The organism is Pseudomonas sp. RL_5y_Pfl2_73 (assembly GCF_963970515.1).
Lineage (GTDB): Bacteria > Pseudomonadota > Gammaproteobacteria > Pseudomonadales > Pseudomonadaceae > Aquipseudomonas.
In genome coordinates this window covers 115344-173014 of sequence record NZ_CAXAPD010000011.1, presented here as the reverse complement: position 1 = coordinate 173014, position 57671 = coordinate 115344, and the positions used below count along the sequence as shown (strand labels likewise).

The 57671-nt window shown below is 60.0% G+C and carries 49 protein-coding genes (2 of these 49 cut by a window edge); 17 read left to right on the top strand and 32 right to left on the bottom strand.

Translation table 11 applies throughout. The features are described from left to right. Positions 1 to 2055: the 3' portion of an autotransporter outer membrane beta-barrel domain-containing protein gene (locus tag AACY42_RS13435; protein WP_339479918.1), read on the top strand. The gene continues 51 nt to the left of window position 1, outside the view; only the last 2055 of its 2106 coding nucleotides appear in the window; its start codon lies beyond the left edge, outside the window; the stop codon is at positions 2053 to 2055. 63 nt (positions 2056 to 2118) lie between these two features. On the opposite strand, the gene oadA is transcribed toward AACY42_RS13435, so the two are convergent. Next, entirely contained in the window at positions 2119 to 3927 is a 1809-nt protein-coding gene (gene oadA, locus AACY42_RS13430; RefSeq protein ID WP_339479917.1) for a sodium-extruding oxaloacetate decarboxylase subunit alpha, read from the bottom strand. A gap of 12 nt (positions 3928 to 3939) precedes the next feature. Next, a complete protein-coding gene (locus tag AACY42_RS13425) occupies positions 3940 to 5355 on the bottom strand; it encodes an acetyl-CoA carboxylase biotin carboxylase subunit (protein WP_003187105.1) in 1416 nt (471 codons plus the stop codon). 187 nt (positions 5356 to 5542) lie between these two features. Between AACY42_RS13425 and AACY42_RS13420 the strand changes: the two genes are divergently transcribed. Further along, entirely contained in the window at positions 5543 to 6505 is a 963-nt protein-coding gene (locus tag AACY42_RS13420) for a LysR family transcriptional regulator (RefSeq protein WP_339479916.1), read from the top strand. On the opposite strand, the gene AACY42_RS13415 is transcribed toward AACY42_RS13420, so the two are convergent. Continuing rightward, complete coding sequence (locus AACY42_RS13415; RefSeq protein WP_339479914.1) at positions 6447 to 6656, bottom strand: PA3496 family putative envelope integrity protein; 210 nt, start codon at positions 6654 to 6656, stop codon at positions 6447 to 6449. The two genes, AACY42_RS13420 and AACY42_RS13415, sit on opposite strands and share 59 nt — an antisense overlap. Positions 6657 to 7010: 354 nt before the next feature. Beyond that, positions 7011 to 7877, bottom strand: coding sequence for a transcriptional regulator HexR (hexR, locus tag AACY42_RS13410; RefSeq protein WP_003187110.1), 867 nt, complete (start codon positions 7875 to 7877; stop codon positions 7011 to 7013). A 440-nt stretch (positions 7878 to 8317) separates the two neighbouring features. Here hexR and AACY42_RS13405 point away from each other — a divergent pair, with 440 nt between their 5' ends. Further along, positions 8318 to 8632, top strand: coding sequence for a hypothetical protein (locus tag AACY42_RS13405; RefSeq protein ID WP_339479913.1), 315 nt, complete (start codon positions 8318 to 8320; stop codon positions 8630 to 8632). 69 nt (positions 8633 to 8701) lie between these two features. Here AACY42_RS13405 and AACY42_RS13400 read toward each other — a convergent pair whose 3' ends face one another. Beyond that, positions 8702 to 11575, bottom strand: coding sequence for a putative bifunctional diguanylate cyclase/phosphodiesterase (locus AACY42_RS13400; RefSeq protein WP_339479912.1), 2874 nt, complete (start codon positions 11573 to 11575; stop codon positions 8702 to 8704). Between the two features lie 260 nt (positions 11576 to 11835). Here AACY42_RS13400 and uvrD point away from each other — a divergent pair, with 260 nt between their 5' ends. The 3 genes from uvrD to AACY42_RS13385 all read left to right on the top strand — a co-directional run bounded on the left by uvrD (position 11836) and on the right by AACY42_RS13385 (position 15754). Then, a complete protein-coding gene (gene uvrD, locus AACY42_RS13395; RefSeq protein ID WP_339479911.1) occupies positions 11836 to 14019 on the top strand; it encodes a DNA helicase II in 2184 nt (727 codons plus the stop codon). 312 nt (positions 14020 to 14331) lie between these two features. Next, positions 14332 to 15207 carry a Tim44 domain-containing protein gene (locus AACY42_RS13390; protein ID WP_339479910.1) on the top strand — a complete coding sequence of 292 codons (876 nt, stop codon included), beginning with the start codon at positions 14332 to 14334 and terminating at the stop codon, positions 15205 to 15207. Between the two features lie 139 nt (positions 15208 to 15346). Then, entirely contained in the window at positions 15347 to 15754 is a 408-nt protein-coding gene (locus tag AACY42_RS13385; RefSeq protein ID WP_003187120.1) for an SMI1/KNR4 family protein, read from the top strand. A gap of 13 nt (positions 15755 to 15767) precedes the next feature. Here the strand turns inward: AACY42_RS13385 and AACY42_RS13380 are convergent, their stop codons facing one another. After that, a complete protein-coding gene (locus AACY42_RS13380; protein ID WP_339479908.1) occupies positions 15768 to 17531 on the bottom strand; it encodes a cation:proton antiporter in 1764 nt (587 codons plus the stop codon). A 279-nt stretch (positions 17532 to 17810) separates the two neighbouring features. On the opposite strand from AACY42_RS13380, the gene AACY42_RS13375 reads away from it, so the two are divergent. Next, a complete protein-coding gene (locus AACY42_RS13375; RefSeq protein ID WP_339479947.1) occupies positions 17811 to 18296 on the top strand; it encodes an acyl-CoA thioesterase in 486 nt (161 codons plus the stop codon). Positions 18297 to 18402: 106 nt separating this feature from the next. Here AACY42_RS13375 and pdxY read toward each other — a convergent pair whose 3' ends face one another. Beyond that, positions 18403 to 19275 (bottom strand): pyridoxal kinase PdxY, encoded by an 873-nt coding sequence (gene pdxY / locus AACY42_RS13370; RefSeq protein WP_339479907.1) that lies wholly within the window; start codon positions 19273 to 19275, stop codon positions 18403 to 18405. 119 nt (positions 19276 to 19394) lie between these two features. Between pdxY and AACY42_RS13365 the strand changes: the two genes are divergently transcribed. Further along, entirely contained in the window at positions 19395 to 19817 is a 423-nt protein-coding gene (locus AACY42_RS13365) for a DUF3301 domain-containing protein (RefSeq protein WP_339479905.1), read from the top strand. 12 nt (positions 19818 to 19829) lie between these two features. On the opposite strand, the gene AACY42_RS13360 is transcribed toward AACY42_RS13365, so the two are convergent. After that, the gene (locus AACY42_RS13360) at positions 19830 to 20795 is read right to left on the bottom strand and encodes a CobW family GTP-binding protein (protein WP_339479903.1); all 966 of its coding nucleotides are present in this window, start codon (positions 20793 to 20795) and stop codon (positions 19830 to 19832) included. A gap of 27 nt (positions 20796 to 20822) precedes the next feature. Here AACY42_RS13360 and AACY42_RS13355 point away from each other — a divergent pair, with 27 nt between their 5' ends. Next, positions 20823 to 21176: an NADH:ubiquinone oxidoreductase gene (locus tag AACY42_RS13355; protein WP_339479901.1), complete on the top strand. Its 354-nt coding sequence runs from the start codon at positions 20823 to 20825 to the stop codon at positions 21174 to 21176. Here the strand turns inward: AACY42_RS13355 and AACY42_RS13350 are convergent. Further along, positions 21173 to 21823 (bottom strand): DUF1826 domain-containing protein, encoded by a 651-nt coding sequence (locus tag AACY42_RS13350; protein ID WP_339479899.1) that lies wholly within the window; start codon positions 21821 to 21823, stop codon positions 21173 to 21175. The two genes, AACY42_RS13355 and AACY42_RS13350, sit on opposite strands and share 4 nt — an antisense overlap. Beyond that, positions 21823 to 23031, bottom strand: coding sequence for a zinc metallochaperone GTPase ZigA (zigA, locus tag AACY42_RS13345; RefSeq protein ID WP_339479897.1), 1209 nt, complete (start codon positions 23029 to 23031; stop codon positions 21823 to 21825). The genes AACY42_RS13350 and zigA overlap by 1 nt, the downstream gene beginning before the upstream one ends. A gap of 144 nt (positions 23032 to 23175) precedes the next feature. Here zigA and AACY42_RS13340 point away from each other — a divergent pair, with 144 nt between their 5' ends. The 5 genes from AACY42_RS13340 (at position 23176) to AACY42_RS13320 (ending at position 26999) form a co-directional block, all read left to right on the top strand. Continuing rightward, complete coding sequence (locus tag AACY42_RS13340; protein ID WP_339479895.1) at positions 23176 to 23568, top strand: glutamine synthetase; 393 nt, start codon at positions 23176 to 23178, stop codon at positions 23566 to 23568. Positions 23569 to 23684: 116 nt separating this feature from the next. Then, entirely contained in the window at positions 23685 to 24581 is an 897-nt protein-coding gene (gene folE2, locus AACY42_RS13335) for a GTP cyclohydrolase FolE2 (protein WP_339479893.1), read from the top strand. Next, positions 24578 to 25246: a metal ABC transporter ATP-binding protein gene (locus AACY42_RS13330; RefSeq protein ID WP_339479891.1), complete on the top strand. Its 669-nt coding sequence runs from the start codon at positions 24578 to 24580 to the stop codon at positions 25244 to 25246. Before folE2 ends, AACY42_RS13330 begins: the two co-directional genes overlap by 4 nt. Continuing rightward, positions 25246 to 26112: a metal ABC transporter permease gene (locus AACY42_RS13325; RefSeq protein ID WP_339479889.1), complete on the top strand. Its 867-nt coding sequence runs from the start codon at positions 25246 to 25248 to the stop codon at positions 26110 to 26112. The genes AACY42_RS13330 and AACY42_RS13325 overlap by 1 nt, the downstream gene beginning before the upstream one ends. An 11-nt stretch (positions 26113 to 26123) precedes the next feature. Further along, positions 26124 to 26999 (top strand): metal ABC transporter substrate-binding protein, encoded by an 876-nt coding sequence (locus AACY42_RS13320; RefSeq protein WP_339479887.1) that lies wholly within the window; start codon positions 26124 to 26126, stop codon positions 26997 to 26999. Between the two features lie 60 nt (positions 27000 to 27059). Here the strand turns inward: AACY42_RS13320 and AACY42_RS13315 are convergent, their stop codons facing one another. Further along, on the bottom strand, positions 27060 to 27581 hold the full coding sequence (locus tag AACY42_RS13315) for a DUF3617 domain-containing protein (RefSeq protein ID WP_339479886.1): 522 nt from the start codon (positions 27579 to 27581) through the stop codon (positions 27060 to 27062). A 141-nt stretch (positions 27582 to 27722) separates the two neighbouring features. On the opposite strand from AACY42_RS13315, the gene cls reads away from it, so the two are divergent. Next, a complete protein-coding gene (gene cls, locus AACY42_RS13310) occupies positions 27723 to 29162 on the top strand; it encodes a cardiolipin synthase (protein WP_339479884.1) in 1440 nt (479 codons plus the stop codon). Here the strand turns inward: cls and cfaB are convergent. The 5 genes from cfaB to AACY42_RS13285 all read right to left on the bottom strand — a co-directional run bounded on the left by cfaB (position 29159) and on the right by AACY42_RS13285 (position 36494). Then, positions 29159 to 30346 carry a C17 cyclopropane fatty acid synthase CfaB gene (gene cfaB, locus AACY42_RS13305; protein WP_339479882.1) on the bottom strand — a complete coding sequence of 396 codons (1188 nt, stop codon included), beginning with the start codon at positions 30344 to 30346 and terminating at the stop codon, positions 29159 to 29161. The genes cls and cfaB overlap by 4 nt on opposite strands. A gap of 184 nt (positions 30347 to 30530) precedes the next feature. Continuing rightward, positions 30531 to 32450 (bottom strand): heavy metal translocating P-type ATPase, encoded by a 1920-nt coding sequence (locus AACY42_RS13300; protein WP_339479880.1) that lies wholly within the window; start codon positions 32448 to 32450, stop codon positions 30531 to 30533. Continuing rightward, complete coding sequence (hflK, locus tag AACY42_RS13295) at positions 32447 to 33499, bottom strand: protease modulator HflK (RefSeq protein WP_339479878.1); 1053 nt, start codon at positions 33497 to 33499, stop codon at positions 32447 to 32449. The genes AACY42_RS13300 and hflK overlap by 4 nt, the downstream gene beginning before the upstream one ends. Continuing rightward, complete coding sequence (gene hflC / locus AACY42_RS13290) at positions 33496 to 34536, bottom strand: protease modulator HflC (protein WP_339479876.1); 1041 nt, start codon at positions 34534 to 34536, stop codon at positions 33496 to 33498. The genes hflK and hflC overlap by 4 nt, the downstream gene beginning before the upstream one ends. Further along, positions 34533 to 36494 (bottom strand): SPFH domain-containing protein, encoded by a 1962-nt coding sequence (locus AACY42_RS13285; protein WP_339479875.1) that lies wholly within the window; start codon positions 36492 to 36494, stop codon positions 34533 to 34535. The genes hflC and AACY42_RS13285 overlap by 4 nt, the downstream gene beginning before the upstream one ends. Before the next feature lie 220 nt (positions 36495 to 36714). Here AACY42_RS13285 and lpdA point away from each other — a divergent pair, with 220 nt between their 5' ends. Beyond that, a complete protein-coding gene (gene lpdA / locus AACY42_RS13280) occupies positions 36715 to 38115 on the top strand; it encodes a dihydrolipoyl dehydrogenase (RefSeq protein WP_339479874.1) in 1401 nt (466 codons plus the stop codon). A gap of 217 nt (positions 38116 to 38332) precedes the next feature. Here the strand turns inward: lpdA and AACY42_RS13275 are convergent, their stop codons facing one another. The 4 genes from AACY42_RS13275 to AACY42_RS13260 form a co-directional block, all read right to left on the bottom strand. After that, complete coding sequence (locus AACY42_RS13275) at positions 38333 to 40483, bottom strand: hypothetical protein (RefSeq protein WP_339479873.1); 2151 nt, start codon at positions 40481 to 40483, stop codon at positions 38333 to 38335. Then, positions 40470 to 41663 (bottom strand): DUF3142 domain-containing protein, encoded by a 1194-nt coding sequence (locus AACY42_RS13270; protein ID WP_339479871.1) that lies wholly within the window; start codon positions 41661 to 41663, stop codon positions 40470 to 40472. The genes AACY42_RS13275 and AACY42_RS13270 overlap by 14 nt, the downstream gene beginning before the upstream one ends. A 256-nt stretch (positions 41664 to 41919) precedes the next feature. Next, positions 41920 to 42546, bottom strand: a complete 627-nt coding sequence (locus tag AACY42_RS13265; protein ID WP_339479945.1) for a glutathione S-transferase family protein — start codon at positions 42544 to 42546, stop codon at positions 41920 to 41922. A gap of 126 nt (positions 42547 to 42672) precedes the next feature. Further along, positions 42673 to 43575, bottom strand: a complete 903-nt coding sequence (locus AACY42_RS13260; RefSeq protein WP_339479869.1) for a LysR substrate-binding domain-containing protein — start codon at positions 43573 to 43575, stop codon at positions 42673 to 42675. 247 nt (positions 43576 to 43822) lie between these two features. On the opposite strand from AACY42_RS13260, the gene AACY42_RS13255 reads away from it, so the two are divergent. Further along, on the top strand, positions 43823 to 46033 hold the full coding sequence (locus AACY42_RS13255) for an LTA synthase family protein (protein ID WP_339479868.1): 2211 nt from the start codon (positions 43823 to 43825) through the stop codon (positions 46031 to 46033). Positions 46034 to 46071: 38 nt separating this feature from the next. Here the strand turns inward: AACY42_RS13255 and AACY42_RS13250 are convergent, their stop codons facing one another. The 12 genes from AACY42_RS13250 to AACY42_RS13195 form a co-directional block, all read right to left on the bottom strand. Next, positions 46072 to 47505, bottom strand: coding sequence for an FAD-binding oxidoreductase (locus AACY42_RS13250; protein WP_339479867.1), 1434 nt, complete (start codon positions 47503 to 47505; stop codon positions 46072 to 46074). Between the two features lie 19 nt (positions 47506 to 47524). Next, positions 47525 to 48682, bottom strand: a complete 1158-nt coding sequence (locus AACY42_RS13245) for an L-talarate/galactarate dehydratase (RefSeq protein ID WP_339479865.1) — start codon at positions 48680 to 48682, stop codon at positions 47525 to 47527. Between the two features lie 79 nt (positions 48683 to 48761). Then, positions 48762 to 50282 carry a tripartite tricarboxylate transporter permease gene (locus AACY42_RS13240; protein WP_339479864.1) on the bottom strand — a complete coding sequence of 507 codons (1521 nt, stop codon included), beginning with the start codon at positions 50280 to 50282 and terminating at the stop codon, positions 48762 to 48764. A 9-nt stretch (positions 50283 to 50291) separates the two neighbouring features. Beyond that, a complete protein-coding gene (locus AACY42_RS13235; protein ID WP_339479862.1) occupies positions 50292 to 50765 on the bottom strand; it encodes a tripartite tricarboxylate transporter TctB family protein in 474 nt (157 codons plus the stop codon). Between the two features lie 75 nt (positions 50766 to 50840). After that, entirely contained in the window at positions 50841 to 51812 is a 972-nt protein-coding gene (locus AACY42_RS13230) for a tripartite tricarboxylate transporter substrate binding protein (protein ID WP_339479860.1), read from the bottom strand. Positions 51813 to 52584: 772 nt separating this feature from the next. After that, entirely contained in the window at positions 52585 to 53163 is a 579-nt protein-coding gene (locus tag AACY42_RS13225; RefSeq protein ID WP_339479858.1) for a TerD family protein, read from the bottom strand. 31 nt (positions 53164 to 53194) lie between these two features. Further along, positions 53195 to 53770, bottom strand: coding sequence for a TerD family protein (locus tag AACY42_RS13220; RefSeq protein ID WP_339479857.1), 576 nt, complete (start codon positions 53768 to 53770; stop codon positions 53195 to 53197). Positions 53771 to 53802: 32 nt separating this feature from the next. After that, positions 53803 to 54837, bottom strand: coding sequence for a TerC/Alx family metal homeostasis membrane protein (locus AACY42_RS13215; RefSeq protein ID WP_339479856.1), 1035 nt, complete (start codon positions 54835 to 54837; stop codon positions 53803 to 53805). A gap of 11 nt (positions 54838 to 54848) precedes the next feature. Then, a complete protein-coding gene (locus AACY42_RS13210; RefSeq protein ID WP_339479854.1) occupies positions 54849 to 55298 on the bottom strand; it encodes a tellurite resistance TerB family protein in 450 nt (149 codons plus the stop codon). Between the two features lie 47 nt (positions 55299 to 55345). Continuing rightward, positions 55346 to 56506: a TerD family protein gene (locus tag AACY42_RS13205; RefSeq protein ID WP_339479852.1), complete on the bottom strand. Its 1161-nt coding sequence runs from the start codon at positions 56504 to 56506 to the stop codon at positions 55346 to 55348. Continuing rightward, positions 56503 to 57090: a TerD family protein gene (locus AACY42_RS13200; protein WP_339479851.1), complete on the bottom strand. Its 588-nt coding sequence runs from the start codon at positions 57088 to 57090 to the stop codon at positions 56503 to 56505. Before AACY42_RS13200 ends, AACY42_RS13205 begins: the two co-directional genes overlap by 4 nt. Positions 57091 to 57186: 96 nt before the next feature. After that, positions 57187 to 57671, bottom strand: the 3' portion of a protein-coding gene (locus AACY42_RS13195) for an HpcH/HpaI aldolase/citrate lyase family protein (RefSeq protein ID WP_339479849.1). The gene runs 463 nt beyond the window's last position; only the last 485 of its 948 coding nucleotides appear in the window; its start codon lies off the right edge, out of view; the stop codon is at positions 57187 to 57189.

The following is a 57671-nucleotide window of genomic DNA, read 5'->3' as shown; positions in this document are numbered from 1 at the left end:
CTCAAGGCGCTCGCAGAAGCTCCAGATACCAAACATCACAATGTCGACAAACCTCGCAAAACCACCATGAAACTGAACAAAACTAACGACTTGGTCAATGTCAGCGCAAAGGGTGCGTTCGGTGGGATGGTTGATGGAGGTGGCGGAACCAATGTGTTGCGATTGGACGACGCCGCGCACTCCACATTGGGTAAAACCCGTAATTTCCTGGCCATGCACGTCACGAAAGGCGAATGGGAGCACACCGGGAGCTTCACTGGCTGGGGAGTGATCGAGCCGACAACCGGATTGATCAACACTGGCCATATAGAAGGACAGGTCGGGATTTTCGGTGAACTCAATAACAAGGGGACCGTTGCGAGCAATGTTTCTGTCGAGTCGGGCGCTCGCCTGGTGAACTCCGGAACGGTATCCAGTCGCGTGGATGTTCGAGAGAACGCGACATTCCGCGGCAATGGGACGGTCGACACGCTGGACGTGGCGGGCTTGATGGAAGTCGGCCCTGAAATGGGCGCTCCTTCGGTCGTCAACGATCTCAAATTTTCCAAGACCGCGACGCTGGTCTACGGTATCGATGCAGAGAAAGGCAGCGCCACGATCAAGGTGGGTGGAACAGCGACGTTAGGCAATGCGATGTTGAAAATCACTTCCGTTCCGGGCGAATCCATCGGAGCGGGCAAACATGTCGTGATAAAAGCGGGCAAAGTCGATGGTAAATTTGGGCCGGTCATCAACGAATTGGCCTTTATGGCAGCGACACCTGACTACACCACAGAAGCGCAAGTAGAATTAACCCTTACACTTAAAGAGGTCGCGCGCCCTGGAATCACGCCGACTCAAAATAGCCAACAAGTTTTAGACAGTATCCTAAAACCGCAGCACGACGAACCAACGCTGCCAGACCCCGCCCTTGCATTACCAACAACCCAAATTTCCGTCACTGAATCGCCAACCAGTCCCCCTCCGTCCAATTCCACCGAACCGCTGAAAGTAGCCGCCAGCGCCAAGCCCAAGTCGGTCGTCCAGGCGCAAGCGGTCAAGCCAGCCCAAAAACCCAACGCCGCCATCAACGCCCTGCTCGGCACCAACCTGACCACCGCCGCCGATGCCATCGACCAACTGGGCGGTTATGACACGGCGGATCTGGGCAACGCCACCTTGAGCAGTGTCACGCCGATCAGCACGGGAATGCTCTCGGCCATGAGCCGGAGAAATCCGGCGGATGGGTACGACAACGGCCAAGTCTGGGTCCAGGCCATCGGCAACAGCGGCAGCCTCACCAAGCAATTGGGCAGCTTTGCCCTCAAGCATTCGACAAAAGGCCTGATGCTGGGAACCGACTGGGCCGTCAGCCCCGTTTGGCGACTGGGCATCATCGGCAGCAAGACCCAGACACGACTGGACAGCTATCAATTCGACGGAGCACTCGACAGTTGGCTCGTGGGCGCCTATGCCTTGCGCCAGGACGGGCCGCTGGCGCTGCGCCTGGGCGCTGTCTATGGCAGTCATGACGGCAGCACCAAGCGCCACGTTGCCTTCAATGGGTTCAGGGATCGCTTGAAGGGTCGTTACGATGCCACGACACAGCAGGTCTTTGGACAGATCGGCTACAACCTGGATGTTGGACATTTCGATATCGAGCCCTATGTCCAAGTGGGTTACCAGCGCTATCGACGCGATGCCTATACCGAAAAAGGTGGGGACGCCGCGTTGCAATACAACGGCCAGGCACAAGAACACTACAGCAGCGACCTCGGCCTGCGCCTCGCCCGTCCTTTGATTTTCGACCGAGGCATGCGGTTGACGCCGCGACTGGATGTCGGCTGGAAGCACCTGTATGGCGACGTAAGGGGCACCTCACATCAGCGTATGGCTAGCGGAAGTGGCATCTATACCGTCGAAGGTATCGAACTAGACCGTGACAGCCTGCTCCTGGAAGCGGGGCTGGACCTGGCCGTTTCACCACGGCATACCCTGGGGCTGAACTATCGCAGCGAAACAGGCCAGGACAACCACAACGGTGCACTGATGGGCCAGTGGCGAATGATGTTCTGACAGGCAAAAAAAAGGGGAGCACATGCCCCCCCGAGGTTAAAACGTTGTATCGAGGCGGTTAGCTCAGCCTTCGATCTCGATCAGGATCTCGCCCGGATTGACCCGGTCACCCTTGGCCACATGAATCGCGGTGACCTTGCCAGCGATGGCCGCCTGCACTTCGGTTTCCATCTTCATGGCTTCGGTGATCAGCACGGCTTGACCGGCCTTCACCACATCGCCTTCCTTGACCAGCACATCGACGATGTTGCCCGGCATGGTGGTGCTGACATGGCCCGGCGCAGTGGCTTGCTTACGCTTGCTGCCACCGCCGCCGACAAATTCATTGAGCGGTTCGAACACGACCTCTTCGGGCATGCCGTCGATGGACAGGTAGAAGTGACGCTTGCCTTCGGCCTTCACGCCCACACCGGTGATGTCGACGCGGTAGGTTTCGCCGTGAACGTCGATGACGAATTCGGTCGGCACGCCTTCGCCGCCCGCCGAGCTCACGCTGCCCGCCTCAGGGATGGGCAGCAGCACTTCCGGAGTCAGGGTGCCGGCTTCGCGTTCTTCGAGGAACTTGCGACCGATGTCCGGGAACATGGCATAGGTCAGTACGTCTTCTTCGGACTTGGCCAGCGCACCGATTTCGCCACGCAGCTTGGTCATTTCCGGCTTGAGCAAATCGGCCGGACGCACGTCGATCACCTCTTCACTGCCGATGGCCTGGCGACGCAGCTTCTCGTTCACCGAACCTGGCGCCTTGCCGTAGCCGCCCTGCAGATAGAGCTTCACTTCGTTGGTGATGGTTTTGTAGCGCTCACCGGCCAACACGTTGAAGAACGCCTGGGTGCCGACGATCTGCGAGGTCGGGGTCACCAGCGGCGGGAAACCGAGGTCTTCGCGCACGCGCGGGATCTCCGCCAGCACTTCGCTCATCCGGTTCAGTGCGCCCTGCTCTTTCAACTGGTTGGCGAGGTTGGAAATCATCCCGCCCGGTACCTGGTTGACTTGGACGCGGGTGTCCACCGCGGTGAACTCGCTTTCGAACTGGTGGTACTTCTTGCGCACGGCGTAGAAGTACAGGCCGATTTCCTGCAGCAGTTCCAAGTCCAGGCCGGTGTCGAATTCGCTGCCCTTAAGGGCCGCAACCATCGATTCGGTGCCCGGATGGCTGGTGCCCCAGGCGAAGCTGGAGATCGCGGTGTCGATGTGGTCAGCGCCGTTTTCGACAGCCTTGAGCTGACACATCGCGGCCAGGCCAGCGGTGTCGTGGGAGTGGATGAACACCGGCAACGATTGCTCGCTCTTCAGCGCTTTCACCAGTTCGCCAGTGGCGTACGGGGTCAGCAGACCGGCCATGTCCTTGATCGCCACCGAGTCGCAACCCATGGCTTCCATCTGCTTGGCCTGGGCCACGAACGCGTCGATGGTGTGCACCGGGCTGGTGGTGTAGGCGATGGTGCCCTGGGCATGCTTGCCTGAGGCCTTCACCGCCTCGATGGCGACCCGCAGATTGCGCACGTCGTTCATCGCATCGAAAATACGGAACACATCGATGCCGTTGACCGCAGCCTTGGCTACGAATGCCTTGACCACGTCATCGCTGTAATGGCGATAGCCCAACAGATTCTGACCGCGCAGCAGCATTTGCAGGCGAGTGTTGGGCAGCGCCGCGCGCAGTTGGCGCAAACGCTCCCACGGGTCCTCCTTCAGGAAGCGCACGCAGGCGTCGAATGTCGCGCCGCCCCAGACTTCCAGCGACCAATAGCCGACTTTGTCGAGCTTGTCGCAGATCGGCAGCATGTCCTCGGTGCGCATGCGCGTGGCGAGCAGCGATTGGTGGGCGTCGCGCAGGATTGTGTCGGTAACAAAGATCTTCTTGGACATGGTTGTATTTCCTTACAGGCCTGCGTGGGCGGCAATGGCGGCGGCGATGGCCAGGGCCAGCTCTTCGGGTTTGCGCTTGATCGAGTAGTTGGTCAGTTCAGGGTGGCTTTCAACGAAGCTGGTATTGAACTGGCCACTGCGGAATTCCGGATTGCGCAGAATCTCCTGGTAATATGCGGCGGTGGTCTTGACCCCCTGCAGGCGCATGTCATCCAGGGCCCGCAGCCCACGGTCCATCGCTTCTTCCCAAGTCAACGCCCAGACCACCAGTTTCAGGCACATCGAGTCGTAGAACGGTGGAATGGTGTAGCCGGTGTAGATCGCCGTGTCGGTGCGCACGCCCGGGCCGCCAGGGGCGTAATAGCGGGTGATCTTGCCGAAGCTGGGTAGGAAGTTGTTTTTCGGGTCCTCGGCGTTGATACGGAACTGCAACGCAAAGCCACGGTGCTGGATGTCTTCCTGCTTGACCGACAGCGGCAACCCGGAGGCGATGCGGATCTGTTCGCGAACGATGTCGATGCCGGTGATTTCTTCGGTGATGGTGTGTTCCACCTGCACCCGGGTGTTCATCTCCATGAAGTACACCTCGCCTTCGGCGAGCAGGAACTCCACGGTGCCGGCATTCTCGTAGCCCACGGCCTTGGCGGCGCGCACCGACAGGTCGCCGATGTAGGCGCGCTGCTCGGGGGTCAGCTGCGGGCTCGGGGCAATTTCAATCAGCTTCTGGTTGCGTCGCTGGATCGAGCAGTCACGTTCGAACAGGTGCACCACGTTGCCGAAACTGTCGCCCAGGATCTGCGCTTCGATGTGCTTGGGATTGACGATGCACTTTTCCAGAAACACTTCCGCCGAACCGAATGCCTTGGTGGCTTCGGAAATGACCCGTGGGAAAGCCTGTTCGAGTTCTTCGCGGCTGTTGCAGCGACGGATACCACGACCGCCGCCGCCGGACGTTGCCTTGAGCATCACCGGGTAACCGATCCGATCGCCTTCGGTCAGCGCTTCTTCAATGCCCGCCACGTTGCCTTCGGTGCCCGGCGTGACCGGCACACCGGCCTTGATCATGCTGCGGCGCGCTTCGGTCTTGTCGCCCATGCGGCGAATGACTTCTGCCGAGGGGCCAATGAATTTGATTCCGCGTTCGGCGCAGATGTCTGCCAGTTCGGCGTTTTCCGAGAGAAAACCGTAGCCGGGGTGCAAGGCATCACAGCCGGTTTCCACCGCCAGGTTCACCAGTTTGCGCGGGTTCAGATAGCCGGCCAGCGGATCGGCGCCAATGCTGTGGGCCTCGTCCGCACGCTTGACATGCAACGCATGGCGGTCCGCGTCGGAATAGACCGCGACCGAGCGAATGCCCATCTCGGCGCAAGCGCGCACGATGCGGACGGCAATTTCACCACGGTTGGCGATCAGGATCTTTGTTATCAATTGGAGGTTCCCTTGAGCCGGTGATACCACGGCCTGGGGTCCAGGCCGACGCGTGACCAGATGTAACAATTGGTCGCAGCCCCACACTAGTCCTGGCTGTCGATTAACAAAAATGAATATTTATTGGGTCGTGCATAAGCAAAGACTTATAGTTGCGCTATCCGTCTCGGCCCAGGGTGCTTAAATAATGCGTAAGTCATTGATGCGTATGACATTGCGTCAATTGCAGATTTTCAACGAGGTGTGCGACCTGAGGTCCTACAGCCGTGCAGCTGACGAAATGTCTCTCACACAACCGGCCGTTAGCCTACAGATTCGTTCCCTGGAAGAGCTGATTGGCCAACCGTTATTCGAGTATGTGGGCAAAAAACTCTACATGACCGAAGCCGCCGAAGCCCTGCAACGTGCCAGCCGGGACATCTTCGGACGCCTGGAAAACCTCGATATGCAGCTCTCGGATATGCAGGGTTCGCTGCAAGGCCAATTGAAACTGGCGGTGGAGTCGAGCGCCAAGTACTTCGTCCCGCACCTGTTCGCCGCGTTCAAGCGCCAGCATCCGGAGGTCAACCTGAACCTCACGGTGGTCAATCGCGGCCAGGTCATCCGCCGGCTCTCGGACAACCGTGACGACCTGGTGATCATGTCCATGGTGCCTCAGGACATGGGCCTGGAGTTCCTGCCATTTCTCAACAATCCAATCGTCGCCGTGGCGCCGCCCGATCATCCGCTGTGCCACATGGGCCCGCTGCGCTTGCAGGACCTGGAGCCCTATACCCTGCTGTTGCGCGAGCCGGGGTCCGGCACGCGACTGGCCTGCGAGGAGTATTTCAAGGAGAAACGGGTGCATTTCACCCAGACACTGGAGGTGGCGTCGGCGGAGGCCCAACGCGAGTGCGTGGTGGCCGCACTGGGCGTGGCACTGTTGACGCGCCACGCCGTGAGCCGAGAATTGTCGTCCGGCGCACTCATCGAATTGCCGGTGGAGGAGTTGCCGCTGTACCGCAGTTGGTGCCTGGTGCAGGCCAAGGCCAAACGCCTGTCACCGGTGGCTCACGCCTTCTTGGCATTTGTTCGCGGTGAGCGCGCTCAAATCATCGGCCTGGTTGAGCGTTTCGACGGGAAGCCTCCGGCGTTGCCTGCCAGTAATTGAACTCTGCCGTGCCAGGAAATTCGCTGATGTCGGCCAGGAGCTGGCGCTGTTCATAGCGGTCTTCGATGGCACGACGGAACGCCATACGGCGCTGGTCTTCCTGCTGACGACGGGTTTTGACGGCGCTGCGTTCTTCGTAGGACTGGGTCATGTCGAGACTCCCAAGACGTATACGGGAGCTTTACGATGACGGCGCGGGATGACGGTTTAGCGGCGCGAAGATTACAAGACGATGAATTTGGGCAGCCGCCACCTGCTGCGAAGATGCTTGCTCCCGCCGAACCATAGGAACCGCCTTGGAACCGCGCTGGAACCGCGTAGAAGCTGTGTAGGAGCTGTCGAGTGCAACGAGGCTGCGATCTTTCCCCAAACACCTGAATCTCAAGCGAAAGATCGAAAGATCGAAAGATCAAAAGATCGCAGCCTTCGGCAGCTCCTACCGCAACCGAGCGCAAGCACTCCCTCGCCACAAAAGCTTCCTCGACAAAGAGTCGAAGCGACCCGATCAGTCGTCCAACGCCTTCACCGACTTGGGCGACAGCCGCAGGCTGCGAAGGCTGCGCTTCACGCTCTTGAGGTGGTTGACCAGGCTTGGCCCGCGGGCCATGGCGACACCCATTGCCAGCACGTCGATCACCACCAGGTGGGCGATGCGCGAGGTCAACGGCGTGTAGATCTCAGTGTCTTCATGCACGTCGATGGCCAGGTTCACCGTGGACAGTTCTGCCAATGGCGTCTGGCTCGGGCACAAGGTGATCAGCGAGGCACCACTTTCGCGCACTAGGTTCGCGGTGATCAGCAAGTCCTTGGATCGCCCCGATTGGGAAATGCAGATCGCCACGTCGGTGGGTTTCAAGGTCACCGCTGACATGGCCTGCATGTGCGGGTCGGAATAGGCCGCTGCCGTCAGCAGTAACCGGAAGAACTTGTGCTGGGCATCGGCCGCCACCGCGCCCGAGGCGCCGAAGCCATAAAACTCGACACGCTGGGCCTGGGACATGGCCGTGACGGCTTTTTGCAACGCCACTGGGTCGAGCTTCTCGCGAACCTCCATTAGGGTATGCAGGGTCGTGTCGAAGATTTTCAGGCTGTAGTCGGCCACTGAATCGTCTTCGTGGATCGCAAACTGACCGAAGCTCGCGCCGGCGGCCAAGCTTTGCGCCAGCTTGAGTTTCAGGTCCTGGAAACCCGAGCAACCGATGGCCCGGCAGAAACGCACGATGGTCGGTTCGCTGATGCCGACGCTGTGGGCAAGATCGGCCATGGAGCTATGCATCACGGCCGCAGGATCAAGCAGTACGTGATCGGCGACTTTCAGCTCCGACTTGCGTAGCAAGTGGCGTGACTGGGCGATGTGTTGCAACAGGTTCAAGGGGCTGGACTCTTGTTATGGGCAGGTGCCGGGATGTAGCAAGCTTGTAGTTATACTACAAGAATTGGCTTTTTGCCCGTCCAAAACGTAACTGGATTGCCTCGCCGCCCCTTTGTTTTGGCCGAGGATCCCCCGATGTAGCAGCTTGTGGCCGTAGCGCAAACGCTCAACGCTGCCGATCCGCTGGTTTCCTGGCCTGTCCTGAGCTTCTAACCCGGGGAAAATCGTTTATAGGTCACTGGCCAATCACCCAATAACTTGCTCCCCGCCAACATATATCCCGCAATAATAGACAGTAGACATCAAGACAAAACCAAGTAATCCATCGAAATATCATTTCTCCTTACAACACCAACAGCAATTGAGCAAACACTATCAGGGCGAAATAGATATATTGATTCCCGCAGGACGCAATCAACTTAACTACAGGAGTTACTACCATGAAAATCACGACTAAAGACTGGACCGCACAAATCGACCGCATGCCAGGCGCCGTATCTTTCCGCACCTTTGGCACCGTCACCGTGGCCAATAGCGGCGTTACCCCCACGCTGGTACGCAGCGACCTACAAGACAAGTCTCTTAATCTGCGACTGGAGTTGAAACTTGAACAATCCAACGGAATTTCACTGCCGGCACTGACAAACAAGCTCGTTGAGTATAAAGCGCTGGGCGACTCCAGTGTCACTGGCGTCAGTATTTTTTTCGAAGGCCAGTTACTGCACCACATCGATGAAGTGCTAGTAACTAACTAAGTGTAGACCCCATAACTTCCCGTCAGACGACGTCGTTGCCTGACGGGAAGTTTTCCTCGTGGTCCAGGCTCATTCACCCAGGTGTTGCGCCCGCAACAACCCAGCCAACCCGTCAGCCTCCACCGGCCGGCTGATCAGATACCCTTGAACCTCATCGCAACGTTCATTCCTGAGGAATTCGAGTTGCTCCTGCCGCTCAACGCCTTCGGCCACGACCTTGAGCGACAACCCATGCGCCATTGCAATGATTGCCCGGGTAATTGCCACATCCACGCTGCCCTCACCTAACCCACGAATGAACGCCTGGTCGATCTTCACGTAATCCACCGGGATGCGCTTGAGGTAACTCAGGGATGAGTAGCCGGTACCGAAATCATCGATCGCCAGCTTGACCCCAAGGTCACGCAATTGCTGGAACGTGGCGATAATGTGTTCCACGCTGTCGAGCAACTGGCTCTCGGTGAGCTCCAGTTCCAGGTATTGAGGGGCCAGACCGGTTTCTTCCAGTACCTGCCGCACCAGGCTGACCAGCTTGCCCTGACGCAATTGATGCACCGACAGATTGACGGACACCCTGATTGGCGCGAGCCCCTGACGCTGCCATTCGCATGCCTGCCAACAAGCCTGGCGCAATACGAACTCGCCAATCGGCCCAATCAACCCGGTCTCTTCGGCCAGGCCGATAAAATCCCCCGGCGGCACCCGGCCCATGGCCGGATGATCCCAACGCACCAACGCCTCGGCGGCGTTCAGGCGACCAGTCGCCAAACACAGTTTTGGCTGATAAAAAACCTTCAGTTGGTGCTCTTCCAAGGCCTTGCGCAACTGATTCTCCAACTGCAGACGCTCCAGCGTGCTGGCCTGGAGGCTGTCGGTGTAGAACTGGAAATTGTTGCCCCCCAAATGCTTGGCATGTTGCATGGCCATGTTCGCCTGGCTGACCAGCATGGCAACTTCCCGCGTGTTGTCGGGCAACAGACTGATGCCGATCGAGGCACTGAGCACCAGTTCATGGCCTTCTATGGTCAGTGGCACACGCAGTTTGGCGGCCAGCCGAGTGGCCACGCGCGCCAGGCTCGAAAGGTTGCCATAGGCATCGAACAACACCGCAAACTCATCGCCCGATAGCCGGGCGATGGTGTCCGCCTCGGGGAGCGCATTGATCAGGCGTCGTGCCATTTTCTGCAACAACTGGTCGGCGATGTCATGGCCGAGGCTGTCGTTGAGCAATTTGAAACGGTCCAGGTTGATATGCAGCAACGCCAGGCTGCGCCGTCCACCCTGGCGCACACGCTGGTGAGCTTCGTGCAGGCGCTCGCGAAACAGCGAGCGATTAGCCAGCCCGGTCAATTCATCGTAATGGGTCAGATAGCGCATCCGTTCTTCGGATTCGCGTCGCGCCGAAAGATCGGCGAAGAAACCCACGATATGACTGACATTTCCCCGAGCATCGCGCACGACGTTCAATTGCAGCCATTGCGGATACAACTCGCCGTTGGCCCGCGCCTCCACCAACTCCCCCTGCCAGGTGCCATGCTGCTTGAGCGCTTGGCGAATGATGGGGTAATGCCGGCGCGCGTCGCGACTGCACGGCAGGTCCACCACGTTGCGCCCAAGCATGTCATCGATATTGAAACCGGTGACCCGCGTGAACGCCTGATTGGCAGCGAGAAGCACGTAGTGAGGGTCGAAAATCACGATACCTTCACTGGCGGCTTCGAACACTGTGGCCGCCAGTTGCCGTTGCTGCTCAAGCTCCTTGTGGGTGCTGATGTCTCGCCGGGTGCCGACCATACGCAGCACCCGGCCGCTCACGCTGCGTTCCACGGCCCGGCCGCGGTCTTCGATCCAGACCCAGTGGCCATCGCCGTGGCGCACGCGGTATTCGATCTGGTAATCCTCGCTGCGACCCTTGAGGTGTTCGACCAAGGCTCGCTTGAGCGCCGGCAGGTCTTGCGGGTGCAGGCGCGGAGTGAGGTGAGTGAGCATCGCCGTGATGTATTCGGGCTCCAGGCCGAACAGTTCCTTGAGTTGTGTGTGATGAACTTCGTCAGTCTGCAGGTTCCAATCCCACAACCCCAGCTCACTGGCCTTGAGCGCCAGGGCCAGGCGCGCCTCGCTTTTGCTCAAGGCCTGGCTGGCGACCTCCAGTTCAAGACTGCGCTGCGCGACCCGCGCCTCCAGGCCAATCTGGGCCGCTCGCAGTTTTTCCTCGGCAGAACGGCGTTGTTCGACCTCCCGGGCCAGCGCGTCGTTGAGCTGGGCGCTGCGGGTTTGTGCTTGCTGCAGATGCTCGATTAGCGCCTGGTTCTGGAAGCGTCGCAACAGGCTGCGTTGGATCAAGCGGTTGACTTGCCAGGCCACCACGCTCAGCGAGACCAACACGATCAGCCCAAGCCAGCCCCACCCGCGTTGCTGCTCATCGCCGCCCCAGAAGAGGTAGCCGATGGCCGGTAACAGGCAGGGCAAGGTAAAGGACAGGAAGGCGGGAAGACTCACCGCGTAGGCCACACTGGCGGACAGGGCTGCCGCGCCAATCAGGCCGAACACCCAGGCCTGTTGTTGGAAACTGTCAGCCGGGACCAGCGCGATACCGGCCCCAGCCAGCGTCAGACCGGTCATCGCGGAGCCCAGCAAAAACATACGCAACCAGATCGGGTGTGCCTGGCGGCCCGGCATCGCCGAATCGAAAGCCGCCACCTGGATCACCCGCAACGCCACCAGCGACAACAACCAGACCAGCCAGACGCTGACCAGGAAATAGCGCCGCGGCTCCCATAACAGCGCGGCGCAGACCAGACCATTGAGCAACATGAACAGCGTGGGCAGCAGCGAGCCTTGATACAGCAGACGTGTGCGCTCGACCGCCATCTCCATGGCGTACTGCTTGCAGATGACCCGCGGCTCCACACAGGGGCCCACCGGATCGGAATTGAGGGTCATTGGCACTATTCTTGTTCTTATTCAGTGGAGCATGGAGAACCTGAAACAAGCACCGAGCATACACAAGCCATGGGCCATCCCACACTGCCCCAGCTCATAAAAATGCGGAACAAGTCGCTATTTCATTGGGTGGCGCCTCTTCGAAGCGGGCCCCGCCAATACCTGTAGTCTATGACCCGCCGGTCATCCTCAAGCGGTCTTTTATCGGCTGATGCAAAGCTCGGTTTGCCCGGGGTCGCGTCGCACCCTAGAATGCCCCGATGCGCGATGACCTCTCCCTTCTGCTGAACTCCCTCAACGATGCCCAACGCCAGGCCGTAGCAGCCTCCGTGGGTCGTCAGTTGGTCCTGGCCGGTGCCGGCTCCGGTAAAACCCGAGTGCTGGTGCATCGTATCGCCTGGTTGATCCAGGTCGAGAACGCCTCTCCCCATTCGATCCTGTCGGTGACATTCACCAACAAGGCCGCGGCCGAGATGCGCCATCGCATCGAACAACTGATGGGCATCAACCCCGCCGGCATGTGGGTCGGCACGTTCCACGGCCTGGCGCACCGCTTGTTGCGGGCGCATTGGCAGGAGGCCGGGCTGAGCCAGACCTTCCAGATCCTCGACAGCGACGACCAGCAACGCCTGGTCAAGCGGGTGATCCGCGAGCTGGGCCTGGACGAACAGCGCTGGCCCGCCCGCCAGGCCCAATGGTTCATCAACGGCCAAAAAGACGAAGGCCTGCGCCCGCAGCACATCCAGGCCAGCGGCGACCTGTTCCTGGCGACCATGCGCAGCATCTATGAAGCCTATGAGGCGGCGTGCCAGCGTGCCGGCGTCATCGACTTCTCCGAGCTGCTGCTACGGGCGCTGGACCTGTGGCGCGACCACCCAGGCCTGCTGGCCCATTACCAGAAGCGCTTCCGGCATGTATTGGTGGACGAATTCCAGGACACCAACGCCGTGCAATACGCCTGGTTGCGCCTGCTCGCCAAGGGCGGTGACAGCCTGATGGTGGTGGGTGACGACGACCAGTCGATCTACGGCTGGCGCGGCGCCAAAATCGAGAACATCCACCAGTACTCGACGGACTTTCCCGACACCGAAGTCATCCGCCTGGAACAGAACTACCGCTCCACCGCCGGTATCCTCAAGGCCGCCAACGCCCTGATCGCCAACAACACCGGGCGCCTGGGCAAGGAATTGTGGACCGACGGTGGCGAAGGCGAAGCAATCAACCTCTACGCCGCCTTCAACGAACACGACGAAGCCCGCTACGTGGTGGAAACCATCGAAAGCGCGCTGAAAACCGGCCTGGCCCGCAGCGACATCGCCATCCTGTACCGTTCCAACGCCCAGTCGCGGGTGCTGGAAGAGGCGTTGCTGCGCGAACGGATCCCCTACCGCATCTACGGCGGCCAGCGCTTCTTCGAGCGAGCTGAAATCAAGAACGCCATGGCCTACCTGCGCCTGATCGAAGGTCGCGGCAACGACGCGGCCCTGGAGCGGGTGATCAACGTGCCGACGCGGGGCATCGGTGAGAAAACCGTCGAGGCGATTCGCGATCACGCGCGCCACAGCCACGTATCCATGTGGGAAGCCATGCACCAACTGGTCGCCAACAAAGGCATGGCCGGTCGCGCCGCTGGCGCCCTGAAGGCCTTCATGGACCTGATTGAAGACCTGGCCGCCAAGTGCGGGGACATGCCTATACACTTGATGACTCAGACCGTCATCGAGCAGTCCGGCCTGATCGCCTACCACGAAGCGGAAAAAGGCGAGAAAGGCCAGGCCCGGGTGGAAAACCTCGAGGAGCTGGTCAGCGCCGCGCGCAACTTCGAAAGCACCGAAGAAGACGAAGCCCTGTCGCCGCTATCGGCCTTCCTGGGTCACGCTTCCCTGGAGGCCGGTGACACCCAGGCCGACGAACACGAAGACAGCATCCAGCTGATGACCCTGCACAGCGCCAAGGGTCTGGAATTCCCCTACGTGTTCCTCGTGGGCATGGAAGAAGGCCTGTTCCCCCACAAGATGAGCCTGGAAGAACCGGGACGCCTGGAGGAAGAACGGCGCCTGGCCTACGTCGGTATCACCCGCGCCATGCAGAATCTGGTGCTGACCTACGCCGAAACCCGACGTTTGTATGGCAGCGAGACCTACAACAAAGTGTCACGCTTCGTACGTGAAGTACCGAAGGGTCTGATCCAGGAAGTGCGACTGTCCAACAGCGTCAGCCGTCCGTTCGGTGGCGGCCAGCAGCAAAGCACCAGCAGCCTGTTCGGCGGCAGCGACATCCCTGAGACCGGCTTCAGCCTCGGCCAGACCGTACGGCATTCGGTATTCGGCGATGGCGTGATCCTCAACTTCGAGGGCGCTGGCGCCCAGGCGCGGGTGCAGGTGAACTTCAGCGAAGGCAGCAAGTGGCTGATGCTGGGGTATGCCAAGCTCGAAGCGATCTAAAGATTTCGTATGAAGCACCTTGCTGTGGGAGCAAGGCTTGCCCGCGAGGCGGTGGCACATTCGACACAGATGCGTCAGACAGATCGCTATCGCGGGCAAGCCTTGCTCTCACAGATATCTCTTCCTATCCCATATTAGTTTCCGACCGAACTTATTTACTTTTCCTACAGCCCAAAGCGAGCAAGCCTTCTTGCACAGCCGAAGCTGAACCTAAGCTGTCACGCAAAAACCCGAAACACTCTGTCGCTAGCCAGCAACAGTTCAGCTGTGCAACATGACCCGCGTGCTATCCACAGATGGGAATGCCTTTATATGAAACGTTTTCTTAGCATCGCCATGGCGCTGTGCATTGGCCTGACGATGGCCATCGACGCCAATGCTGCCAAGCGTTTTGGCGGTGGTAAAAGTTCGGGCGCGGCCCCAACTCACCAGACCAGCCAGATGGCGCCGTCCTCTGCCGCCGGCTCTACCGCTGCCAGCGCAGGTGCGGCCGGTGCCGCAGGTGCTGCCACCAAGGCCAGTGGTGCTTCGCGCTGGCTCGGTCCCCTGGCCGGCATCGCCGCCGGTGGCCTGCTCGCCTCCATGTTCATGGGCGACGGCTTCCAGGGCATGCAGATCTTCGACATCCTGATCATGGCGGTCATCGCCTTCCTGGCCTTTCGCTTCATTGCCGCCCGTCGTCGCAAGCAGCAGGAGCAATTGGCGCCGGCCGGCCACGCATCGATGCAACGGGAAGAGTTAAACCAGCAACCTGCCGGTGGCTCGATCTTCGGCGGTTCGGCAGCGCCTGCTGCCGTCCGTCCGGTCATCAATGCGCCAGCCTGGTTCAACGAAGGCCGCTTCGTCGAAGCCGCGCGCAACCATTTCATGTCCCTGCAGCAACATTGGGATGCGAACGAAATGGACAAGATCTCCGAATTCGTGACCCCACAGCTGCTGGAGTTCCTCAAGCGCGAGCGGGCCGAACTGGGCGATGGCTTCCAGTCCACCTACATCGACAATCTGAACGTGCAACTGGACGGCGTCGACGATCGCGCCGACAAGACCATCGCCACCCTGACCTTCAGCGGTGTGTCGAAGGACTCTCGCTTCGACAAGGGCGAAGCGTTCAGCGAAAGCTGGAACATGGAACGTGCCCAGGGCGATGACCAGCCTTGGCTGGTGGCCGGTATCCGCCAGAACGGTTGAACCTTTGCCCGTTTTGCATGTTGAAATAAAAGAACCCCGGCTCAGGCCGGGGTTTTCTATTTCGCAGTTGCATCTATAGCGAGCTACTGTATAAACCGCTCCATATCAAACCGCGCCATCGAGAAAGAGGATCCCGGACGTGGAAGAAATAATCGAACAATTGCGTGAAGCCAACGAGCCCGTACCGGTCCCGCTGGAGTTGCCCGACGAAGACTTGCTGGTAGAGATCGAAGAGCAGCTGTTCATCGATATCCCATTCGTCTTCAGGGAATTTTTGCTGACCGTCAGCGATGTCGTCTATGGCAGCCTGGAACCGGTGACCGTCACCGATCCACAGTCCCACACCTACCTGCCGGATGTGGCCGCCAATGCCTGGGATGCCGGCGTCGACCGCAGCCTGATCCCGATCTGCCAGGACGGCGACGATTATTATTGCGTCGAAGAAGACGGCACTGTGGTGCTGTGGCAGGCCGAAGAAGAACTGATCGCCGAAGAGACCTGGGAGTCGGTCTGGCACTGGGCCCGGGACGTCTGGCTGGAAAGCTGAGCCCCACCGCCGCTCAGTGCCCGGACGAGTCCTTGTGGTTGTCCAGGGTTTCAAGCAAGGCCACCTGCATCCGCGTATGCAGGCGGATGAACCAGCGCCATAGCAGTGCCGCTACGGCAGCCGCCACCACGGCGATCAGCACGAGCAACTTGTTGGTCGGCAGAATGCTGGCCGACAACGCTGCCAATAGCAGGAAAATCACCAACAGCGAGAGAATCGGGATCACTTCGGCAATCACCCGACGCACGCGCTGGGTATGGCGACCAGCCATTTCCGGTTTCACGCTCATCTCCGCCAACAGCATCGACAGTGCCTTGAGCTTGCGATAGGCGGCGATCAGGAACGGTAGCGACAGCAACAACGCCCCGCCCCAGATCAATGCTTTCTGCCAGCTCGGGTCGCTTATCCATACTTGCAGGTAAGCCGATATCCGCTCGGCGAAATAACCGCTCGAAACAAAAATCGCGATGACCAGCGCCAGGTTGACTCCAACCTGCAGCACAATCCGCCGGACCATCTGCGCCACCATCGCCCCTTCGCCGTGGGGCTGGATGCTGCGCAGCCATTCGCCATACATCCCCAGCACCCGCGTCAACCGTTGCGGCATGACCGTCGCCAACTTGACGGACAGCGGGTCGGCGGCCCGGATCAGGTACGGTGTCAGCAGTGTGGTCAACACCGAGACGGCGACCGCAACCGGATATAGGAAATCGCTGGTGACCTGCAGGGTCATCCCCAACGACGCGATGATGAAGGAAAATTCGCCGATCTGCGAAAGGCCCATCCCAACGCGCAGCGAGGTGCGTCCGTCGTTGCCGGCGATAAAGGCACCGAGGCCGCAGGACAGCATCTTGCCAACTACAACTGCACCCGTGATCACCGCAATCGGCCAGGCGTGCTGCAGCAATATCGCAGGGTCGAGCATCAGCCCGATGGCGACGAAGAAAATCGCGCAGAACAGATCGCGCACCGGCTCCACCAGCCGCTCTATTTTCAGCAGTTGCCGGGACTCGGCCATGATCGCACCGATCAGGAACGCCCCGAGCACCATGCTGTACTCCAGCTTCACCACCAGCAGGCAGAAGCCGAAACACAAACCCAACACGGTAATCAGCAGCATTTCGTTGCTGTCGAACTTCGCCACGTAGGCCAGTACCCTTGGCACCAGCAGAATGCCGACGACCAACGCGACGATCATGAACAACGACAACTTGCCCACCGTGGAAAACACCTCGCCAGAGCTCACGGTGCCGCTGACGGCAATGCTCGACAGCAAGGCGATGATGCCAATACCGAGGATGTCCTCGACGATCAACACCCCGAAAATCAGCTGGGCGAAGCGTTCGTTCTTCATCTTCAGGTCGTTGAGAGCCTTGACGATGATAGTGGTGGAGGAAATGGCCAGGATCGCGCCGAGGAACAGCGAGTCCATGGTGCTCCACTCGAACCAGCGGCCGATTTCATAGCCGATCCAGATCATCAGCACGATTTCGAGGAACGCCGCGATGAAGGCCGTGGCCCCGACCTTGAACAGTTTGCGCAGGCTGAACTCCAGGCCCAGGCAAAACATCAGGAAGATCACCCCGAGCTCGGCCAGGGTCTTGATTGTGTCTTCGTCGTGGATAAAACCGAACGGTGGCGTATGCGGGCCGATGATGAAGCCGGCCACGATATAGCCCAATACCACCGGCTGCTTGAAACGATGAAAGAGTAAGGTCACCAGCCCCGCTGCCATCATGATAATTGCCAAGTCCTGAATGAAGCTGATGGCATGCATGTCGGGGCTCCCTGTTCAAAATGGCTCACTGCAGAGTTGGAGAAATCCATTTCCTCTGTAGGAATTGCCCTCGCAACGGGTTTTTGAAGGGTAACACCGCGACTTCCGACAAAAAGACGATGCAATATATGGAAACAGATCCATCGGCGCGTGACGGCAACCACAGGTGCAGCGTCCCGATATCGGTGGCTTTTAAAACCTGGTGACCTGTTCGCAGGCCACTGCCCAGCACCCGCAGAGGTGCACTCCCGAATGACTGCCTTGAACCGTGAGTACGTTATGGAACCCGGAAACGCCCAGCTGTCGATGACGGTATTGATGACCCCCGATATGGCCAACTTCTCTGGCAATGTCCATGGCGGCACCTTGCTCAAATACCTCGACGAAGTCGCCTACGCCTGCGCCAGCCGCTATGCCGGGCGCTACGTGGTGACCCTGTCGGTTGACCAGGTCATCTTCCGTGAGCCGATTCATGTCGGTGAGCTGGTGACCTTCCTGGCATCGGTGAACTACACCGGCAACACGTCGATGGAAGTGGGCATCAAAGTCGTGACCGAGAACATTCGCGAACGCTCGGTGCGCCACACCAACAGTTGCTTCTTCACCATGGTAGCGGTGGATGACCAACGTAAACCCGCAGCCGTGCCGCCCTTACAGCCGCAAAACAGCGAAGCAAAGCGCCGCTACGAACAAGCCCAGCAGCGCCGGCAGATTCGCCAGGAGCTGGAAAAGCGTTACCAGGACATCAAGGCAGACGGGCCTTAATCGGCCACAGAAACAAATGTGGGAGCCTGCTCGCGATGACAGCATTATCCAGCCTGTCACACCGCTATCGCGAGCAGGCTCGCACACATGGATTGGCGCTGTTTGATCAAATACTGATCGGCACTGCCTCGAACCGTACCCGTGGATGGGCGATCCGGTCCTGGGCGCGGACCAGTTCCAGCTCATAGCTGGTGCAGGCCTGGGTTTCCAGCAGCACTTCATGCACCGCCGCGGCAGTGAATTCCAGGGCCGCCACCAGGCTGTCCCCTAACAGTATCCGCGCCAGGAACAACCCCGAGGTCAGGTCACCCACGCCCACCGGATGACGTGGGAAAGCCAGCAGTGGACGGCGCAGGTGCCAGCTACCGTCGGCAGTCACCAGTAGCATTTCGAAGCTGTCATCGGGCTTGCCAGGGTAGACCAGGTGCTTGACCAGCACCGCCTTCGGTCCACGGGCCAGCAACGCCCGGGCCATGGCCAGGCAGTCGAGCAAGGACTGCGCCTTGCGTCCCGAAAAACTGTCCAGCTCCAGTTGGTTCGGGCACATGAGGTCCGCCACGGCAGCGGCTTCTTCCAGGAGAAACTCACTCACCTCGGGCGCCACGATGCAGCCCTTCTCTGGATGTCCCATGACCGGGTCACAGAGGTACAGCGCCTTGGGATTGGCAGCCTTGATCCGCGCCACGCCCGTCAGAATCGCCCGCCCCTGAGCCGCGCTACCCAGGTAGCCGGACAACACCGCATCGCAATGACCCAGCTCACCGATCGCCGCAATGCCTTCTACCAATGCCGGTATCTGCTCTGGCGCAAGCACTTCACCGGCCCATTGACCATACTGGGTGTGATTGGAAAACTGCACGGTATTGAGCGGCCAAACGTTCACTCCGACCCGCTGCATCGCAAACACTGCGGCGCTATTGCCAGCGTGACCGAACACCACGTGGGACTGAATGGCAAGCAGATGAGGCGTACGTTTCATGCGGGAAGTTTCCGTAAAACGATTGAAATTCAAGCCGCGCAGTATGCGACTAAACGCAGCCTGTACGACAGACCGGCGAGGCAGTTAAGCTGGCAGCAACTTGTTGGAGCACTTAGTTCATGCTGACCCTTGGAAACATTTTCGTGCTGATGCTGCTGGCTACCGGCGGTGCCTGGCTGTGGCACAACCATGGCTTGCGCGAACGGGCGTTGGCGAGGGTCATGCAGCATTGCACCAACCTCAAGATCGAGTTGCTGGACGGCAACGTGGCGCTGAAAAAACTCGGTTTTGTGAAGGACGCCAGCGGACGACGACGGCTGGCACGCGTCTACACCTTCGAATTCACCGTCACCGGTGAAAGCCGCCATTCAGGCACCATCACCCAGTTTGGCGCCCACAGCGCGCACATCGAACTGGCGCCCTACCCGATGCCCTTCGAAGAAACACCGACCCCCTCCATTGAACCGGTCCAAACCAGGCCCAGGGCTGAAGTCATCGAGTTGAGCCAGTGGCGCCAGGAACACAACAAATGGAAGCCTTGAAACAGGGCTGACTCAGCAACACCGACAAGTCGCCAACCCGGCTTGCAGGCGATCAACGTCTTGCCGCTGATCGAAAATCAGCTCGATCCGAGAATCCTGGCGCCACTCACTGGCTTGCCAGCCCAGTGCCGTCCCCTCCAGCGCATTGGCTGAAACCCAGCCGTCGACACTGCGGATAACCATCTTCGCCCGCCTCCAATCCTGGCCTTGCAGCCATCGCGTCAGTGCCGCTGCGTCGAATTGCTGGCTTGGGTGCCAGCGCCAACCAATACTCCAGCCACCTTCCTGCTGCTGATACAAGCAAATCGGCAGCGTCGGCTCGGACCAAATGGCCGGTACCTGCCCCAGGCTCTTGGGCAGCTTCAAGTTATCCACAGCCCCGCTGCCCCGAGTTGCAAGGCCAGGCAATTGCTCGATCGGCAACGCAGCCTGTTGTGTCCAGTACAACGCACGTCCTGAGAGTTGCGCCGTCAGTCGTTGGCGATCGGCTTGTGTGAGGGTCTCGGACTTGTTCAGCACCAGCAGTCCGGCATCCGCCAGGGTCTGTCGCTGCGCGTCGGGTATAGGCTTGCCGTCCACCATCGCCCGGGCATCCAACACCAACACACAGGGTTGCACCGCTAGCACGCCGAGCCATGGCGCTTCGCACAGTTGCCGAAGCAACTGTGCGGGATGACCCAGGCCCGAGGGTTCGATGAACAGCCGATCCGGCCGGGCCTTGCGCAGCAAACGCCCAAGACCGATCTGAAACGGCGCGCCGTTGACGCAGCACAAGCAGCCACCGGCCACTTCGCCCAGTGCGATACCATCGCCGGCCTGGGTCAGCAGCGCGGCATCCAGGCCGATCTGACCGAACTCATTGATCAGCACCGCCCAACGCTCATTGGCCGGGCGCTGGGCCAGCAGATGCCTGATCAGGCTGGTCTTGCCGGCACCCAAGGGACCGGCGATGACATGGGTGGGAATGTGCTGCAACATAATCGACGGCTTTCGATGGAGGTGAACATGCGAATGATCGGCTGGTTGTTACTGGCACTGACGTCGAACCAGGCTCTGGCCCAGGCTTGTGTGGTTCACAGCCAGGCGGAACGGCTGGATGTGAAAGTCTGCCAACAGAACCGCAACATCCCGCAGAAGCTGTTTGCCGATGGTTTCTGCCAGCCAAACCTTGCCGGCCAGAAAGTCGAAGTGCAATACGTCGATCATTGCCCTGGCGGCGCGTTCGGCGTTTGCAGCAACGCCCAGGTCGCCAATATGCCTTACCACCAGGATATTCACTATTACGGCGTGGCGACCGATGCCGCTTATCTGCGGCCATTTTGCGAAGGGCAAAGCCAGGGCACCTGGCTCAAGCCTTAAGCCAGCCAATCCAGCGTGAGAATCAATCGACGCTGTCCCAGCGCAGGCTCCGGTGATCGATGGATCAGGCCAAGGCCTTCGTTACCGTGCCATTTTTCGCCTTTAAGCAAACCCACATCGCCGCAACGAAACTGCTGGATCACGCGCGGATCACTGGGTTCAGCCTCAGGCTCGGCAAGTCGTCGACGGTCCATTGCACCTTCCTCGAGCCACTGGCTGCCAACGCCCGCATAGGTGGTCAGCAGCCGCACCGGCACGTGGTCAACGTGAAAGCGCGGGCACATCGCCTTGTCCAGCGCGCGCAGGCGCAGGCCAACACGTTGGGCACCCAACAGGCAGGCAAACGCACTGACCAGCCAGGAGACATCAGCGATAAAGCCTTCATAGCCTTGCAGATCGCTAAAGCCTGCGGCCAGGCCTCGCAGCGCTGGCAGGGTGTCTTCTGCTGGCAAGTCGAGCACCCGTGATTCGGCCAGCGGTTGGTCCATCGCCAGCACCATGGACGCAAAGTCGCTGATGTGTGCAGGAAGCTGCCGCTGCCAGACCGCCAGGTTAGTGCCGTCGTCCAGGATCTGCGTAAATACCCCTGGCGTATCACCTTGGACCTGGCGTGCCTGCGCTGCCCTTTTTAGACTGGACGCCAGCATCACGCCGCGACCTCGTCATGCCACGAGCCGAACGGATCCGGCAACAACCGCCAATTTTCAACACCGAGCGCCATCTCCGCATCGGTGAGCAGGCAAGCGTCCAGTTCGGCGGTGAGCTGGCCGAAGTCGATGTCCTGACCAATGAAGACCAGCTCCTGACGGCAATCGCCTGTGGCAGCAAGCCAGTTCTTCATGATCGCCGCTGTACTTTCCTCATCTTGCGGCCATTGGTTTTTCGGCACGAATCGCCACCAGCGCCCGGCGAAGCCATGCCGCATCAAGCCTCCGGCCTGGGACCAACTGCCCGCCTCCTCAGGTTTGCTGGCCAACCAGAAGGAACCCTTGGAGCGCAGGAGTTTGCCATTGAGCCATGGACGGTCGATAAAATTGAAAAACCGCTCGGGATGAAACGGCCGATGAGCCCGATAGGCGGTGGAGGCGATGCCATATTCCTCGGTTTCTGGGACGTGCTCCCCACGCAGTTCCTGTAGCCAGCCAGGGGCCTGGGCGGCGCGTTCGAAGTCGAAAAGGCCTGTGTCGAGGATTGTGCTCAGCGGCACCTGTCCCATGACCATGGGGAGGATCTGCGCCTGGGCGTTGAGGCGCTGCAGAATCACGGTCAACTCTTCCCGATCATGCTGGCTGATCAGGTCGATTTTGCTGATCAAAATCACGTCGGCAAACTCGATCTGTTCGATCAGCAGGTCGGTGATCGAGCGTTCATCGTCCTCCCCCAGGGTTTCACCCCGTGACGCAAGGCTTTCAGCGGCCTGGTAGTCCAGCAGGAAATTCACCCCATCGACTACCGTCACCATGGTGTCGAGCCGCGCAACATCGGCCAGGCTTCGGCCTTCTTCGTCACGAAAAGTGAAGGTTTCTGCCACTGGCAACGGTTCAGAAATGCCTGTGGATTCGATCAACAAATAATCGAAACGCCCTTCCCTGGCGAGTTGCCCGACTTCTTCGAGCAGGTCCTCGCGCAACGTGCAGCAAATGCAGCCGTTGCTCATTTCCACCAGTTTTTCTTCGGAACGACTCAAGGTGACATCTCGCTGGACTTCGCCGCCATCGATGTTGATCTCGCTCATATCGTTGACGATCACCGCAACTCGCAGATTGTCGCGATTACGCAGAACATGGTTGAGCAGCGTGCTTTTACCGGCACCGAGAAATCCGGAAAGAACGGTCACGGGAAGACGATTGGGCATCAGGTATATCCTCATCGGGCGGCCGCTTCGACTACGGCTCGTTTTCAGGGTTTGACTAGGTTCAGGGGCATGGTGCTTTTTATGTTATAGTATAACAACACAATTCAACCAGCCCCGACGCCCTTCATGGTTTGAGATCACTCCATGCGCAATCATCTGAAATTCGTATTGGCGAGCCCGTTGCTGCTGTGGGTGTTAAGCGCGTCGGCCCAAAGCCCGCTCCTGGCGACCTGCACCCGCAGTGCAAATTTGCTGGCGTGCGTGGACATTCAGGGCAATGCCTACAGCGTCGCAGCGGCGGGAAACACCATTTATTTGCGAGGATTTGAAGCGGCCAGTCGTCGTTATTGGGCGCAAACCAATAGCCGTTACGGTCAGCTCACTTTTTTTACTGGCTTGGCATCGGATGGAGAAAGTTGGGTCGGATACAGCCGGCGTGTGGGTTGGACGAGCCTCAATCGTTTTTCGAGTTCTGGTGGTAGTGCGGGCGTATTTGTATGCGGACGCCTGAACGGTTGTCAGGACTCATCGCGCTGATGTTTCACGTGGAACATGGACGCTTGGGGAGATGAAACGCCCTTCATGGAAAAGGTTTCTTTAAATTAGTCGTTATACTATAACATCTAATTTTTAACCTTCGATGGACCTAGACCATGAACGCGTCAACCCTGCCCGACATCGCTGCGCAGGCTTCACGTCAAACCCTGCCCCTAGATTGGGTGGGCATGTGTGGCATCGCAACGCCGGTGCTGATTGACGGCCAGCGTCTCAGTGCAATGGCCGATGCAGGTGTCAGCCTGGATGACGGTGAGGCGCGCGGCATTCACATGTCACGCTTATACCTGGCGCTGGAACTACTCGAAGAGACGACGCTTTCGCCAGCGTTGTTGCGCCGAGTCCTCCAGCAATTTCTCGATAGCCATGAAGGCATGTCCCACTCGGCATCGCTCAGTCTGCATACCGATCTGTTGCTCAAGCGTCCGGCACTCATCAGCCCGCTGGAGGGTTGGAAGCGCTACCCGGTGAGCATCGAAGCCCACTTAAAAAACACCGTGTTCCACGTGGAACTGAAAATCCAGATTGCTTATTCCTCGACTTGCCCTTGTTCGGCCGCACTTGCCCGGCAATTGATCCAACAGCAGTTTGTCGACGACTTCGCTAACAAAAAACTTGAGCACGCCGAAATCCTGGCCTGGCTAGGTTCATCGAACGGCATTGTCGCCACCCCTCATAGCCAACGCAGTACGGCGACCCTGAGCCTACGCCTGAACACCGATACCGACGATTTACCGCTACTGTCGTTCATCAACAAAGCCGAAGCGACCCTTGGCACCGCTGTGCAAACCGCCGTCAAACGCGCCGATGAACAAGCCTTCGCCCTGGCCAACGGCCAAAACCTGATGTTCTGCGAAGACGCCGCGCGGCGATTAAGCACGGCCTTGAGTCGGTCACCCGACATCGTTGCCCTGAATGTGCGCGTCGTTCACGCCGAAAGCCTGCACGCCCATGACGCCGTGGCGCAAAGCCGCTGGACCCGGGACGCATCATGATCAACTGCCAAGCGCTGCGCTGGGGTGCACCCGGACAACCCCTCACTCCGCCCCTCGCGATGCAGCGACCGGCCGGCAGTCTCACCGCCATCATCGGTGCCAACGGCTCGGGCAAAAGCAGTCTGTTGAAAGTGCTCGCGGGATTGCAGAAGCCGCTCTCCGGCAAAGTCACCTTGGATGTTTCACGCCGTGGTGGGGTTTCGTTCATGCCGCAGCAGCAACATTTGGATCGGCAATTTCCCATCCGTTTGCAAGAGTTGGTGGCTGTCGGTTCCTGGGGTAGTCGACACACGCCAGCCATGCGAAGGCAAGCGCTCCAGACCGTACTGGCCGACTGGGCGCTAACCGGTCTCGAACATCGTCCGTTAATGGCGCTGTCTGGAGGTGAGCTGCAACGTGCCCTGCTCGCTCGCCTGAGCCTGGCCGAAGCGCCATTGCTGTTGCTCGACGAACCCCACGCCGCCCTCGATGAACAAGGCCAGACGCTGCTGTGGAAACACATTCATCGCTGGCATGCTGCGGGCAGAACCGTCGTGGTGGTATGCCATGATCTGGCAGCGGTCCGCCAACATATCCCCCATTCGCTGCTGATCAGCAACACGGGCTGCGTGCTGGGCCGCAGTGTCGACTTGATCGCTCAACAACCCCAGACGTGGGTGGCCTGATGCTTGCGGCCACCCATCTCTGGCAACCGTTTCAAGAGTTTGTCTTCATGCGCAGGGCCTTGCTTGGCGGCCTGGTGCTGGCGTGCAGCACGGCGCCGTTGGGCGTGTTCTTGATTCTTCGGCGCATGAGCCTGATTGGTGACGCCGTAGCGCACGGCATTCTGCCGGGTGCCGCCCTGGGTTTCTGGTTTGCCGGGTTGAGCCTGCCGGCCTTGACCGTTGGCGGTCTGGGTGCGGGCCTGAGCATGGCTGGGCTCGCCGCCTGGATTACCCGACGCACTGGCCTGCGGGAGGACGCCAGCCTCGCGGCGATTTATCCCATTTCCCTGGCCGCCGGCGTATTGATCCTCGGCATGGCCGGTAAACGCCTGGACTTGCTTCACTTGCTGTTTGGCTCGGCCCTGGCGGTAGATGGCCCGACACTCACCGGCATGCTCTGGGTGTCCGGCGCCAGCCTGTTGGCAATGGCGTTGATTTATCGACCGTTGCTGCTCGATACGCTGGACCCGCTGTTCCTGCAAACCGTCAGTCGTCTCGGCCCATTGGCCCATGGCGTGTTCCTGACCCTGGTGGTGTTGAACCTGGTGATCGGCTTCCAGGCCATCGGGGCGCTGATGGTGGTCGGCCTGATGATGCTGCCGGCCGCCGCGTCGCGATTCTGGAGCCGTCGCCTGCCACTGCTGATGCTGATCGCGGCGCTGCTTGGTTGCCTCTCGGTGTGGCTTGGCCTGTTGTTGTCCTTCTATTACTCAGTGCCCAGCGGGCCGTCCATCGTACTGGTGGCGGGCGCGTTGTACCTGCTGTCGGTGGTATTCGGTCCGGTGCACGGTTTGCTGCACCGCCCACCTTTACTCACATCCCAATGAGGTGTTTCCCGATGCGCGTTCTGCTCGTGCTAATCAGTCTGATGCTGTCCATGTCCCTGTCCGCCGCCGAAAAGCTGCAGGTGGTGACCAGCTTCAGCATCCTCGCCGACATGACCCGACAGGTCGGCGGTGAGCATATCCACATCACCAACATGGTCGGGCCGGACGCCGATGCACACACCTACGAACCCACGCCAGACGACGCCAAGGCATTGCTCAAGGCAAAACTGATCATCAAGAATGGACTGGGCTTCGAGCCATGGTTGGATCGCCTGGTGACCAGCACTCAAACCGCTGCTCCGGTGATCAGCGCCAGTCGTGGCGTCATCCCGCGTTCACTGGATGAGGATGGCGAGACCGTTCCCGACCCGCACGCGTGGCACAACCTGGCGAACGCCGAGCTGTATGTCAGCAACATCACCAAGGCATTGGAAGCTGCCGACCCGGCCAACAAAGCCGACTACGAACGCAACAGCCAGGCGTATCTGAAGAAAATCTATGCCCTGCTCGCCGAAGCCAAGGCCAAGCTCGGTGCACTGCCTGCCGGTAATCGCAAGATCGTGACCTCCCATGATGCATTCGGTTACCTGGGCCAGGCCTATGGCATCGAGTTCATGGCGCCCCGGGGTTTATCCACCGAACGTGAACCGTCGGCAGCAGAAGTCGCGGCGCTGATTACCCAGATCCGTCAGGCGAAGGTAAAATCGGTGTTCATGGAAAACATCAAAGATGCACGCCTGCTCAAGCAGATCGCCGACGAGAGCGGTGCCCACATCGGCGGCACGCTGTACTCCGATGCACTCGCGGCCAGCGGACCGGCCAGCACCTTTACCGGTCTGTTCGAATACAACCTCAATACCCTGTATGAGGCGCTGAGTCGGCCTTGATAGAGCATTGTGGGAGCAATGCCTCCCACAGGCTCACCAAGCGACTACTTCAAATGAGCTTCAAGCCCTCGGCTTGACCGTTCCGCAATCCTGACCCAGCCACACCGCGCGAGTGTCGAGGCTGCCGTTCTGCTGGATGCCGGTGGCATTGAACGTGCCGTTGACCTTGGTGGTGAATTCACGATCACTCAGGAACGTCGCGACGCCATTACCCTGGGCTTTCGGACAACTGAAGCGAAACTTCCACTGATTGCCGGTACGCTCAGTGATCTGCTGCTTGCAACCCGATTGCGGGTCTTGCAGCGGAATGTCATTGCTTTGCACCTGCGCCGGGGTCAGGCAGACACGGATGCCCTTGCCGCCCATGGTGATGCCCTGCTTTTCCAGCATCGCCCGTTGTTGCGCAGTCATCTGGTTCTGCACCTGGCCCAGGATCAGTTGCAGGTCCGGCAGGTTCTGGTTATCGACCTTCATGTTGCTGGTGGTCAACTCCCACAAACCCGGCTGGAGCATCTGCGCCTGAGCCGCCATCGGAACCGCCAACCCCATTGCCAAGGCCACACCCAGCAGACGAACATTCATCGCATAAACTCCAGAGGACAAGTGGCCGTTAGACGCCGCCCACAGGCTTCGGTTCAAGCCCGGGACGCGTGAATTAAATAGCGACATTCGCCATGGAACATGGTCTGTTAAGCATTGAAACTTCCGGAGCAAGAATGCCCCATGGATTATTTCGGCCCGCATGTTTTCGGTTACCTGATCGCGCTGCTCCACACCCTGGGTTCCATCGCCGCCGTCCACGCCGTCTTAACGGTGCGCACGGCCCAAGGCTCGATTGCCTGGGCCCTGTCGCTGCTGTTCATTCCCTACCTGACGTTGATTCCTTACCTGGTTTTCGGGCGCAGCACCTTTGATGGCTACATCAAGGCGCGCCGACAAGCCAACAAAGAGATGCGCAAGGCGATCTCCGAGCTGAACTGGCGGCCGTGGGTGGAAGAGGCTTTGACCGCCCGCGCTTCCCAGGCCTACGACTCGTTACGGGCCATGCCCAAGCTGGGGCGCACACCGTGCCTGGCGAACAATCAGGTGCGCTTGCTCGTCAATGGGCAGGCCACGTTCGAGGCAATCTTCCAGGCCATCGATAACGCTCGGCAGGCCGTGCTGATTCAATTTTTCATCATCCACGACGACCGCCTCGGCCTACGCCTGCAGACCCTGCTGCTGAAAAAAGCCGCCGAAGGCGTGGCGGTGTATCTGCTTTATGACCGTATTGGTAGCCACTCCCTGCCCCACCGCTACGTCCAGGTGCTGCGCGACGGTGGCGTCCACGTTAAAGCCTTCGCCACCCGCAGCGGCTGGCTCAATCGGTTCCAGGTCAACTTTCGCAACCACCGCAAGATCGTGGCGGTGGATGGCGTTCTTGGCTTCGTCGGCGGGCACAACGTGGGCGATGAATACATGGGCGAAAAGCCGCCACTGGCGCCGTGGCGCGACACCCATGTCGAAGTCTGCGGCCCGGTGGTGGGGAGTATGCAAGAGTCGTTTGCCGAGGACTGGTTCTGGGCCGCTCGTTCGCTGCCACCGCTGATCCTGCCAGACACCTATCCGGACGACGGTGTGCTCTGCCAGTTGCTGACCAGCGGCCCGGCCGACGCCTACGAAACCTGTTCGCTGTTTTTCGTCGAGGCTATTCATGCGGCCAGCGAGCGCGTCTGGATCACAACACCTTACTTCATCCCTGACGAAGCGGTGTTCGCGGCGTTGCGCCTGGCGGTACTGCGCGGGGTGGATGTGCGCATCCTGCTGCCCTCGCGGCCAGACCACAGGATCGTCTACGCCGCGTCCAGCCTGTATGCGTTTGAGGCAGTGCGGGCCGGTGTGCGGATGTTCCGTTACGCGCCGGGCTTCCTGCATCAGAAAGTGGTGTTGATCGACCAGGAAATCAGCGCCATCGGCAGTGCGAACCTGGACAACCGTTCGTTCCGCTTGAATTTCGAAGTCATGCTGCTCACCGTGGATATCCCGTTCGCCACCGAGGTCGAGCAGATGCTTGAGCAAGACTTCGCCCAAGCCGTGGAAATCGACAAACAGGAAAGCCGGGAGACCCACCGCCTGCAGAAGATCGGCATGCGGATCGCCCGGCTTATCTCACCGATTCTCTAAGGGGTGTAGATGTCGTCGCGGGTCCAGGGCAACTCATGGCTACCGTCGGCGTGGGCCTTCACCGCCAGGATCTGGTGCAGATTGATCCAGCCCTTGGCGAACGCGTAGGCACAGCCCGCCAGGTACAGACGCCAGATCCGCAGCGCCTGTTCCGGCACTTCCTTCGCGGCGGTCTCAAGATTGTCCTCCAGGCGTTCACTCCAATGATCGAGCGTGCGCGCGTAATGCAGGCGCAGGCTTTCCACGTCGACGATCTCCAGCCCCGCGTCACTGATCTGGGCAGAAATCATCGACAGGTGCGGCAGCTCACCGTTGGGGAACACATACTTCTCAATGAATTCACCGGCGCCACGGCCAACCGGACGACCGTCGATGTGCTTGGCGGTAATGCCATGGTTCATCACCAAACCGCCCTCACGCACTGCGCCGAACAGCGTCTTGCAGTATTGCTCGAGATTAGCGTGGCCGACATGCTCGAACATGCCAACGCTGACCACTTTGTCGAAGCGACCGTCCTGGGGCAAATCGCGGTAATCGAGCAATTGCAATTCGACCAGATCCTCCAGGCCTTCAGCGTTGACCCGCTCCCGAGCCAACGCCAACTGCGCTTTGCTCAGGGTAATCCCGAAGACTTTGGCACCAAACTCGCGCGCAGCGTAACGGGCCAGACCGCCCCACCCACAACCGACATCCAGCAAGTAATCACCCGGCTGTAATCGTAGCTTGCGGCACAAGTGGCGGAATTTGGCTTGCTGGGCCTGTTCGAGGGTTTCGCTGCCCGTCTCGAAATAGGCGCAGGAGTAGGCCATGTCACTGTCGAGCCACAGCTGATAGAACGCGTTGGAAAGATCGTAGTGATAGGAAATCGCCTTGGCGTCGGTTTCCTTGTCGTGGAGCGATCGTAGCGGCGGATTGTCGGCGTCATCCTCGACCAAAGCCTGGCTCAATTCATCGCAGACACGAATGACTTCGTGAATCGAACCTTCGAGTTCCAGCTTACCTTCGACGAAGGCCGCTCCTAGCGCATCCAGGCTGGGATGGGTGAATTGCGCGACCATTTGTGGGTCCTTGACCACGATCGTGACACTGGGGTCGTCACCCAGTGAAAACTCATGGCCATCCCAGAGTCGCAGCCGAAGCGGTAGATGCAGATTCTGTAAGGCCGGTGGAAGTTGCGCGAGCATGAAAAATCCCCCTCGTTTCAGACGTCTGAAAATGAGGGTAGACCATCATAGAAAAATAGCAGGCTATCGAATTTATAGCCTTTCTCTATCACTGTCCCAAATTCACTCCTTGTGCCGGGTAGCGCCAGTATGGGTACCCCCTCTCCAACAGAGACTGCAAGGGTGACGCACAGTTCGCCAAGGGTTATCCAACGGTTCCCTTCGCTTGGATTTTCAAGAGTGGCTCCTGAAACCGCAACAATCGCCCCGCATTACCTAACACTAGCAGGGTACTGAGATTGTGCAGCAATGCAGCGATCATCGCCCCTGCCGCACCAAGCCAGCCGAAGGCGGCAAAAGCGACGATTGCCAGCGTCCAACCCAGGCCAATGATCACGTTAACCTGCAACGTGCGCCTGCATTGGCGGCTCAATCGGACGCAGGTGCCGAGGCGGCGCAGGTCACTGCCGATCAGCACGATGTCTGCCGACGCCAGGGCGATGTCTGCACCGCCTGCGCCCATTGCGACACCCACCACCCCGGCCTTGAGCGCCAGGGAATCGTTGATGCCATCGCCCACCACCATGGGGCGGAACCCATGGTCGATTTCGGCCATGACCCGTTTGAGTTTGTCCTCCGGCAGGGCCTGGGCTTGCAAATCGCCGATGCCGACCTCCCGGGCCAGGGTCGTGGCCACGCTCTGGCGGTCGCCGGTCAACAGCAATTGACGTCCCAGGCCCAGCTCGCGCAGCTCGGCCATGGCAACCCGCGCCTCCGGCTTGATACTGTCGGCCAACAACAGCCAGGCGAGGAATTGCCCGTCCAGGGCCAGGCCGGCAATCGGGCCGTCGTGCTCGGGGACCACTGACGTTTGAATGCCCAGCAGTGCAAACAACTCCGGCCGCCCGAGCGCCGCTTCGCCTTGGGCGGTCATCGCGACCACCCCCAGACCCTGGCGTTCATGGATGTCCGTCAGCGCCAGGCAGCTTTCCTGATCCACCAGCCCCGCCAACGCACGACTGACCGGATGACTGCTGGCCGAACCGAGGCTGGCAGCTAAAGGTAGCAGCAACGATGGGGGAGCAGCCTGAGCATGTTCGATGGATTGCAGACGCAGGACGCCGTAGGTCAGCGTACCGGTCTTGTCGACAACCAACGACGTCAGGTCCGCCAGTTCTTCCAGGAAGGCCGAGCTGCGAATCAGGATGCCGTGTCGCGCCGCCACCGCGATCCCGGCAATGGCAGTGGCCGGTGCCGACAGCACCAATGCACAAGGACAGGCGGCGACCAATACCGCCAGCATCGCCTGGGCATCGTTGGTCACGAACCAGGTCACCGCCGCCAGCAACAACACCAGTACCAGGTAACTGCCGGCGTAGCGTTCCAGCAAGCGAGTGATGGGAGGCTTGGAGCGTTCGGCGTTCTGCATTAGGGCGATGACCTTGCCCAAGGTGGACTCTTCGCCGATACGGGCCACTTCCAGGCGCAGCAGGCCATCGAGGTTGATCGCGCCACCAAAGACTTCAGTGCCTACCACAGCCTCCAACGGCACCGACTCACCCGTGATAGGCGCGGTGTCGAGGCTGGCCTGGCCGGACAACACCCGACCATCGGCCGGTACCCGGTCGCCAGCGCGCACCTCCACGACATCGCCGGGCTGGAGCATTGCGTTGTCGACATCGATGATAGAACCGTCGTTTTGTACCTTGCGACATTGGCTGCGGGTGAGTTGGCCAAGGGCATGGATCGCCTCTTGGGAGCCAATGACACTGCGCTCTTCCAGCACATGCCCGAAGATCATGATGATCGGTAACAACGCCGCCGTCAGCAGATCGCCGGTGGCCCAGGCACCGAGCATCGCCAAGGCGATGAGTTGGTCGGTAATCCCGTGTAGGCTCGGATAGCGCAAGCTGTACCAGGCCGAACGCATCACCGGCACGGCCACCAACAGCGAGGCGAACCCCAACAGCAGTTGGCTGACACCGCTCTGCTCCGGCGACCAGCCGCGCCATACCAGGCCCAATGCGAGCAAGCCGAGGGCGAGCATCGCCAAGGTCAGTTGCCGGGCGGCGATACGCTGTTCCGCCGAGGACAACATCGGTGCAGCGCTGGCTTGGGCAGTCATTGTCCGGCTCCCTGGATGATCAGGTGGGCATCGTCTTTCGGGTCGACCGTGGTCACTGAACCGGCCTGGCGAAGGATGGCAGGCAGGCGTTCGCGATACAGGCGTAGCAGCATTTGTGGATCGCTGCCTTGGGTCTTCGCCAGGCCCAGCACCGTGGCCGTGTCGGCCGAAGCCTTGGCGAGTCGTTCGCTGGCCTGGGCATGGGCGACTTGCACGGCACGGTCGGCGTCTTGGCGGGCGGCCTGGGTGAGTTTTTCGGCTTCGGTGCGCGCATTGGCCACGGCTTTATCGGCCTGCTGGCTGGCTGTCAGTACCGCGTTAAAGGCACTGACCGTCGCCCCCGGTAAACTCGATTGCACATCGACCCGCACCACTTCGATACCCAACCCCTGCCCTGTCGCGGCCAGGTCAGCCAGGCGTCGGTTAAGCCCCTGCACCAGATCACCACGCAAGCGTTCGCGGCGTTCGGCCGCCTGGTTGTCGCTGCCCATCAGTTCGGGGCGAGCCACCAGAATGGTGTCCAGGTCCCGGGCCGCAGTCAGGGCTAGCGCACTACGGGTTGCCAGCCGGTCCAGTGCCGGCAGGACATGTTCACCTTGCAAGACGAAGGCGTACGGGGCGGTGACCTTGTAGAACACCCGCACATCCAGTTGCACCACGCCGGCATCACCGGTCAATAAATAACCGGAGCCGGCCAACGCATCGCTGACCGGCGTGGCGAAACTGGCAACACGGTCGGCCTGCAGCGCTGCATCCGAGCGCAGCAGATTTTCCACCCGCCGCTCAAGCACCCTATCCGCAGCGGGCAGCAAAACCACTTGTTCCACAGGACGAGGCCACGCCAACAAAAGGCCGGCATTCTGGATGCGATCCAAGGCGCCAAAGTGCAGCACCACCGCGCGATTCTGCGGATCGATCTGCCGCACGTTGGAAAAGACCCAGGCCAACGCCGCCAACACCGTGACGGCATAAAGCGCTAAGAACGCCAGGCGCCCGGCCTGGATCCACGGGCTGGATAACTGGTTTGTTCCACGTGGAACCAAACTCATGGTTGTGTTCCACCTTTGCCTTCCACGGAACCAGGACCGTCCACCAGGACACGGAATGGCGCCGCATCGGTGCGCAAAATAAGCTTCGTGCCGGGGCTGACGATGGTGCCCAAGGTGTCCAGCGAACGGAGCAGGTTGTAGAGCTGCGGAGAACCGGCGTATGCCCGACCATAAATTTCAGCCGCTTCTACTCGCGACTGCGCTTCGATATCGGCGGCTTTCACCGTGGCATCGGCTTGCATCACTCGCGCATCACGTTCTGCGGCGGAGCGAATCTGCGCCGCTTCGCGCTTGCCGATGGCCGTGCGTTCAGTGGCGATGGTCTCACGCTCCGCGCGCATGCGATCCACCGTTGCGGTCAGCGTCACCGAAGGCAAAGTCAGGCGCTCGATGCCAACTTGCAACACACGCACGCCATAAGTGGTGAGCAACTGTTGCTCGATCTGCTGACGCAGTTGGGCTTCGAAATCGGCGATGTGCACTTGGCTGGCATCGGTGTTGACCAGGTTCGCCAGGTCAAAACTGGCGGCTGTGGTTTCCAGCGCCGAGCCGACGAATGTGCGGATCTGCCGGGCGGCTTCGTCCGGTTGGTTCTGCACCGCGCGCATGAAACGCTGCACGTTTTCGGGGTCACCCTGCACCTGCCAAGCCACGTAGGCCTGGACGATGATCCGCAGCCCGTCACGGGTGCCGACATCCTGCAGGCCGCTTGACGTGGTGCGCAACCGCAGGTCCACCGCAATCGCCGCCTCGAACGGTGCCGGCCAGCGCCAACCCAAGCCAGGTTGCAGCAGCACCCGCGCCGGATTGCCGAAACGGGTGATGACTGTGGCCTCCCCCGAACGCACTTGCACCAGGCTTGCGGCCGCAACGGCAAACGCCACCAGCAGCGCCGCCCAACCCATCCGCCGCCACGGGAACGGACCGGCTTGCTGCGGATCGCCATGATGGTGGTGGTGATGGCCAGGGTGATGACCGGCATGGCCGTGATCGTGACCCGCGTGGTCGTGGTGATCGTGTGAAGAGGACTGGCTCAATGGGCAGCTCCTGGCGGGACAGGGTTACGCGGCGACGTGGGGTCTGCCGGCAGCGTGAAGGTACGCAAGTCGATGCTCGGCGCGTTGCCGTTACCGCCCAAGCGATGGTCGAGAATCAGCAACCGGGCATTGGCGAGGCCCTGGCTCAGTTGGCCCAGGTAATGCTCCAGCACAAAAGCGTGCCCCGCCGTGGCGTAAGCTTTGCGCTCGGCATTGAAGCGCAGGTCGGCGGCCTGGGCAGTCGCGTTGATTTCCCGGGCGGTGGCAGTCGCCTGGTCATGGGCGACGCTGGCTTGCAATTGCGCCTGGTTGGCCTGTTCCGCCGCCGCGCCACGCTCTCGGGCGATCAATGCCTGGGCGCCGATCTGCGCCGCCTGCACGCCGTGGTAAGCATTGGCCGCACCGGCCGGCGGATGAATCGCCTCCACAACCGTCGCCAGGATTTCCACACCGCTATCGAGCGATTGCAAATCAGCCTGGACAGCGCGACCGATCTCGTCGGCGAGGCTGACACGGTCCGCGCCGAGCAAACCATCCAGTGTGCGCGACGCAAACTCATGCACCAGGAGGCGGCTGGCGGTGCTGCGGATCAGCGTTGGCACATCGGCGCTGTTGTAGGTCGCCGCTAACGCCGCGGCGTCCGTCAGGCCGATGCGGTAGACAAAGCGCACATCCATATTGACGATCTGGAAGCTCTGCTGGTCGGCACGACGACTGGCAATGACCTGGGACTTGTCGTTCACATGGCTGGCATCCCACAACCGATTAGCGATTGCCGGGGCCGGTCCTTCCGCCGGTTCAGCCTCGACCGCTGCCCGGCTCTCCACGAGGCTGGTCGCCAGTTCATGCACAACACCATTCTCGACGTTGAGCACCCTGCCCCACGGCCAGGGCAACGCGACATGCAAGCCCGGACCGAACACCTCTACCGGTTTGCCAAAGCGCTCATAGATGCCACGCCCCTGCAGCGACACTTCGTGCACACCCGTCAACAACCAGCCCACCAGCACCACCAACGCCAACACTGGCAAAAAAGCCCGGCGCATGTAGCTGAAGGCCCAGATCTGGCGCAGGTCGATGCCAAAACGGTTGTGCAGTTCATGTCCCAAGGCCAGCAACGGTTGCGGCGGCCAGCGCAGCAGATCGGCGATGACACTGCGGCCCAGCAACGTCGGTTCCAGGGTATCCCGGCGCGGGATGAATAACGACAACACGGCGCGCAGCAAAAACTCGGCCGCCACCACGCCCGGCAACAGCCCCATCAGCACGGCCAGGCGCATCGGCCAGAGGGACGTTTCTGCAGCGAACAACAAGCACAAAGCGCCGAGCACCAGCACGATGATCGCCACCCGCGTCAATTGCGCCAGCGGCGTCGCTTCCGGCCATTCCACGGGGGATTGCTGGGCTAATTGCCGCTCAAACACCAATAGCCCGAACGCCAACAATAACGACAGCACCGCCCCCACACTGGCCGAGACACCGAGGGCGGTAGCCGGCAGTTGCAAGTTCCAGGCTTGTTCCAGGCCCAGCAATACCAGCACTGACCCACCGGCCAACCACAACGCAGGCGCACCGATTTGCTTCAGCAGGCCGACCCCGCGAGCGCCGATTCGCTCCAGCAGCCGCTCATACCAACCCAGGTTATCAACAGGCGCGTTTTCCGCCGACAAGTTACCCACAGCCGGCAGCAGCGCCCTGCTACGCCACTGCGTGACCCACCAAGCCGATTGCAAACCCGTCACCAGCACCAAGAGTCCCGCGCCTTGGCTGACCAGCAAAACCGGCCACAACGATTGCGGCGAAAACACCCCGATAAAAAACGCCAGCACCAGGCCCACGCCCACCACGCTTCCCAGGGCGAAGGCGATCTGCTTCAGACGGCGCCCCTGAAACGAGGCGCGCTGAAAACGCGGCCATTCGGCCACCTGTCCCCCCTCGACATCAAGATCGACTTGCATACCACCCCAGCATTCGTGGCGATCAAAATCCGGGCCCGTGGACAGACGCCACCGACGCTTCGTTAGACGCCGTTACCTTATAACGATTACTGTGAAATTTCCGTTTTGAATTCTTCATGCCAAGGCCGGTACCGGCTCCTTGACTTAAGCCTTGACCGAAATCTCTGGAAACGCTCATATTACGTTCATAATTTTTTATCAGGCCAGTGGGAAAACAGCGATGAGCAACTACGACGTGATCATTCTGGGCGGCGGACCCGGCGGGTATAACGCGGCGATTCGGGCCGGGCAGTTAGGGTTGAAAGCCGCCTGCATCGAAGGCCGAGCCACCCTGGGCGGCACCTGCCTGAACGTCGGCTGCATGCCCTCCAAGGCCTTGCTGCATGCCTCGGAACTGTACGAAGCCGCCACAGGAACGGAATTCGCCAACTTGGGCATTGACGTCAGCCCCACCCTCAACCTTGCGCAAATGATGAAGCAAAAGGACGAAAGCGTGGCCGGCCTGACCAAGGGCATCGAGTTTCTGTTTCGCAAGAACAAGGTCGACTGGATCAAAGGCTGGGGCCACATCGACGGGCCCGGCAAGGTGACCGTTACCGGCGAAGATGGCGCCAAGACCGAACTCAGCGCCCAGGACCTCGTCATCGCCACCGGCTCGGAACCTATGCCCCTACCAGGCGTAGCCATCGACAACCAGCGCATCCTCGACTCCACCGGTGCCTTGTCCCTGAGTGAGGTGCCTCGGCATCTGGTGGTGATCGGCGCCGGCGTCATCGGCCTCGAACTGGGTTCGGTCTGGCGGCGCCTGGGTGCCCAGGTGACCGTGGTGGAATACCTCGATCGTATTTGTCCGGGGGTAGATGGCGAGGCTGGCAAGACTCTGCAACGGGCCTTGAGTAAACAGGGCATCCAGTTCAAGTTGAGCTCGAAGGTCACGGGGGCCGCTACTTCAGCCAGCGGCGTGCAATTGCAGATCGAGCCGGCGGCGGGCGGCGAAGCACAGACCCTGGACGCCGATTACGTGCTGGTCGCCATTGGTCGTCGGCCTTACACACAAGGACTGGGGCTGGAGAACGTCGGGCTGAGCCCTGACCCGCGCGGCATGCTCGCCAACCAGCGTCACCGGACCGAAGCACCGGGCGTCTGGGTGATCGGTGATGTGACGTCCGGACCGATGCTGGCCCACAAAGCCGAGGACGAAGCCATGGTCTGCATCGATCAGATCGCCGGCAAGGCCGCCGAGGTCAACTATGCGCTGATTCCCAGCGTCATCTACACCCGTCCGGAATTGGCCAGCGTCGGCAAGACCGAGGAACAACTCAAAGCCGAAGGCCGCGCCTACAACGTCGGCAAGTTTCCGTTCACGGCCAACAGCCGGGCCAAGATCAACCACGAGACCGAAGGGTTCGCCAAGGTCCTGGCCGATGAACGCACCGATGAGATCCTTGGCGTGCACCTGGTGGGCCCGAGCGTCAGCGAGATGATCGGTGAATACTGCGTGGCCATGGCGTTCAGCGCCTCAGCCGAGGACATCGCCCTGACCTGCCACCCACACCCCACCCGCTCGGAGGCATTGCGCCAGGCAGCGATGAATGTGGAGGGGATGGCGACGCAGATGTAGGGGCAACGCAACACTGGAGTAAACACTTTTTGTGGCCAGCGATTGCTCCCACTGGAACGCACCCGTAGGAGCTGTCGAGAGCAACAAGGCGGCGATCTTTCCAAGACCCATTGAGTCCAGAGCGAAAGATCAAGGTCAAAAGATCGTCCGAACGCGGCCCGAGCCTTCGCCAGCGCCTACAGAGCCGAGCCAGCGCCAAGCTCTGGCCACATTCAACTTAATTGGCCGACATCCGCGCCTTGCGCCGGCGCCGGCTGATCAATCCCAACACCACCGCAACGACCAGCGCCACACCGCCCATTTGCAGCCAACCCTTGTAAGGTCGCAACATCGAACGAATCGGGTCCAAGGCCTGGGTCACGTAGCGTTTGTTCGCCTTGCTGAAGTCCGGTTCCTGGCATTGATGACCGAAGTCCCCGGCCCAATCCACATACGGGCCTTCCTTCACATAGCGTTGATACAGCGCGCTTTGCTCTTCAAGGCTGGAGTTGTACCCCACCGCTTTGCACAGCACCGCGGCAAAGGCCTGGCTGGTATGCGGCAAATAATCCGCCGCCTGACTCGCCAGCGCCGTGGCGACAAAGCGATAGTGATAACGCATGTCCGGCTGCGCCGCGCTGGCCTGCTGGCGTTTCACTTCGCCTTCGGCCAACAGCGGTCCGACCTTCAGCTCAACCGGTTCCAGGCTGTAGTTGCCTCCCAGGCTGGCGTAATCCGGCGCCATCTCATAGCCAAGCAGTTCCATGCCCCATTTACGCGCCATCCAGGACGCATTGAAATACGCCTCGGCCCGCCGGGTTGGCCACCATTTAGACTCCGCGTCCTGGCGCAATTGCCCATAGGCGCGGGCCTTGTTCTGCAGGTCCGCGTCATCGAAATAAGCCGGTGCCTCATCAAAGCGCCCTTCCCTCAGCAAACGACGACCCAGCAGGTTGCGCAAGCTCGCAGCCACCGGCAGCGGCCTGTAATTATCGCGATCCTCCTGGCTCAACGCCGGTGGCGCCGGGACTTGCGCGTCGACGTACTGTTTGAGTTCATCCACCGTGAGCACACGCTCGGCGACTGCGGCGGCGTCGTACCAATAGTTGCTCTGGCCGCGATAGAGCTGATCGAAGGCTTGCAGGTAATCACCGCGTTGCAAGGCCAGGATCGCGCTTTCACCTTCGACCCGGCACTTGGGTTGCACCGACTCGAAGTTCCAATCCGGTGTCCGCCGGCTGCCCCAGGATTCATCGTTCGGAAACGCCTGGGCAGCCTTGGCATAAGCCGCCGCCGCGGCCACTTTGTCGCCGTCGCGCAACGCCAGCTTGGCACGCACCCACCAGGTCAGGCCGGTGTCGGAGGCCTTTTGCACAAACGCCTGGGCGTTGGCGTAATCGCCGTGCTGGTAACTCACCGCCGCCAAACGGTCGGCATCGTCCAGGTTGTCCCGGGCGTTGGCTTGCAACAGTTCGAACAGCCTTTTCTCGCCAGTGGGTGCTTCACCGTCCCACCAGCCGACGCGGCTGAGCAGGTAGGCGGTGACCAATCGCTGCACCGCCCTGGTTTTGAGCAATTCGCTCAAACGTTCATCCGGTTGGACGCTCAAATCACCGGCCAATTGCAACAACGAGCTGTAGCCGACCGCAGATCCTTGCAGGTTCTGGATCGCGTACAGGTCGATGGCACTGTCCCAATCGTCAGCGGTGTAGGCCACCCGGGCTTCTTCGCCAAGGCTGGCGATGCCCAGTTCCAGCGGATCGCTGAAGCCGGCAATGCTCAACTCGCGGGCCTGGCGAAACGCCACTCGCGCCTGGTCCTGCAAGACCACGGGGTCGCCGCTGCCGGCCTCGGTGCTCACGGCGAACAAAGCCCGCCCCAGAGAGTACGCGGCCCAGGTGCTGCGCAACCGACGTTGGTCAGCCGGTAACGCCAGCAATTGCTGGAATGCTTCCACGGCGCGCTGATGCTCACCGACGTTAAAAGCCGCCGCACCAATCGCATACAAGCGCAGCTCATCAGGCAGATTGGCCGCCTCGGCTGCCACCTGATCGACATCGGTCAGGGCCCGCACGCGCTCCACCACCGCTTGTTGCGGCGGGGTCAGGCCGATCTGCTCGGCCTTGTTGCGTTGTTCAACGTAAGAAGGCAGGTCGTCATAGCTGTGGTCCGGGTTGCGCGTCGCCTCGCTGGCCGGCTTGAGCCCGGCAATCGTCTGGCCGAGGCGGCTGACCTCGAAGCGAAAGCTGCCTTCGGGCAATTCGGCCAGCGACTGGGCGCGGTTATCCAGCAGGCGCATCGGGAAATCCGGCCCGCAGGCCAGCGCCGGGCCCAGCGGCAGGCACAGGCTTAGACACAGCAGGTGACGAGGCCACTTACGGGTAAACATTGGAACCTCCTTGGTCGATTTTCGTACAGCGCGCCCAGCCGATTGCCCGGTGGCTGCCAGCAGCCAAGCGGCCTTCCTGAATGCGGGTGAAGGTAAGCAGTCCGGGGGTTTGTTGCAATGTATAACCGGCCAAGGCATCGACGCCGTCACACGCGCCCACAGTCAGCGTCAGGCGCTGGGGCCAGGGGCTGTCGAGATTGCCCTGGTTGACCAGGCGGATATCGTAAAGACCGTCCTGCTCCCCCCACTGCAACGCCAGGCGACTGTCCAGGTTGTCTCCCCGGGCGACGGCGCCGAGCGTGGTCAGGCTCCAGGCCCTTCGGTCGCCGGCCAGGGGCAGGCGAAACCAGATCAACCCAGCGAGATGCTTCGGCGGATCGGCACGCAAATCTGCCGCAAGCCCAGCCACTTGTTGCGGATCGACCAGCAGCTCCCGACGCTCGCCACCGCGATCGATCGGCACTTCACTTTCCACCACTGGCGCGCCGCTCTCCTGAGTCAACAGCGCCACGCCGTAGGCCGGCAGAGCCAGATAAAACGGCCGAGTGGTGACGTCGCTCCAGCGTTGCGCCCAGTGCCGGGACTGTTTCGGATCGAACAATCCCTGCCGTGGATCGTTCACCGCGTGGACCTGCAGTACGCTGCTGTCCACCGCTTCCAACAACCCCGGCAATGCTGGGCTGTCGAGCCAGGCCGGTAGTGCAGTAATGCTTAGCCGCACGCCGGCCGGCAGGACTTGCCGCAGTTGGCCGAGGAATTTTCCATAGGCCGGCAACCGGGCGTTGCCAGCATCGTGATCGATTTCTATCCCTACCGGGGTCAAGCCCTCGGCGTGCCAGTCGCCCAGCACCTGCTGGATTTGCGCGAATACCTCATCCTGGTCCAGGGCCTTGAGCTGGCCGTCCAGGCGAATCACCGCGATCAGCGGACGGCCGTCAGCCCTGAGCAAGGCCGGATCGATCCGCGCACGGCTCCAGCCCGCCCCGGGAAAAGCCTGCAGCGCCAGCACCCGCAGGCTGGAGAAATCGCCATGGCTCTGGCGCAGCGCCGGCTCGTGAGCCTTTGTCCATTGGCGCTGCCAGATATACAACTGTTGATCCAGGGCTGGGGGTGAAGCTTGTTCGCAGCCCCCCAAAAGCAACACGGCGAGGGCCAGGGAGAGCCGGAAAAGAAACGTCATGAAGCCTTACCACCCATAAAACCCGGCAGATTACGCCACTAGGATCCTGGCGAATACCTGTGGCGAGAAACCTTGCTACTGCTGGGCCTGTAGAAGCGGTGTAGGAGCTGTCGCGTGCAACGAGGCTGCGATCTTACCTCAGACATTTGAGTCTCAAGCGAAAGGTCAAAATCAAAAGATCGCAGCCTTCGGCAGCTCCTACAGCACAACCCAGCGGGAGCAAGCTTGCTCACCACAAGGTTTCGCACCTGCGGTTTCAGGCGTGCTTTTGCAACCCGACAACCGTACGCGGCATGCCCACGAACCCGGGCAAGGCTTCGATCCGCGCCAGCCAGGCCCGCACATTGGCATAGTCCTCCAACGACACATTGCCTTCCGGTGCGTGGGCGATGTAGCTGTAGCCAGCGATGTCCGCCACAGTTGCAGCGTCACCCGCCAGATAAGCGCGGCTGCTCAATTCTTGATCAATGACTTTCAGCACGTTGTGGGCACGGGCAATCACGTCCTCAGCGTTGTAGGCCGCGCCAAACACCGTGATCAGCCGCGCCGTGGCCGGGCCCGCATGGATCGGGCCGGCCGCCGCCGACAACCAGCGCTGCACCCGGGCGGCGCCGATCGGGTCGGTCGGCAGCCAGCGGTCCTTGCCATATTTATGGGCCAGGTACACCAGTATCGCGTTGGAGTCCGCCAGTACCACACCGTCATCGTCAATGACCGGTACCTGGCCGAACGCATTGAGTGCCAGGAAATCCGCCTGCTTGTGCGCGCCCTTGGCCAAGTCGACGAAGACCTCTTCGACAGGTAACCCGAGCAACGAAAGCATCAGTTGAACGCGATGGGAATGGCCGGAAAGCGGGAAGTGATAGTGCTTGATCGGGTTCATGGTCGACTCCGCTGCAAATGACGCCATCAGCACAACGGCGTCGATGGGGGTCATCTTCCGCTCCCGGCAAGAACAAGAGAATCACCCAGAAATGCAATCCATTGTTTCAGCCAGAGAAACAATGCTTCAACCGCTCAAGGCCGAATTTTCGCGCAGAGCACTGACGGCAAAATCGACAAAACTACGGACCCGCGCCGGCGCATTGCGTCCGCCCTGGTACACCACATGGATCGGCAGAGGCGGCAATTCGAAATCAGCCAGGACGATTTCCAGCTCCCCGGCAGCCACGCTGCCTGCCACTTGGTAAGACAGGACCCGCGTCATCCCCAACCCTCGGCAGGCGGCCGTGATCGCGGCCTGGTTGGCCGTCACCACCAGCCGAGGCACGGTCCGAACGGCCAACGGTTGGCCTGAATCGATGAAAGTCCAGCTTTTGACCTGGCCAATGGCCGATGACGCCACCACGGGCATTCGCTCCAAGTCGCCCGGATGCCGGGGCCGCCCGTGGCGCGCGAAGAAATCAGGCGCGCCGCACACCACCCGTCGCACTTCACCGACACGCACAGCATGCAGGTTGCTGTCCGGCAGCTCGCCAATGCGCAGGGCAACATCGATGCCCTCTTCCACCAGGCTGACCGTGCGGTCCAACAACAAGGCGTTGATGCTGACCTCGGGGAACCGGTGCAAGTAATCCACCAGCAATGGTGTGACGAACAACTGACCGAACAGCACCGGCGCGGTGATCGTCAACTGCCCGCGAGGCTGGACATGGCTGCCGGCGGCCGAATCCTCGGCTTCCTGCAAATCGCTCAGGATCCGGCGACAATCCTCAAAAAAGCGCTGGCCAGCTTCGCTCAAATACACATTGCGGGTGGTGCGCACCAGCAATGGCGTGCCAATGCGTTGCTCCAACGCCGCCACCGCCCGCGTGACGCTGGCCGCCGACAGGCCCAAGCGCCGCGCCGCAGCCGAAAAACCCGACGCCTGGGCCACGGCAAGGAAAACCTGCATTTCCTGAAACCTGTCCATCCATCCCCCGATGAAAAACCTTGATACAATTTTATGCGCGCCTCAAATGAGCGCTATGCGGCCCTCGCAAAGGCCTGAGCCAGTGAACCACAGCCCAGCACAGCCGGACACCGGGACATTGGCACGGCCAGGGGTGATTGCCCTTGGTACCATCCCGCCTCATGACAATTTCATGACCGAAGGAAGAACTTCCCACAGGGTTGGTGTGTTGTTCAACGGATTAGCTTTAACGAAGGGCTCGTTTCTTGTGAATATTCTTTATCGCGCTTTAACCCACCCCCGCGCCGCCCTCATCGCCCTGATAGGCTGCGTACTACTCGTCCCCATGGGCCTGCGTCTCGCCCTGGGCTGGTCCGACCCGCTGGGCTATCTCTCGGACCTGGGTATCGGCGGGGTGCTGATCGTGCTGCTCCATCGCCGTCCCAGGTGGCTGGCATTCCCGGTATTGCTGGCTTTGAGCGCGTTGACGCTGGCCAGCATCGAGCTGGTCAGCGCGGTCGGGCGGATGCCCAACCCTTCGGACATTCATTATCTGACCGACCCGCAGTTCGTTGAAAATTCCACCAGCGGCGGCTTCGCCCATCCCTGGCTGGCCGTGATCCAGTTGGCAGCGCTGGCGTTCTGGCTGATTACCCAATGGACCAGCCGCCCACGCCAGGCGCCACACTTGCCTCGCCACGCCTGGGCCGTGCCCGTGTTGCTCCTGCTGAGCCACAGCGCGCTGCAAGCCTGGCGCCCCAGCGAGACGGACCAATGGAACGTGTTCAACCTGCCTCACCAACTCGTCACAGCCGGTGTCGCCGCCGGGCAGGACCAGGCCCGGCAATGGCTCGACGGCGAGGCGCTAGACCCAGCCCCGTCAATGGAGGGGCTGACTCGGCTGGACCTCGATGGCAGCAGACTGTTGGCCGAACCGGGACGGGCGCGCAACGTCCTGATCATCGCCCTGGAGGGTATTCCCGGGGCCTACGTGGGCGCCAACCGCCAGGCCTTGAAAAGCAGCTATCAGGAGAACCTGATGCCGCACCTCAGTGCCTGGGCCGAACGCGGCATGAACACACCCGATTACGTCCTGCACAGCCACCAGACCATCCGCGGCCTCTACGCGATGCTGTGTGGCGACTACGACAAGCTCGACAACGGCACCCCCAAAGGCGTCGAAATGCTCAACCAGACCCAGCGCAACCAAGCCTGCCTGCCGGCCCAGTTGCGTCAGAATGGCTTTTCCACACATTACCTCCAGGGTGCTGGCCTGCGGTTCATGGCCAAGGACCGGATCATGCCGCACATCGGCTTCGATAAGACCCTGGGCATGGAGTGGTTCACTCGCCCCGCCTACCTGGAATTCCCTTGGGGCAAGGACGACAAGACCTTCTTCGAAGGCGCACTGGACTACGTCGGGCAACTGCAACAAGCGGACAAACCCTGGATGCTGACCCTACTGACCGTGGGCACACACCAGCCCTACTCGGCCCCAGATCAATACCTGCAACGCTACGACACCGCCAAGCAGGCGGCGGTAGGCTACCTGGACGACGCCCTGGAAAACTTCCTGGCGGGCCTGGAACGCCAAGGTATCCTGGACAACACCCTGGTGGTCATCACCTCGGACGAATCCCACGGCATCGACGACGTGCGGCTGGCCTCGTCCTGGGGGTTCAACCTGACGCTGGCGCCGGAGCCGTTGCCCAGGATCAAGTCCGGCACCTATGGCCACGTCGACCTGACCGCCTCGATCCTAGATTACTTTGGCTTTGCGGTGCCCACGTCGTTGTCCGGCCGCTCGATGTTCAGGGACTACCCGACGGGCCGGGAAATCATGTCGTTCACCAACGGCAAGCTGCGCTACCACGACGGCAAAGGCACGTTTACCGAGTGCGACTTCCTCCAGCATTGCCGCTACTACACCAGCACAGGCTTCATCGCTGACCGGGCCACCTATGGCGGGCAATACAGCGGCCAGCGCGCCAGATTGATCGGCGCCCGAGCCATGGCCCTGGACCAAACCCTGTTGCGCACGCCCCTGAACCAGCACTATCAGTTCGGTAGCGCAGATAAAATCCCACTGCCGGCCCAGGTCACCAACGACTGGACCGACAACCTGATCGGTGCCCAATACCTGGAAATGCCCAAGGGCTCGCAGACCCGCGTCAGCCTGACCATCCGCACCGTGGATGACCATGCCGCCTATATTTCCCTCAAGGCCAAGGAGTTCGAGCAGGATGTGCCGATGGACCTGCCAACCGAGGTGGCGGTCACACCCGACCAGCCGTTGGTGATGAACATCCGTTTCGACAACCCGCAGCAGCGCAAGGCGTTTTCCTTCCATCTGCTCGGTCATGGCGTCGGCGCCATCGAGGTCAGCGACTTCAGCGTCGTGACCGAACTGCCGGATCAGACGGAGCAGCCGCAATACCTGGACGATATGCTGGTAGACAGCGAGGCCCGATCCGGCTGAACAAAAAACGCGCACCCCTTGAACACGGCCGCGCGTTTTTATGGTTCGGGGCGGGAGAAGACCTTGCCGGGGTTCATCAGCCCAGTCGGGTCCAGCGCGCGTTTGATGGCACGCATCAACTCGGTCTCCAGAGGATCCTTGAAGCGGACCGCCGCTTCAGGTTTGGCTTGTCCCAGCCCATGTTCGGCACTGATGCTGCCGTTGAAGGCACTCGTCATCCGGTAGATGACTTGCATGATCGCGTGTTCTCGAGCCCTGAACGAAGCGTCCGCATCGCCGACCGGCTTGCTGATGTTGTAGTGCAAATTGCCATCGCCCATGTGGCCATAGGAAACGATGCGCACGCCCGGGAAGTCCTGTTGCAGGGCTTTGTCGGTGCGTTCAATGAACTCCGGTATCCGACTCACGGGCACGCTGATGTCGTGCTTGAGACTGGGGCCTTCATGATTCTGCGCCTCGGAAATACCTTCGCGCAGCGCCCATAGCGCCGCGGCCTGTGCCTGGCTGCTGGCCAATACCGCATCAATGACCCAACCGTGCTCGAAGGCGTGGGCCAGGCCGTTTTCAAGCAACCGCGTCAACGGCGCGTCGGGCACCGTGTCGCGCAGTTCAATCAAGGCGTACCAAGGGTGCTTCGTTTCCAGCGGATCAGTGCAGCCGGTCACATGGTCCAGAACAAAGTCCAGGCTCTGGCGCGACATCATCTCGAAGCCCGTCAGGCGGTCGGCGCACAGGCTGCGAACATAGCCGATCAAGTCCACCGCCGCCTGTGGCGAAGGCAGCGCGACCCAAGCAGTCGCCGTGCAGTGGGTCGCCGGGAACAATTTGAGCACCGCCGCCGTGATGATGCCAAGCGTGCCCTCCGAGCCAATGAATAAATGCTTGAGGTCGTAGCCGGTGTTGTCTTTACGCAAACCTCGCAACCCATTCCAGATACGACCATCGGGTAGCACCACTTCCAGGCCGAGGGTCAGTTCACGCATGTTGCCGTAACGCAGCACCGCCGTCCCGCCGGCATTGGTCGCCAGATTGCCGCCCACCGTGCAGCTGCCCTCAGCCCCCAGCGACAGCGGGAACAGACGATCGACCTGATGGGCGGTGTCCTGTAGCTGCTGCAGGATCACCCCGGCCTCGACCGTGATGGTTTCATTCGCCAAGTCGATTTCACGGATGCGCTTCATCCGGGTCAAGGACAGCACCACTTGGTTGCCAGAGGCATCAGGGATCGAGCCGCCGCACAAACCGGTATTGCCGCCCTGTGGCACCACGGCAATCCCGGCGTCATGGCAGAGCCGTACAACGTCGGCCACCTCTGCGGTGCTGGCCGGGCGTACCACCAGGGCAGCCTGGCCCTGGTAGGCGTTACGCCAGTCCGTCAGATAGCCGCGCATCAGCTCGGGATCACGCACCCACCCTGACGGTCCGACCACCTGCTCGATGCGCTGGATAACTTCGTGGTTCAACGACGACATGCCTCTCTCCTCAATCGGCTTACGCACGCTTCCAGAACTCAGCCTGGTTCGCCGTCCAGCCCGCCACTTGCTCGCTCAAAGACAGCCCCAGGCCAGGCCGGGTGGGCACCAGCATGCGCCCGTCACGTGTCTCCATGCGCTCGTTGAACAGCGGCTCCAGCCATTCGAAATGTTCCACCCAGGGCTCGCGGCTATACGTGGCGGCCAGATGAATGTGCAGCTCCATGGCAAAGTGCGGCGCAATCATCAGCCCCGCTTGCTCGGCCAATGCCTGAACCTTGAGGTAAGGGGTAATGCCGCCGACACGGGGCGCGTCGGGCATCAGGTAATCGGCCGCGCGCAATTTGATGAACTCCCAGTGCTCGGCAACGCTGGTGAGCATTTCACCGGTCGCGATCGGTGTATCAAATTGCAGCGCCAGCGCGGCATGACCTTCGGCGTCATAGCAATCGAGCGGTTCCTCGATCCAGATCAAGTTGAACTGCTCGAGACGGCGGCACATACGCTGCGCGGTGGGCCGATCCCATTGCTGGTTGGCGTCGACCATCAATGGGAAGTCATCACCCAGGTGTTTGCGGACGGTGCTGACCCGGTGCAGATCCAGTGCCTGGTCAGGCTGGCCCACCTTGAGCTTGATACCCCCAATGCCCTTTTCCCGAGACAGGTCGGTATTGATCATTAATTGATCAAGCGGCGTATGCAGGAATCCACCCGACGTGTTGTAGCACTGGACGGAATCGCGATGGGCGCCGAGCAAGCGAGCCAGGGAAAGATTGGCCCGCTTGGCTTTCAGATCCCACAGGGCGACATCGAATGCGCCAATGGCCTGTGTGGCCAGGCCGCTGCGCCCTACCGAGGCACCCGCCCAGCAGAGCTTGTCCCACAGTTTTGAAATGTCGCTGGGGTTTTCGCCGATGAGGCTGGGGGCGACTTCCTCGGCGTGGGCAAATTGCCCGGGGCCACCGGCGCGCTTGGAATAGCTGAACCCCAGTCCACGGTGGCCATCCCTGGTTTCAATTTCCACGAACAACATGGCGATTTCTATCATTGGCTTTTGCCGACCGGTCAGCACCTTGGCATCGCTGATGGGGTTGGCCAATGGCAGGAACACCGAGGCCACGCGCACCCAGGCAATGCGGTCGTCGTCGGCGCAAGGCATTTGAGGCGTGTCTTGCATGGCTATGCTCCGAACATTTGGGGCGGCGGCTGCAACCCGGGTTCGGGTTACAGCAGCAAATGCGGACGAAAGCAGCGGGCTAGCTGCGCATCAACTCAATAGCAGCACTTTTCCTGTTGCGAATGACCGTCACCACGTGCCAGGAGATGGAGGCGGCGGCCAGGATGAGAAAGCACGCAGAGATGGGATTGCTCAGGAAGCCGCCGAAGTTCCCATCGGACAGCATCAAGCCACGGCGCAAGTTGGTTTCAGCCATGGGGCCCAGGATGAAACCGATGATGAACGGTGCAATCGGCAAACCGGCTTTTACAAACCCGTATCCCAGCAAGCCAAACAGCAACACCGCCCAGACATCGAAGATCCGGCTGTTCAGGCCGAAGGCCCCGACCACACAGAGCACCAGGATGATTGGCAGCAGGATGTGCTTGGGCACCGCCAGCAGTTTGATGAACATGCGTAGGCCGTAGAACTCGAGCACCAGCATCAGCACGGAAGCGAGGATCAGCGCGGCGAAAATCGTGTAGACCAGCGGTGCCTGGCTAATAAACAGCAGAGGCCCAGGCTGAAGGCCGTGGATCATGAACCCGCCGAGCATGACCGCCGTGGTGGTATCGCCGGGAATGCCCAGCGTCAGCAGTGGAATCATCGCACCACCAATACCGGCATTGTTGGCCGCCTCGCTGGCGACCACGCCATCGATCTTGCCTTTGCCGAATTCCTCTGGGGTCTTGGAGCGCTTCTTTGCAACGATGTAAGAAACGATATTCGATGTCCCGGCACCGATGCCGGGCAGGATACCGATGCCCAGGCCGATCAGGGAGGAACGGCCAGCATTGGGCAATTGGCCGACAAACTCCTTCATCGAAAAACCAAAACCTTTCACACCTTTCATGCTGACGTGCTGTGGTCTGGCCCGGTGGCTCAGGCGCGCGCTTTCAGCAAACTTCAGCACTTCGGCGACGGCAAACATACCGATCATGACGGTGAGCATGGCGAAGCCGCCATTGAGGCTCGGCAGGTCAAAGGTAAAGCGGCGAATCGCCTCGACCGGCGCAATCCCCACGGTAGAAAAGGCAAAGCCCAGGGCACCGGCAAACAAGCCTTTGACCAGCGAGCCGGTAGACAGCGTGGCGATCAACGTCAGCGAGAAAATCGCGATGGAAAAGTATTCGTGCGGGCCAAAGCTCAGGGCCAGCTCCGCCAGGATCGGAGCGATGAACATCAGCGCGGCGATGCTGAAAATCGTCCCCAGGAAAGAAAACACCACACCAATACCCAAGGCTTTGACGCCCTGGCCCTTCTTCATTAGCGGCCAACCGTCGAAGGTCGTGGCGATGGAGGCCGGCGTTCCCGGTATGTTGAGCAATATCGCCGATATCAGCCCTCCCGAGGTAGCACCGACAAACAGCGCGACCAGCAGCGCCAGGCCCGGACCGGGGCCCATCGAGTACGTCAGCGGCAAGCACAGCGCGATGGCCATCGTGGCCGAGAGGCCGGGCACCGCACCAAAAACGATCCCCACCGCAACGCCGAGGGTGATCAGGAGAAAGACGTAGGGTGTAAGTATGACCCCAAAGCCTTGTTGCATGAGCTCAATCATGGCCGCCCCCTAGAAATCCAATAAACCGACCGGCAGGAGCAAGTCGAAGCCATGGCGAAAAATGTAAAAAATCAGAACTGCCGAAACGACCGCTATCAACGCGTATTGAAGGTGCTTGACCTTTTGTTCCGCCGGGGTCAGCACGATGAACTGGGCATAGAGATAAAGCACCGTCATGATCACGAAACCCACCGTCTCCAGCAGCGCTGTAAAAAGCAGCACCAATGCCAGGGATTTGAAGACCGTCGGGTAATCGATCGACTCCGGCTTTTGCGCCGGTTCGGGGCTCTTGTCCGGCAGCTTTCGCCACGCCCACAATTGCAACGCACCCAACAGGCACAACGCGACGGCAAGCACCCAAGGTACAAACGCGGCATCAACCAACCCGCGACGCGGCAGGTTCAAGGTCAATACGAGATAAGCCACACCGGCGCCGAGCATGGCCACGCCGGCTATCAGCTCGTTTCTTTTATAGGAATCCATACAGGCTCCTCTTGCTGGAAAGGACCGGCAATCGGGTGCTTGCCAACACGGCGCCCACCCGAGCCGTTACGTAAATTATTTGGCTTTACGCATCTCGTCCTTGAACTGCATGAAGCTGTCACGGGTTTTGTTCAGGGTGGCAACAGCTTCTTCGGTGCCCTGGAAGCTGACCGGCTGCTTGAAGGACTTTTTCAGCTCTTCGGCGTATTCCGGCTGTTCGGTAATGTCCTTCATAATCTTGGCCATTTTCTTGACGATGGCCGGGTCGGTGCCTTTCGGGAAAGCGACGACGTAAGGCTTGTCCAGGATCAAATCCACACCTTGCTCCTTGAACGTCTTGACGTCGCCTAGCAACGCGTTGCGCTCAGCGTTGGGCTGGCCCAAAGCGGTCATCTTGCCGCTGGCGATGTAATCCTGGACCGAACCATAACTGATGGCACCGAGCTCAATACGCTTGCCCAGCAAGGCGACGATTTTTTCGGACACCGTGCCGCTGTCGACCATTTTCAGCTTCACGCCGGCGAGCTTCTCGAACATCAGGCCCTGCAGATGAGAGAAGTTGCCCATCTCAGTGCCGTAGGTGATGGTGCCGGGCTTGGCCTTGGCTTTTTCAATCAGTTGGTCGAGGCTGTCGATGCCCGAGCTTTTCGCCGAGACGAACACCGCGCCTTTGTCGACGCCGGCAATGCAGGAGATATCGAACGCATCAAAACGGTCCTCCGACAGCCCCGCGACCTCGTTGACGATCAACTGGCCGGTATGGGTGAACAAGATTGTATTGCCATCCGGTGCCGCGCTTTTCACCGCATCGGCGGCGATCGTCCCGCCCCCGCCGGCCATATTGGTCACCACCATGGATTTTCTAGTGAGCTTGGTGAAGTATTTGGCCATCATTCGTGCGTTGAAATCGGTGTCACCGCCGGCGTTGGCAATCACCACCACCTGCACCGGACGGCTTGGCCAGTCTCCGACGTCGGCGGCCATTGCCGTGCCAGCGGTCAGGCTCAGAAAAGAGGCGATCAAAGAGGCGCAGATTGTTTTCTTCATTATTGTTCTCCAGGTGCTGCCATTCATTGTGGGGTTGAAGTTGAGCAAGAAACGGGCACGCCGAGCGCTAACGCCTGGCGAGGCAGGCGCGCAGGCCTGAACGTTGGGATAGGGGAATTGGATTGCATGGCGAGCCCGCACGGGGCTGTTCGGCAAGCGAGGGAAGTAGCTGGCACCCTGCGCTAACGCGTCGGGCCGGTGACCTGCAATCTCGCTGGGCGGTAAATGTAGAAGACATGACTGCGCCTTTCGTTTTTATTATTTTCTATGTCATACGTTGTCGTATGACTTGATATCATCACCTATGCCCCATGTTGTCAACGTAGTTGTTCAGTGGCTCGCCCTGAAAACGACGAACAGGGCTCGCCGACCAAGGCGCGATTGAAGCTCGGTTCCCGGCCCAAATCGGCATGAAGTTTAGTTGCCCTAAAAAAAAACCCCTGAATCAGGGGGTTGGTTTGTGTGAGCGTTTCGGATCCGAGCCGGCAGGCTGGATCTGGTCGCTTACAACATAGTTTGTCACCACGATGCCCAAAAATGCTGGGCGATCCCAGGGTCGCCTCTAGCCCCTTGCTGCTACACGCACTTGAGCGCATAGCTGCAGCCGATGAAGCCGTGCACCTTCACCTTCTGACAAACACGGCGGAAGACTTTTTCCCAACTCGAGGGTAAAAGCGCAGCGAGCGATCCCAAGCACCGGAAGCGATATCCAGTTTTACGCACACATAAAAAACCCCTGTGTAAAACAGGGGCCTTTTGTCACTGCACAGCGTTAGCCGATGCTGACGCCATGGGCTTCAGCCAATGGCTTGAGGCCGCCGGCGAAACCTTGACCGATTGCCTTGAACTTGAACTCTTCGCCGTTGCGATACAGTTCGCCGAAAATCATCGCGGTTTCAGTAGAAGCGTCTTCGCTCAGGTCATAACGCGCCAGCTCTTTGCCGTCGGCTTTGTTGACCACGCGGATGAACGCATTGGAGACCTGACCAAAGCTTTGCTTGCGTGCTTCGGCATCGTGAATAGTCACTGCGAACACCAGCTTCTTCACTGCCGGCGCCAGGCCGGTCAGCTTGACCGTTGCCTGCTCGTCGTCGCCTTCGCCAGCACCCGAGCGGTTATCACCCATGTGTTCGACGGAACCATCGGCCGACTTTTTGTTATTGTAGAAGATGAAGCTGTTGTCATCGAGCACTTTGCCGTTTTCGCCCACGATGAAGATCGACGCGTCCAGGTCGAATTCGGTGCCATCGGTCACGCGAGGGTCCCAGCCCAGGCCAACAATGACTTCGGTCAGGCCGGGGGCTTCTTTGGACAGGCTGACGTTACCGCCTTTGGACAATGAAACTGCCATGTGTAGATTCCTCAGTAAATGGAGTGATAGATCAGAAATTCATGCCGAAGCTGTTCGCCACGGACTTCAGGCCGCCAGCGTAGCCTTGGCCGATAGCACGGAATTTCCATTCGTTGCCATTGCGATACAACTCGGCGAAGATCATCGCTGTTTCAGTCGAAGCATCCTCTGCCAGGTCGTAACGCACGACTTCAGCGCCGCTGACTTCGTTGACGATACGGATGAAGGCGCCACCCACTTGACCAAAGTTCTGCTTGCGCGCGTCTGCGTCGTGAATGGTCACGGTGAACGAAATCTTGTCAATCTCGGCAGGTACGCGGCTCAGGTCAACCTTGATCACCTCGTCATCACCGTCGCCGGCGCCAGTGCGGTTGTCACCGGTGTGCTCTACAGAACCGTCGACGCTTTTGAGCTGGTTATAGAAAATGAAGTCTTGCTCGCCGCGAACTTTGCCCGCAGCAGAGAGCAGGAACGCACTGGCGTCCAGGTCAAACTCGGTGCCGTCTGTGGCACGAGGATCCCAACCCAAACCAACAATCAGTCTGGTCAGCGATGGATCAGTTTTGGACAGCGACAGGTTGCCGCCTTTCTGAAGTGTCAAAGCCATGGGTGCAACTCCTTGTGATTTAGCGAATTAAATTAGCTGAGTTCAGCGGGCGCTTCTTCCTTGCCAGGAAACATGATGCTTGCGACGACGCCGATAACCAGTACAACCATTACGATTAACAGGCTGGTGTTCGCATCAATGTTGTAGCCGTGGTGGAAAATGTGATTGGTCGCGTTCAGCCCGAGCTTGATGGCGATAAAAAACAGCAGTGCAATAACCGCTTTCTCGAGATGTACCAGATAGCGCTTCAGTGCTTCCAGCACAAAGTACATCGTACGCAGGCCGAGGATAGCGAAAAGCATTGCCGAATAAACGATCAACGGCTCACGGCTCACCGCAATAACGGCGGGTACGGAGTCAAAAGCAAACAGCACATCGGAGACTTCAGCAACGACCAGACACAGAAACAGCGGGGTCGCAAACAGCCCCCCCTTGGCGGCCAAGCTCATCCCTTTGTTCTCTGGTTTCAACAGCTCAGCTTCGAGCACCTTGCGGCGTACGAAAAAGCTATTGCCGTGCAGCTTTGGCCACACCGGGAACAGTTTTTTAGCGAACCGATAAGCCATGTGAGTGGAGTAGTCCTCCTCCTCTTCATCGTCACCGCCGCTTCTCAACATCATCACAGCCGTCCAGGCCACGATCACCGCAAACACGATTTCAACCCATGGGCCGAACGCCAGCAAGCCAGTACCGATGGCCACAAAAATGCCACGGAAAACGATGGCGCCGATGATGCCCCAATACAGTACGCGGTGGCGCAAGCCGTCCGGCACTTTGAACCAGGCAAAAATTGCCATGAACACAAAGAGGTTATCCACGCTCAGGACTTTCTCCAAGGCGTAGCCGGTGACGAACAGACTGGCGACTTCAGGGCCGTGCTCGTAATACAGGAACCCTGCAAATCCCAGGGAGATCGCGATCCAAAAAATCGACCAGATGGACGCTTTCATCAGGGACACCGGCTTGTCACCCCGGTGGGTAACCATGTCCAGCAACATTGCACCCAGTGCGATAGCGACGAATACCGCCATCGTCAGAGGGGGAAAACCGATATGGGTAGCTTCCACGGTCATACGCCTTATAGTTCGAAATCAGCAGGGTTCAGGCCCAGCTCGAGACAGATCAGGCGGCAGGCGGCTTTTTCCTTGGCGTCAAAGTCACCATCCGAAGAGCCGATCGCGCAGGCAACGCGCACCAGAAGACGGGCCGCGCCGTCGTTGCCTTTGATTTTGTTGATAATCTTAAGTGCTTCGGCCTGACCAATGGCAAAGTCGAATTCAAACTTGCCCACGGCATCATTGAACGACTTGATCACGTCACTGAGGTTAAACACCTTCAATTCCGGCGAATTATTGATAAAGCCTGTCATCTTCATTTTTTCGGCAGAAGAGACTTCACCATCAGCCGCAGCGATCATTGCGCAGGCCGAGGCCGTGGCCTCCATAAAGTTCTTGTTCTTGAACTTGCCGACTTCGGTCGTCAGCGCTTCACGCGCCTTCGCTGCATTTGTTTTCAGCCATTCCAGCATGGGATCTTCCTCTCAAAGAGGGGCCGTAGCCCCCGTTTTGCAATTAATTATTTGGAGCCCGCCGACCAGCGCATGCCCCAGTTGTAGGCCGTATCCATAGGTGCCTGGGACTTATGGAAATCGACCCGACGTGTCACTTTCACGGCGCCATTGTCATTTTCCAGCAGCGCGATCGCGCAGCAACCCAGTCGACCGCCCTCTTCGTTCAATCGAACTTCGATTTCAGGCTGTCCAGGTACGAAGATCGTGACCACGCCGTCGGTCTCGGCCCAGTTGGGCGCGCCGTCATAGATGAAGGCGTAGACCAAGATGCGTCGAACCTTGCTCCACTGTTGGCCATTGATATGAATCCACTCGCCGCCGGTCACGGAACCGGTCCGGTCGTCCCCCATCAATTGCACGAAGGGTTCTTCCGTCAGGCTGCCAAACGCATTGCCGAGTGCCTGCACAACGCCTTTGTAGCCGTCCTGCATCTCGAACAGACAGCCGACATCGAGGTCGATAGATTTGCTTTTCCCAAAGAACCCGCCCTTTTTTCCCTGGTTCCAGTTGAGGTTGACTTTGATCAGGCCAAAACCCGACGCTGACTTTTCCAGGCTGATGCTGGCGCGAGACTTGTCCAGCGTCACCTTGCTCAGGCTAACCGTCGCTTTAGGCGCAGCGGCCGGCGCCGGAACAGCGGGAGCAGGTGTCGGGGTCGGTGTGTCGGCGATCTCAACGCCGAAATGAGTAGCCAATGGTGCAAGGCCGCCAGCAAAACCTTGAGCAACACAACGGAATTTCCACTCGCCCTGGCGACGATAAAACTCGCCCAGGATCAGCGCCGTTTCTTTCATGCCGCTCGTGGAAATCTGCGCATCCAGGCCACCGCTGAGTGTCACGGAGAGTGACGAAACCCGATCAAAACTTGCCTTGTTTTCGTGAATAGTGGCCGTCAGGGCAATTTTTTCCACATCTGCTGCAAGGCGGCTGAGATCAACCGTAAACGTCGCCCGGCCTGACGACGAATCCGTCATCTGAACGGCGCCTGCCAGGATGTTCGGCTGCCCATAGAAGCACATCGCCGAGTCATTCTTGACCTTGCCCGATGGAGACAATGCAAAGGCTGAAACATCGATATCAGCGCCTGGGAGTGGCGAGTAGCTGACATCGACCCGGATAGAACCGGTGGCGACCGGCGCATTACCACCTGGTACCAGACTAGTCATGCGCGCAACGCCTCAACCGCCAGGCTGACAAGATCGTCGGCCGTCCGGCCGTTGGTTGTTTGCCCGATGGCCTTGAATTCCCACCCTAGTGGCCCACGGGTCAGGCTTGCCATGACCACGCCGGTGTGGCGACCTTTTTCAGACAGGTTAAAGCGTGCCAGCTCGGCGTTTTTCGAAGTGTCGAGAATACGGCAGTAAGCGTTTTCGACCTTTTCGAAGTTCTGACCGGTAAAACTATTGCAGGTCAGGGCCAGATACTTGATCGAAGCCGGCAGGGCCTGGAGGTCAACATAGATCGACTCATCATCGCCACTGCCCTCGCCCGTACGGTTGTCGCCGGAGTGCTTGATCGAACCGTCCTTGGAGGCCAATTGACGGAACCACACCAGGTCTACCGCGTTGAGGTGTTCATCGAACAGAATGCAGGAAGCATCGAGGTCGATTTCCGTACCTGCCCCCATCAACTTACCAAAAAAACCACCTTTAACCGGATCCCAGCCCAAGCCCAGCGTAATTTTGGTCAAGCCGGCCCCGCCGGTTTTTTCCAGGGAAATCGATTGGTTCTTCGACAATGTAAGTGCCATCTTTACGCTCCTTGATGATCTTTGTGTTTCTGGTTGGTATCAGAAACACCGGTTACTGAATTTGATAGCAACACCATGACGCTAAAGGCATTGCTTTCATCGGCTCACTTCCGCCAATCGCAGTTGCTCTGCATAAGATGAATCGGCAGCTTTCACGCCATGCCATTGGGCGCGTTCGATAATTCTGGTCGCCCAGCGAAAATGCGTGGCGGGTTCACACATGGCATCGTCATGCTTGAATACAGCCGGAGCGTCATCGTTGACGATCAACATTGCACTATTGAGGTCCTCGATGCTCACGCGGAATGCATCCTGGATAACAGCGATCTGCCCAGGATGAATCGCCGTCTTGCCGACCAGGCCGTGAGCAATGTCCAACTCCAGCTCTTCACCCAGCAATTGTGGGGTCGACATCTGCTCGAACACCGGCGCAGTGAGCGCAAAGCCCTGGGCGCCCAGCACCCCCGCCAGCATCGGGATCACATAGCCCATGGGCGTTTGGTAAAGCGTGGTCCTCGGGTTACGGCGCAGACCCAGGCAGCCCATCAAGTCGTTGCCGCCAATGCGTAACGCAATGATCC

Excerpts from the sequence above, each read along its gene's own strand:
- AACY42_RS13420 (WP_339479916.1), top strand. The coding sequence starts at position 5,543 with ATGCGTAAGTCATTGATGCGTATGACATTGCGTCAATTGCAGATTTTC.
- AACY42_RS13365 (WP_339479905.1), top strand. The coding sequence starts at position 19,395 with ATGCTGACCCTTGGAAACATTTTCGTGCTGATGCTGCTGGCTACCGGC.
- AACY42_RS13325 (WP_339479889.1), top strand. The coding sequence starts at position 25,246 with ATGCTTGCGGCCACCCATCTCTGGCAACCGTTTCAAGAGTTTGTCTTC.
- lpdA (WP_339479874.1), top strand. The coding sequence starts at position 36,715 with ATGAGCAACTACGACGTGATCATTCTGGGCGGCGGACCCGGCGGGTAT.
- AACY42_RS13270 (WP_339479871.1), bottom strand. The coding sequence starts at position 41,663 with ATGACGTTTCTTTTCCGGCTCTCCCTGGCCCTCGCCGTGTTGCTTTTG.
- AACY42_RS13265 (WP_339479945.1), bottom strand. The coding sequence starts at position 42,546 with ATGAACCCGATCAAGCACTATCACTTCCCGCTTTCCGGCCATTCCCAT.
- cfaB (WP_339479882.1), bottom strand. The coding sequence starts at position 30,346 with ATGCTCGCGCAACTTCCACCGGCCTTACAGAATCTGCATCTACCGCTT.
- AACY42_RS13275 (WP_339479873.1), bottom strand. The coding sequence starts at position 40,483 with ATGTTTACCCGTAAGTGGCCTCGTCACCTGCTGTGTCTAAGCCTGTGC.
- AACY42_RS13315 (WP_339479886.1), bottom strand. The coding sequence starts at position 27,581 with ATGAATGTTCGTCTGCTGGGTGTGGCCTTGGCAATGGGGTTGGCGGTT.
- folE2 (WP_339479893.1), top strand. The coding sequence starts at position 23,685 with ATGAACGCGTCAACCCTGCCCGACATCGCTGCGCAGGCTTCACGTCAA.
- AACY42_RS13230 (WP_339479860.1), bottom strand. The coding sequence starts at position 51,812 with ATGAAGAAAACAATCTGCGCCTCTTTGATCGCCTCTTTTCTGAGCCTG.
- zigA (WP_339479897.1), bottom strand. The coding sequence starts at position 23,031 with ATGCCCAATCGTCTTCCCGTGACCGTTCTTTCCGGATTTCTCGGTGCC.
- AACY42_RS13220 (WP_339479857.1), bottom strand. The coding sequence starts at position 53,770 with ATGGCTTTGACACTTCAGAAAGGCGGCAACCTGTCGCTGTCCAAAACT.
- AACY42_RS13205 (WP_339479852.1), bottom strand. The coding sequence starts at position 56,506 with ATGACTAGTCTGGTACCAGGTGGTAATGCGCCGGTCGCCACCGGTTCT.
- AACY42_RS13285 (WP_339479875.1), bottom strand. The coding sequence starts at position 36,494 with ATGCAAGTCGATCTTGATGTCGAGGGGGGACAGGTGGCCGAATGGCCG.
- cls (WP_339479884.1), top strand. The coding sequence starts at position 27,723 with ATGGATTATTTCGGCCCGCATGTTTTCGGTTACCTGATCGCGCTGCTC.
- AACY42_RS13375 (WP_339479947.1), top strand. The coding sequence starts at position 17,811 with ATGGAACCCGGAAACGCCCAGCTGTCGATGACGGTATTGATGACCCCC.
- AACY42_RS13350 (WP_339479899.1), bottom strand. The coding sequence starts at position 21,823 with ATGCTGGCGTCCAGTCTAAAAAGGGCAGCGCAGGCACGCCAGGTCCAA.
- AACY42_RS13355 (WP_339479901.1), top strand. The coding sequence starts at position 20,823 with ATGCGAATGATCGGCTGGTTGTTACTGGCACTGACGTCGAACCAGGCT.
- AACY42_RS13225 (WP_339479858.1), bottom strand. The coding sequence starts at position 53,163 with ATGGCAGTTTCATTGTCCAAAGGCGGTAACGTCAGCCTGTCCAAAGAA.
- AACY42_RS13260 (WP_339479869.1), bottom strand. The coding sequence starts at position 43,575 with ATGGACAGGTTTCAGGAAATGCAGGTTTTCCTTGCCGTGGCCCAGGCG.
- AACY42_RS13405 (WP_339479913.1), top strand. The coding sequence starts at position 8,318 with ATGAAAATCACGACTAAAGACTGGACCGCACAAATCGACCGCATGCCA.
- pdxY (WP_339479907.1), bottom strand. The coding sequence starts at position 19,275 with ATGAAACGTACGCCTCATCTGCTTGCCATTCAGTCCCACGTGGTGTTC.
- AACY42_RS13340 (WP_339479895.1), top strand. The coding sequence starts at position 23,176 with ATGCGCAATCATCTGAAATTCGTATTGGCGAGCCCGTTGCTGCTGTGG.
- AACY42_RS13390 (WP_339479910.1), top strand. The coding sequence starts at position 14,332 with ATGAAACGTTTTCTTAGCATCGCCATGGCGCTGTGCATTGGCCTGACG.
- AACY42_RS13240 (WP_339479864.1), bottom strand. The coding sequence starts at position 50,282 with ATGATTGAGCTCATGCAACAAGGCTTTGGGGTCATACTTACACCCTAC.
- oadA (WP_339479917.1), bottom strand. The coding sequence starts at position 3,927 with ATGTCCAAGAAGATCTTTGTTACCGACACAATCCTGCGCGACGCCCAC.
- uvrD (WP_339479911.1), top strand. The coding sequence starts at position 11,836 with ATGCGCGATGACCTCTCCCTTCTGCTGAACTCCCTCAACGATGCCCAA.
- AACY42_RS13235 (WP_339479862.1), bottom strand. The coding sequence starts at position 50,765 with ATGGATTCCTATAAAAGAAACGAGCTGATAGCCGGCGTGGCCATGCTC.
- AACY42_RS13245 (WP_339479865.1), bottom strand. The coding sequence starts at position 48,682 with ATGCAAGACACGCCTCAAATGCCTTGCGCCGACGACGACCGCATTGCC.
- AACY42_RS13250 (WP_339479867.1), bottom strand. The coding sequence starts at position 47,505 with ATGTCGTCGTTGAACCACGAAGTTATCCAGCGCATCGAGCAGGTGGTC.
- AACY42_RS13330 (WP_339479891.1), top strand. The coding sequence starts at position 24,578 with ATGATCAACTGCCAAGCGCTGCGCTGGGGTGCACCCGGACAACCCCTC.
- AACY42_RS13200 (WP_339479851.1), bottom strand. The coding sequence starts at position 57,090 with ATGGCACTTACATTGTCGAAGAACCAATCGATTTCCCTGGAAAAAACC.
- hflK (WP_339479878.1), bottom strand. The coding sequence starts at position 33,499 with ATGAGTTTGGTTCCACGTGGAACAAACCAGTTATCCAGCCCGTGGATC.
- AACY42_RS13210 (WP_339479854.1), bottom strand. The coding sequence starts at position 55,298 with ATGCTGGAATGGCTGAAAACAAATGCAGCGAAGGCGCGTGAAGCGCTG.
- AACY42_RS13380 (WP_339479908.1), bottom strand. The coding sequence starts at position 17,531 with ATGCATGCCATCAGCTTCATTCAGGACTTGGCAATTATCATGATGGCA.
- AACY42_RS13320 (WP_339479887.1), top strand. The coding sequence starts at position 26,124 with ATGCGCGTTCTGCTCGTGCTAATCAGTCTGATGCTGTCCATGTCCCTG.
- AACY42_RS13360 (WP_339479903.1), bottom strand. The coding sequence starts at position 20,795 with ATGTTGCAGCACATTCCCACCCATGTCATCGCCGGTCCCTTGGGTGCC.
- AACY42_RS13415 (WP_339479914.1), bottom strand. The coding sequence starts at position 6,656 with ATGACCCAGTCCTACGAAGAACGCAGCGCCGTCAAAACCCGTCGTCAG.
- AACY42_RS13300 (WP_339479880.1), bottom strand. The coding sequence starts at position 32,450 with ATGACTGCCCAAGCCAGCGCTGCACCGATGTTGTCCTCGGCGGAACAG.
- AACY42_RS13400 (WP_339479912.1), bottom strand. The coding sequence starts at position 11,575 with ATGACCCTCAATTCCGATCCGGTGGGCCCCTGTGTGGAGCCGCGGGTC.